The organism is Spirosoma soli (assembly GCF_042684525.1).
GTDB classification, from domain to species: domain Bacteria; phylum Bacteroidota; class Bacteroidia; order Cytophagales; family Spirosomataceae; genus Spirosoma; species Spirosoma soli.
This window is the reverse complement of sequence record NZ_JBHULN010000006.1, coordinates 115,344-173,014: the sequence shown is the minus strand read 5'-3', so window position 1 is coordinate 173,014 and position 57,671 is coordinate 115,344. Positions and strand designations below refer to the sequence as shown.

The following is a 57,671-nucleotide window of genomic DNA, read 5'->3' as shown; positions in this document are numbered from 1 at the left end:
TTTCGACGGGCTGGCCGGTGCGTCCTTTTGCTTTAACAACTTTGCGCTGATTAGCCACAATACCCACTGCCCAACCGTCTATACGGGCGTAACCGCAAAGCAACGACTGGCCATAACCGGGCTTATATGCATCAAAAGCGGAGTTATCCACAAGCCTCTCCACAATTTCCTGCATGTCATAGGGCTTGACACGGTCAGCAGGCAAAATTTGATAGATTTCGGCAGGGTTTTTAGCAGGTAGCGCTGGTTCTGCGCGGTCGAAGCCAGCTAGGTCCCGATGGCCAATTTTGTCAAAGATTCGTTTGATCGCATCCAGGCAACTTCGGTCGTCGGGATACTTATTATCGACTACGCCCGATATGTCAGTATGCGTGGTGGCTCCTCCTAACGTTTCAGCGTCAACATCTTCTCCGATAGATGCTTTCACCAGATATGGTCCGGCCAGGAAAATGGAGCCTGTTCCTTCCACGATAAGCGCTTCGTCAGACATGATGGGCAGGTAAGCCCCACCAGCCACGCAGCTGCCCATAATAGCCGCCACCTGCAAAATACCCATGGCCGACATCTGCGCATTATTGCGGAAGGTGCGGCCAAAGTGTTCTTTATCGGCAAACACTTCATCCTGCAAAGGCAGGTACACGCCCGCGCTATCGACAAGGTAAATAATTGGCAAGTGGTTTTCCATGGCAATCTCCTGCGCCCTCAGGTTTTTCTTGGCCGTAATCGGAAACCAGGCGCCGGCTTTTACAGTCGCATCGTTGGCTACAATCACACACTGGCGCCCCGATACGTAACCAATACCCACGACGACTCCTGCCGACGGACAACCGCCGTGTTCATTGTACATACCGTCGCCCGCAAACAATCCAATCTCAACAAACGGGCGGCCATCGTCGGCTAAATAATCAATGCGTTCGCGAGCCGTGAGTTTACCTTTTTTGTGCTGATCATCTATGCGTTTCTGGCCCCCGCCGAGTTGGGTCTGAGCGGTTTTTTGATTTAGTTCGTCCAGAAAAGATTGTAGTGGTTGATTGGGTAAGGTAGTCATGGGTTTGTTAATGAATGTACTAACGCTTTTACGCAAAATGGGCAGCTTGTGCCGCCCATCATAAAACGTGTTATTGATCCGGTATGTTGACCAGTCAGTTATTTAACTACTGGCTATTTAGACGATAATGTCCACCACCCGATCGTATGCCTTTTGTAGCACAATCGTCAGATCGATGCTTTGAATCCTGAATTGGCCTGCTGGATCGTTGATTTGTTCCATCAATGTCCACTGGCCGAGGTCATTTTTACGCCAAACCTCAACGGCTACCCGCTGCGAGTCGATTAATACATACTCCTGAAAAGACGGAATGGCTCGGTAACGCAAGAATTTTCGGCCACGATCGTAGTCCTCAGTTCCTTCGGAGAGCACCTCAATTAATACAGTTGGATTGAGCAGATTATCAAACTCATCAGGCATAAACTGCGGTTCTCCGCAAACAATTACAATGTCGGGATAAGCATACAGACCGGTTTCGGGTAGGTGCACCCACATATCCGAAGAAAATGATTGGCAAGTAGCCTCTTCGAGATGATTAATAATTTTACCGTTGATGTTGTCACGAACGCGGTTGTGATTGCGGGTTGCGCCTGCCATGGGTATTACTTCACCGTTGAAAAACTCACTTTTATCAAGGGCCTGCCGCTCCGCTGCTAAATACTCCTCCGGGCTGATCGCCCGCTTTTCGACCGCTATCATAGCTCGATACGTTTGCTCTTATGAAAAATACGGCGCTGATCAATTAAACGCAACCATGCTCCGTACTCTGCCGTTGGTAAGCGTCCAAAGCATAAAGTCTACTGCACCTGCGCCGAATCGACTTTCGTTGTCACCGTAGTGCTACCAGGCTTGGCTGGCGCGGCTTTGTCTTTCTTACCGAACAATGAGAAGTGAACGTAGCGTTTAGGGTTCTCACGCAGATCCGTTAAAAGCTTTTCCAAGCTGGCAGTTGTGGCGTTTACGTTGCGATAGAGCGCTTCGTCGGAGGTGAGTTTGCCGAGCGAACCACGACCACTGTTCACATCAGCCAGAATACGTTGCAGGTTATCGACGGTTTTGTTAACCGTAGCGAGTGTTTGCTTCAATTGCAATCCCTGAAGTGAGTCGGCAAACGTATCGGCTTTAGCCAGGATGGGTTTTAGTTGCTGTTCAGTTTCCACGAGCGAGGCCGATAGCCGACTTACATTAGCGAGCGTGGCCCGCAAACCAGCCCGGTTCTCGGCAATAGTCAGATCGAGTGTCTTTACGCCCTGGTTGGCACTACGCAGCGTTTGATTTAGCATAACGCCCGTCTGGTCAAATTGCGCCACCACACGGTTAAGCTGATACGTCAGCGAATCGACGTTGTTGAGGACCGGTAGCGTTTTCTCGCGAATCAGAGCTGACAAACCAGTTTCTTTAGCCGCCACCAGCATACCTCCACTCTCGAGTACAGGTTTTCCCTGGTTGACACTCAGCAAGATAACCTTACCTCCTAATAACCCATCGTCGGCCAAAACTGCCCGTGAACCCTGCGTTACGCGAATATTCTTATTGAGGTCCAACGTAACTAACAGCTTGTTACCCTGGTCCTGTAGAATCTCAATTCCTTTAACACGACCAACCGATAAGCCATTTATTCGGACCGGGTTAGACGCGGTTAACCCATCAATATTATCATACACGACCTGATACTTATTGGTTGAAGAAAAGAAGTCAGAGCCTTTGAGAAAATTGAAGCCGAAATAAAACATCATCAGCGTTATAACTGCCAGTAAGCCTACTTTTACTTCTTGCGAAACTTTCATGCGTGTAAGAATGAGAACGGCCAGTTAAGGCGGACCAACGAATTTGGCTTCACGTATAACCAAGTTTATGACGCGTTTGTCCCGCAAACATGTGGAAAATGGTAAATCAACCGCTCAGGAATTGGATAAACGGTCGTTGCGGTTACTACCAGTCTATTCTACGATTATCAACAGAAAGCGCTAATTGGCGGCTTCAATTTCTTGTTTGTATTGGGCAAATGCTTTATAAATTGAACTAGAAATCTCTTCCTGACCCTCCTCCGACATTAAGTAAAGTTCTTCGGTTGGGTTGGTGAGGTAGCCTGTTTCAATGAGAACGCTGGGCATTGTTGTGCGCCAAAGTACCAGAAACCCCGCTTGTTTTACGCCATTGCTTTTACGTTCGGCGTTTTGCCGGAAACTACGTTCCACTTTCTCGGCAAAGTTAATACTGCTTCCCATGAACGCATGCTGATAATTAGCCAGCATAATATGGGCTAACGGAGAATTAGGATTAAAGCCTTTATAAGTTTGCTGATAATTCTCTTCTTTCAGGATAACTGCGTTTTCGCGCTTGGCTACATCGAGGTTACCATTTGTTTTATGCAATCCCATGGTATAGGTTTCGGTACCATAGACTTTGCTCGACGACGGACTCGCATTGCAGTGGATTGAAATGAACAGATCCGCTTTGTTACGATTGGCAATGGCAGAGCGTTCGGCCAGTTCGACAAAATGATCCGTTGAGCGGGTATAAATAACCCGTATATTCGGCATCTCTTCCTTAATTTTACGGCCCAATTGCAGTACTAGCTTAAGCACCACCCGCGACTCACGGGTTCGGCGGCCGATGCAGCCGGGATCTTTACCGCCATGACCGGCATCGAGCACAACCGTACGAATCTGATTGGGAGCCGCTTCCGTATCTTGATTCGACTGAGCCCGCGGTATCGTGTCCTGAAAAAATTCAGGCTGAGGCAATGTTGTCAGTGCCAGTAAGGGCAAAACCACTAAGACCAATGTTGTCACTATTCCGGGAGCCGGGGTCGTAGCTTGAACGCCCATTGATTTAATAATATTTAACAGCCGAAATCGTTCCAAAGCGATAGTGGGATAAGTGTTCGTGAATACCTTTGTAAGCCATAGGCTTAACGGTCTTTTGGCAAATATAATTTTTTTGATAACCCTGAAAAAAGGATACTTTATTTTGCGGCCTTTGCGAATGCGACTGACATGGATGCCGGCTCTGGTCTGCGTTACCTGGTTTTTCTGGGCGTTTACGGCATTAGGGCAGTCTAACCCAACGCCCCGGCAGCCCGGCAAAGGAGGCCTACCACCTGCCACGGTACCCGCGCAACGGGTGCCCGATGCGCCATCAGGAACTCCTTCTGGCAATACCCCGGCATCACGCACGTCGACCAATAACCCAGCGTCAGGTACAACAGCTGCGCCATCCTCGGCGACAACGACTCCTCGCTCGCAGACGAGCTCACCGGCAACGACTCAGGAAAGTGACTTAGAACGAGAACTGAACCCAAGACCTACGCGCCCCAACCGCCTGGGTCCGGCTCCTTCACGCCCTAGAGTTGCGTCACCCGATACGCTTAAAGGGCGATCAGGCCCTGATACTACTTCGCGACCAACGGTTGCTAAAAAAGATTCCATGCGTGCCGATTCATTGAAAACGAAAGGCGCTATCACGAAAGGAAGCTCGACAACAACGACCAAAGGTCAGGCTGCAACGGCCACCTCGACATCGGCTGTAACCGCAAAACCACGTTCGCAAACGAGTTTAGCGAAACCAACCGATCCGTTAAAGCCAGGTGTAGCACCACCCACGATTGCTCGTCCCCAGCCTATACCTAGCCGCACACCTGCCAGATCCGATTCAGTTCGAGTAACCACGCGCGATTCGACGCAGACAAAAGCCCGATCAGGTGCTGTGACGTCAACTACGACCACAACTGGCCAATCTACGACTGTTACGTCGAAGGCTGCGGCCACAACCACACCACGTGCTCAGACAAACACGGCCGGAAAAACCCAGCCGGGCCGTCTGCAACCGGGTCTTGTTACGCCCAATATCGTAAAACCGCAATCCAGAGCAGCGATTGGAGCTGACTCGGTTCGGGTAGCTATCGGCGATTCGGTGCGGCAAGATTCGGCGCAAACCGAAGACGCTTTCAAAACCACGGTCAACTATCAGGCCAAGGACTCAACCATCTATGCCGCTGATGGCCAAACCGTTGAGCTGTTCGGTGACGCGAGCGTAGTCTATGGAGATATTTCACTCAAGGCTGATTACATCCGTCTGAATTACCTTACCAACGAAGTTTACGCAAAAGGCCGATACGACTCGACGGCGAAAAAAGCCATTGGGCAACCCGTTTTCCAGGATGGTGAAGGCAAGTACGATGCCAAAGAGATTCGGTATAATTTCAAGTCTAAAAAGGGCCGAATCCAGGGGGTTATTACGCAACAGGGCGAAGGTAATATTCGAGGAACGCAGGTCAAGAAAGACGCCGAAGATAACCTGTACATTGGCAAAGCGATTTACACAACCTGCAATCTGGCAGTACCCCATTTTCACATTAATGCGAGCAAATTAAAAGTCATTCACAATAAGCAGGTTGTGGCGGGGCCTTTCAATTTAGTCATCAATCAGGTTCCGTTACCAATCGGTTTACCGTTCGGTTTCTTTCCGTTCCCAAAGCGGAAGGAGATTGGTGTGTCGGGAATTCTGGTGCCTCAATACGGCGAAGAACCTAATGGCCGGGGCTTTTATCTACGTAACGGCGGCTATTATTGGGCCGTGAACGAAAACCTGGGCATGCAGTTTACTGGTCAGATTTACTCGCGCGGAAGCTGGGGACTTGGTCTGTCATCAGCCTATAATAAACGGTATCGCTATAGCGGGGGCATTAACCTGCAATTCAACCGAAACCGCTCCGGTGACCGGGTCGACACAACCCAGTCGCCACGTAATGACTTCTCGTTCACATGGTCGCATTCGCCGGTACCGCGTGGTCGGGGAAGTTTCTCGGCTAATGTGAACGTAAGCAGTAATAGCTACAATCAGTTCAACTCATTTAATACATCGCAGTACATTTCCAACGTGGCAGGTTCGTCGGTGCAGTACAGCCGTACGTTTGGCCAATATGTGCGGGCAGGAGCTAACGTACGGGTAAATCAGCAATTTGGACAAATCAACCAGACAACGGGGGTTCGTGAAAACGGCAAAACCGACGTATCCTCAGACTTTAACTTTGGGGTAAACCAGATTTCGCCGTTTGCGCTCAAGGGTGGCTCCGGCCGGTGGTATGAGAGTTTCCGGGTTGGTTTGGATATCAGTGGATCCATTGGCGTGAGCAACACGATCCGGGCTCAAGTGGATACAACCGGATTAGGGTTTCCGGTTATTACCAATCTGAGGACAATCAGCACAGTGGAGCGCATTAATGATAGCATTAACCGAGCCAATGCGATTCGCCGGGGTGAGATTGTCTCCGACCCAAACCTGATTCCTTTTAGTCTGCCCAATGCCAATCGTATCTGGCAAAATCGCCAGGTACAAGCTCGTTACAGCATTCCTATATCGTTGCCGAATATCAAGCTGTTGAAATACATTAACCTAACGCCGGGTTTCTCGCTACAGGGTGATATATATACCAAAAAGCTGAATTATACATTCGTGCCGGATAGTAATAAGGTGCGGATCGATACGGCTCGCGGCTTCTTTCCATCGTACAATTTCTCAGTCAATGCCAGCATGAATACGCGCTTCTATGGTACGTACTTCATTCGGGGCAAACGCATAGAAGCTATTCGGCACACGGTAGCGCCGTCTATCTCGTTCAGTTACATTCCTGACTTTACGAATCCTGCATACGGACAGTTTCAGATACTACCTGACGCACCAGGAACTGTCTTGGCCAATCTGCCACTATATCGGCGGACGCTATCTGTTTTCCGTGGTTTGGGAGGAAGCAGCAGTGGGGGCGGCAGTACAGAGTCGGCCTTTATTTCGTTTGGCATCGTCAACCAGCTAGAAATGAAAGTTCGGACACGTAGCGATTCAGCTGGACAAGATTTTAAGAAGATTCCCATCTTCGATAACCTAAGCTTAACGGGTAGCTATAACTTACTGGCTCCTGATTTCAAATTATCACCGATTGCCGTTAGTGCAAACACGCAGATCTTTAAAAACATCAGTTTTAACTTCTCCTCTACGTTTGATCCCTACGCATACCGTGAGTACGGAGGAACAGTTGTTTATGATCTGGAAACTTACCCAATTGGCGGAACGCCTATTACACCCTTAAGCTATTCGCCAGTGCTATTGAATCCGAATAAACTGGCGAAGGAAAATCCACAATTTATCCGGGTACCTAACGTGTATGCTATCCAGGAAGGGCAAGGTTTACTACGCCTAACGAATCTGCAAGCGTATGTCAGTGCACGTTTTGCGCCTAAACAGGCCGACAAGCCTAAGACGAGTGCTACTGCGACGGATGCTACGTTAAAGGCGATCAACAATAATCCGGAGTTGTACGTCGACTTTAATATTCCCTGGTCAGTGAACGTCAGCTACACGTTTGGCCTGTCGAAAATCACGCCTATAGAACCTCAAATCATTCAGGCACTGACGCTCACAGGGGATCTGAGTTTAACGCCTAAGTGGAAAATTACCGTCAACACGGGGTACGATTTCCAATTTCATAGTCCGACGCTGACAACCATCGGTATCAACCGAGATCTTCACTGCTGGGAAATGGCGTTCAACTGGACACCCTATTCTGGTAACAACATCCGGGCGGGCAACTATTCGTTCGACCTGCGGGCCCGGTCGTCCATATTGCAGGAGTTAAAATTGAGCCGTCGCCGGAGCTTCTACGACAACGGCGGGTTTTATGGAAGATAGGCAGAGGGCATAAAGGAAAGGGCATGGGGCTTAGGGTAAAAACCTAGCGCCCCAAGCCCTTAACCACTACGCAGCCTGCGGTGTAAATACCACGCGCATGGTGTTGTCAGACTTCGAGTTGAACAAGTCGTACCCGTGCTGTCCCTGCTCTAATGGCATTTTATACGTTAGCAAATCGGAGGTATCAACTTCGCCTTTCGCCACGTAATCCAGTAGCCGGGGAATGTATTTTTGAGCGTGCATTTGGCCCATCCGGAACGTCAGCGCCTTGTTCATAGCCGCTCCCATCGGGATGCTGTCCACCAAACCACCGTATACGCCAACGATTGAAATAGTCCCTCCTTTCCGGCAGGCTTTAATAGCCTCTCGAAGTACGATTGGCCGGTCGTTTTCGAGCCGAACCCACTGCTTGGCTTTGTCGTAATAATACTGCGGACTACTGCTAACGGCTTCCATACCCACAGCATCAATACAACTATCGGGACCGCGTCCACCTGTCATTTCTTTCAGTGCATCCTGAATGTCGACTTCATCGATGCTCAACACGTCGGCTTTGCTGTTTTGCTTCGCCTGATTGAGCAGATGCTTATGACGGTCCATGGCAATAACGCGCTCAGCACCTAACAAGTATGCGCTACGTATCGCCATCTGGCCTACGGCTCCACAGCCCCAGACCGCCACCGTGTCGCCCGGTTTAATGGCTGCCATATCGGCGGCCATAAAGCCAGTTGGAAAGGCATCCGAGCAGAACACTGCGGCTTCGTCTTTCACACCATCGGGAATTTTGAACGACCCTTTATCGGCAAACGGCACCCGAATGTATTCGGCATGACTACCGGCATAGCCCCCAAACGCGTGCGAATAACCAAAGATACCGGCTGGCGAATACCCATATAAAGGCTCAACCAATTGCGCATTGACGTTCGAGTTATCACAGAGCGACCACGATTGGCTTTGGCAGTAGCTGCATTCGCCACAGGCAATCACCGAACCAACCACAACACGGTCGCCCCGTTTCAGGGTTTTCACGCCGGAACCCACCTCAACCACTTCGCCCATGAATTCATGACCGAGGATGTCTCCCTGCTCAACGGTGGGAATGTAGCCGTTGATGATGTGCAAATCAGAGCCACACACCGATGACATAATAACCCGCAGAATCATATCCTGTGGATTAACAATTGTCGGGTCGGGGACCCGTTCGACGCGGAGGTCGTTTCGTCCGTTATAACACAGCGCTTTCATAAGTAGGCTCAGATTGGTTGCTGGAAGACTCTGGTGATGACTGACGTAGCGCCGGGTTTATGGTCTCCGGCTGCCGACCTGAAGGGCCTTCGTTGGTTGGAATCTCGCCGGTCTCCATTAGCCGTTTGAAGCGCCGGATATCTTCTTTGATCATTTGCTTAAAGGCTGGATTCAGCAGCTTCATCACAGCTTCTCCTACGATACCTTCGGGTGCGCGGTATAATATTGTGGCGTGCACTTCGGTACCCCGATTACCGGGAGCGTCTACGAAACGTACCTCACCCGAGTTATCAACCGTTGCGCCCGGTACAGATCGCCAAACGAGTCGGCTATTTTCTTCCTCTTCCACGATTTCAGCGTCCCATTCCACCTTCGGCAAGGCTTTGGCAAGACGGTTTTCGCTATCGAGCCGGGCAACCCAATGCGAGCGCCGATCATCCTGCTGCGTTACTGTTTCGAGGTGACGCATAAACTGTGGCAGGTTTTCCAGCTTACGCCAGAACTGATATACCTCTTCGCGCGGTTTGTTGATGGTGACGCTCTTACTGATTTCTATTACGTCCGTTTCTGTCTTATCTTCTGACGTATCGCGGCCGATAGCGTTGTTGACAGGGCAGTAGCCCGATGCTCCCCGATACACCAGAGCGCCACCTAAAGCGGCTAGCAGTAACCCGCCTAACCCGCCCCGACGGAGTCCGATGGTTGTTAACAGAGCACCGCCCCCCACTGATAAATAACGCTCGTTTGCACCGACGTTTATCCGGCTTGATCCGCTTGGAATAGGATCGACAGGGGCGATATCTAACACCCCGCTTTTTGCTAAATCACTCGTATGTGCCATAGTAAGTTAGTTTGTTACTGATTACTCTACTCCTCAACAAGAGTATCATAGGAATGTTAAAAAGTTCGCGCTAAACTGAGTGAGGGGAATGCTGGAAAGCGTAGAAGACGGTTAGAAAAACAGTAACTTGCCGCTACGAATTTCATGAACTTTACCATGACCGATCGAGATAAGCAACGCCTTGAGGAATTGGAGCAAAAAACGGCCTATCTGCTGGCCCGCCAGGACGAACAGGCAGCTAAGATGAATCAGATTATGGCCCGTCTGGCTTATGTAGAATCGCGTCAGTATCGTCTGATGAAAGAACTTGGCATTGAACCTGCCAAACTCGATACAGCCCAGACAGCTCAGGGCGATGCGAGAATTATTAATTTAACCACCATTCCTGAGCAACGGCTGAATTGATACAAAACCTGTATGGTAGCGTAGACCTTACAGGTTTACTTATTCGTTATAGTCCAGTATGAAAACCGCTGCCCTGCGCACCATTCTAATTATTGTTGCCCTAATCGCCGTCAACGTGCTGTCGGCGTTTGTCTTTTTTCGGTTCGATTTAACCGAAGAGAAGCGTTATACGCTGTCAGAGGCCACCCAGACCCTCCTGGCCGATTTGCCCGACGATGTGCATGTAGATGTGTACCTGGCCGGTGATTTACCTCCCGGCTTTAAGCGGCTCGAAAACGCCGTGCGTGAAACGCTGGATGAATTTGCTGCCAATGCCACCCAAACCATTACGTATCGCTTTACCGATCCCGACGCTATCACCAATGCCGATGAGAAAGCTAAACTTATTGACCGGTTACAGCAACGGGGGCTTTTGCCTACCAATCTGTTTGCAACAGAAGGCGGTAAACGCACCGAAAAACTGATTTTCCCAGGTGCTATTGTCTCCTACAAAGGCAAAGAGACTGCTGTGCTTTTACTTAAATACAACAAATCGGCTTCACCCGAAGAACGGCTAAACCAATCCTATGAGGGCGTAGAGTTTCAGTTGGCTTCGGCCATTCGAAAGCTAACACAAACCGAAGCCAACCGCCGACGGGTAGGGCTTCTCTACGGCCATACGGAGGTACCGCCCTCCCGATTTGCCGACCTGCTGGCATCCGTTCAGGAGAATTACGATCTGTTTTTTATCGACATGACCAAACCAGGCCCCATCGCGGGGCTCGATGTTATGTTAGTGCCCAAACCGGACCGTCCGTTTTCGGAGGACGAAATTTTCAAGATTGACCAATACGTAGTCAATGGCGGCCGCGCCCTATTTTTCGTTGATGGTCAACGCGTCGATTCGGTCAGTAACGCGGGAACTTATGCGCAACCGCTAAATCTGAATCTTGATGATCTGTTCTTTCGCTGGGGTGTTCGGGTAAACCGGGATATCATAAAGGATTACTATTGCGCTCCTATTCCGCTCAACGTCGGCAACATCGGCGACAAGCCCAATATTCAATTAGTACCTTGGCGCTTCTACCCATTACTGAACAATTTTGGCTCCAGCGGCAGCCCGATCGTGCGCAACATCGACGCCGTGTTAAGCCGGTTTGTTAGTACGCTCGATACGGTACGCTCACCGGGCATTCGTAAAACGCCTTTGTTATTGACATCTCCGTACACCAAAGTACTGAAAGCGCCCGCGTTAATCTCGTATAATGAAGCCCGTCAGCAGCCAGACCCGAAGACATACAACGATGGCACCCGCATCGTTGGTTGTTTGCTTGAAGGGCGTTTCCAATCTTTGTTTGCAAACCGCATTCTCCCCGGCGACCCACGCGCCAACGGCTTCCGGTCGGAGGGCGAACCATCACGGATATTGATTTGCTCCGACGGCGATCTGGTCCTGAACGATGTCGACTATAAGCGCAACGCTCCCTATCCGCTTGGCTTTGATCGGTTCACACGTACTATTTATGGCAACAAGGATTTTGCGCTTAACGCTATTGATTATCTCGTTGATCCGAACGGCGTGATTGCTGCCCGCAACCGAACCGTCACGCTACGGCCGCTGGACAAGATTCGAGTAGACACCGGTCGCACCAGCTGGCAACTACTTAATGTACTGGGCCCGTTAGCGCTGATTGGTATTATAGGCGTAGTTTGGCAAGTGGTTCGGCGGAGGAGGTATGGGGTATAACCGCTACTCCACGGCAAACTTGGTCAGCCATTGCGCTACGGTGGCGCTACTGAGATTAAACACCAGATTCGGGAAAAGGCCTAGTACCAGGGCCATGATACCCAGCGGTACCAGCAAGAGTTTTTCACGGGCCGTTAAATCAGTTAATACCGATGTGGCTTCGTGTCGGCTCCAGAACGGACCGAAAAACATCCGTTGCAGTGTCCAGAGAAAATACGCAGCGGCCAACAGTATACCCGTGGTGGCGACCGCCGTCAACCAGCCGGGCAACCAGGCTGATTGAAAGCTGCCCATAAGGGTAAACAACTCGCCCACGAAGCCCGAAAAGCCGGGTAAACCCAGCGATCCGAAAAAAGCAACGGCGGTTAAGGTGGTGTATTGCGGCATCGGCTGCATCAAGCCCCGATAGGAATCAATACGTCGGTCGTGGGTGCGATCATAAACCACGCCCGCAATCAGGAAGAGCATAGACGACAGAACCCCGTGGCTTACCATCTGGTAAATGGCTCCGTTGATGCCCTCGGCAGTGAGCGACGCTACTCCCAGAAGCACAAAGCCCATGTGTGACACCGACGAGTAAGCAATCATTTTTTTGACATCATTCTGCGCCAGTGCGTTTAAACCACCGTAAACAATAGACAACGTTCCTAAGGCAGCTAATGACGTAGCATATTCGGCTCCGCCATCCGGAAAAAAGCTCCAGACAATGCGTAAGAAACCGTACCCGCCGATTTTCAAAAGCACACCCGCCAGAACAACCGATACGGGTGTAGGCGCTTCTACGTGGGCATCGGGCAGCCAGGTGTGCAGGGGCACGATGGGTAACTTAATAGCAAAGCCTATAAAGATAGCCCAGAACGCCAGCATCCGCGCTGGTAGACCAAATACGATCGGTTCGGCTGCGGGGTGAAGGAACGCGTTTGGCAGGTAATTACCGCCATCGGCCAGGTAACGCATATCGAATGTATGGACAATCTGGGCCGGATTCAGCTGACCTTGTTGAAGATGCGCCTGCATGATGCGTATTACCTCATCTGAAACGGCTAGTGGATCTGTGATAAACCCAGCAGCCAGCGCTGTGCTAACAGGGTCCATGACGGACAGATACAGCCCAATCATAACCAGCAAAATCAGTAGTGATCCAAGCAGGGTGTACAGAAAGAACTTAATGGAAGCATATTCCCGCCTTGGTCCGCCCCATAAACCGATAAGGAAATACATCGGCAGGAGCATAAACTCGAAAAAGAGAAAGAATAAGAAGAAATCAAGGGCTAAGAAGCACCCCATGATGGTACCCGTCAGCAACAAATACAGCGAGTAGTATGCCTTCAACCGGTGAATCATCGTCCAAGATGACCCTACGCCTATCACCATCACCACCGCCGACAACACAACTAAAGGTAAACTAATACCATCAACGCCTACCAGATAGTCAATAGAGGCAATGCCTAAGTTTCCCAACGGCAAGGTTATCCAGTCCGCCTGCTCGAGCAGTTGATAACCGGCCAGGCTCTGATCAAAACCAGCATAGGCCACAAACGCCAGCACAAGATCAGCCAAGGTTGCGGCCAGGGCGATCCAGCGAAACCGCGCGACCTGACTTTTGGGCAATATTGCGACCAGCAGTGAGCCGAGGAGCGGAATAAAAATAAGTAGCGAAAGAATCATACGTAACGCGGATGGTAATCCGCTGCATCAGTTACAAAAAGTGGGTTCCCCCACTCTACAGCAAAGCATCATAACAGCCACCAAAGTACAACCAGGAATCCCACCACAGCGGCCGTAATGTACGACTGCACCCGACCGTTTTGCAGCGAACGGGTCAATCGCCCCAACCATCCCGCTAGCCAGGCCGCTCCATTAACAAATCCATCAATTCCAAAGCGATCAATACCGCTGCTCAGGTGCGCTAACACCACCGTCGACACACCCGCGCCATTGACGGCCCCGTCCACCATACGCTGATCGGTACGACTCAGGAATGTGGCTAGTTTAAGTGACGGATTGATGATGAAGTACTGGAAAATGCTATCTAGAAAACCATATTCGACAGAAAGGCGAACAAAACTACGGGCGTGGTTAGGCTCTCGCATCCGAAAGCCGATCCACCCACCAAGCAGCACCAGCCCAGTGGAAACGGGTGCCAACCACCAAATCGACTCAGCTTCGGTGGCCCCGAATAAATGGAAAAACCAGCTCGTATGCGCGGAGAAAGGATTTAGCGAGAACCAAAATCCTACAGATAAACCAGCTAGCAATACAATTGGAGCAAGCATTAACCAATCGGGTTCATGAGCCTGTGTAAGTGGTGTCTCCTGGTTCTGATAGGGTCCGAAAAAGATTAGCCGCCACTGCCGGGCCATGTATAAAGCCGTTAGCCCCGATGATAATAGCAACGAGACTGGAATCATGTAGGATAAGTGATCATTTTGCCCTTCGGCCCAGTTGAGCACTCCTTCTAAAATGGCTTCTTTCGACAAAAAACCGGAGAGCAAAGGTAGACCCGCTAAGGCAGCGGCACACACAGTGTAGGCTATGAATGTAATGGGTAAGGCTTTACGTAACCCGCCCATTTGGCGCATATCCTGCGTGTTGATAGCATGAATAACGGCTCCGGCGCTCAGGAACAGACCCGCCTTGAAGAAGGCGTGGGTTAACAGATGAAATATAGCCGCGCTCACGTTTCCCGTACCCATTGCCGCCACCATTAGCCCTAATTGCGACACGGTCGAAAACGCCAAGACCTTTTTAATATCCGTCTGAAAAAGCGCTGAGTAGCCGCCGATTATCGTCGTAATTGTTCCAATTAACGCAACGACGACCAGCGCATCGGAGGAAAGCAGTGGATGAACTCGGGCCAGGAGAAAAATACCGGCCGCCACCATCGTTGCAGCATGCAGCAAGGCCGACACGGGCGTTGGCCCCTCCATAGCATCAGGAAGCCAGGTTAATAATGGGAATTGGGCTGACTTACCCACACAGCCCATAAACAGGCATAAACCGATAGCCGTCGGCGGAATAATGCCAAATTGATTGTTTGTAAGCGCAGATAGTTCTAGTGTACCGAAATAATAATACGTCAGGAAGATCCCGATCAGGAAACCCATATCTCCTACGCGGTTCATCAAAAACGCCTTTTGGGCCGCCTTTGACGCAATTAAACGCTCCTGATAGAAACCAATGAGCAGATACGACGCTAAGCCAACCAGTTCCCAAAAGGCGTACAGTATCAATAAGTTACCAGCTAATACAATCCCCAGCATAGAGCCAACAAAGAGCTGTAGGTAAGCGAAATAACGGCTTAGTCGCGGCTCATCGTGTAGATAAGAAATGGAGTAGAGCTGCACCAGCAAGGCCACAAAGTGAACCAGCACTAGCATTAAGCACGTAAGGGTGTCAAGCCGCAAGCTAACCCCAAACAATACCCCGGACATTGATGCCCAGGTAGTTTGAAACGTTAAAGCCTGTTGAGGTAAGTGTACGGCTAGTATGACAGACAGCACCAGCCCAATAGTTGTTAGCCCAATCGCCAACCCGCCCGACATTCGCCGATTTACGCGTACCAACGCAAGAGCACCAAGGAAAGGTAATCCGAGTAGAATAGCGATCAGTAAGCGTAGTAGTGCGTCGTCGGGCATTTGTCCTGGTGTATCCGGCCGCAAATATCCCCAATCAGAAGCCTTGAAACAAACCGCCCGTTTATCAGCTAAGCTGGTCCGTCAAACGAAGGGCTGAAATAATCGTGTAATTACGGAGTAAAAACGTAATCTGCTGCTTCAACTCATAAGACCTAGGCTGTTTTCAGCCAGCCGGTCACGCTGAGTCGCTCACGGGTGGCTGGGAGCACTTCATGCTCTAGCCGACCACTCTCGAAGCAGACTAGTCGGCCGCCTGCCGGACTAATGGTGATTGTCTCTTCCGATCCTCCTGGCTGAGGTACGTAAAGAGCAAGCTGGCCCCCGTCGGTCGGTTGCCAGTCGGTGTTCAAATAGCAAATTACGGAAAGCTTACGGCGCGAATCACTGCGAAACTGATCGAGGTGGCGCTTGTAGAACGTTCCGGGAGGATACAGGGCGTAGTGAAATTCATAGTCACGCAAACCAAGGTAACAGGTCCGGTTCACGTAGTCGACAAACTCGCCGATGCGTTGCAAAAAAGCAGCTTCGTCGGGTGTCGCCGTTGCTTCCTCCAGCCACAGAATCTCATCACCCCGAATTTGACTTTCAACCGTTACCTGCTGATTACCGATGCCCGCGGCCCGAAACTGCCCCACGGCCCGGCGGGAATGCAATCGACTCGCCAAAGCGGCAACTTCTTCGGGCAACAAGAAATCATCCTGAACACCGTAGCCTTTGGTGAGAATACCATCAATGATGGGTTCGAAAAGAGTTTCCATATATGAGTAACCCAAACGGGCGCGTCTGGGTAATGCAATTTGTAACCTAACAGACCACGCACTTACTGCTTTAGTTCGTTTAGTTCATCCAGCTGCGCCGTACGGAAGTGTCGGTACACCTGAAGTATAATAGCCAAAGCAATTGCCGACTCAGCCGCTGCGATCACCATGACAAACAAACTAAACATTTGCCCCTGCACCCGGTCAGGATCGTACTGACTGAAGGCGACAAGGTTAATGTTAACGGCGTTCAGCATCAATTCGACGCCCATTAATACGACGATCGCGTGCCGTTTCAGCACTACCACCGCCAGACCAATGCTGAACAAAGCAGCACCAACCAGTAAAAACAAGCGACTATCGACGGGTTCCATGTTTTGCGGATTTAAGCGATGGCGTGGCCAGGTACGTAGCACCTATCAGAGCAGCGAGCAAAAGAATTCCGACAATCTCGAAAGGCACGACGTATTCGGTCATCAGTTGCTTGCCAATGGCGTTAATGGTGCTTTTCCAGCCAACGGGTCGGTTTAGTAGCGCGAAGTCGGCGCGGGCCAACAACGTATAAAACGCGACAAACAAACCGCCAGCCAGCAGCAAAGCCGCTACCCAACTTCGGTTAAGCGTCAACACACGGTTAGGTGCCTGGCTGTTTGTATCTCCGGCCGGTTCTGGTTTGTGAGTGAGCATCACGCCGAATATAACTAGCACCAAAACGCCCCCTACGTAGATCATGATTTGGGCAATGGCTAAAAAGTCGGCGCTGGCTAGGACAAACAAACCGGCTACGCCCAGCAAGGTCAGCAGCAGAAAAAAGGCGGCATACAGTACGTTACGAGTCAGCAAAACAGCCAGGGCGCCGATAAGCGTGAGGGCAGCAAAGGCGTAGAAAGCAATCTGAACCACTACTTTGTTTGGTTTTATAAATTACGATGGCTTTTCCTGATCTGGATTTGAAGCCGACGGACCAGGCTTAGGCTTCATGGTTGGCCGGAAAGCGGGCTTAGGCTTCGGCGGCTCTACAGCATCTTCTGAAGGCGATGCCAACTGAGCCTGCTCGGCCGAATTGCTAACCGGCGACTCATCCGTAATCGGCTTAGTCGGCTTCATCGTTGGTTTAAAAGCTGGTTTGGCCTTCAGCAACTGTGGCTCTTCGGACGCTGGCAGATCAGGTTCAACTGCCTTGGGTTTCATCGTTGGCCGATACGCAGCTGGTTTTGCTTTAGGCACATCTGCATCTGGCTGTTTTAATTCCTCCGACTCAATCGGTGCTGCCGGCTTCATGGTTGGTCGGAAGGCAGGTTTTGGCTTTGGTACCTCCGAAACCGCTTCTGAAGCAGGCCCTTCTTCCGTCAGCTTGGGCGGCTTCATAGTCGGCCGAAACGCGGGCTTAGCTGGAGTAGCTGGTTCGGCTTTATCGGCAGCGGGGTTCGGCTCCACATTATCAGTAGGGGCTGGAGCTACTGGCTTTTGCTTTGGTCGGAATACTGGCCGTTTAGTTGCTTCAAGTCCTCCCTGCGCAATTTGCTGCATTTCGTCGGGCGTAGCATCGGTGAGCGGGTGCACAATAGCGCCATCTGTGGAGTTAGTCGTTGGATCAGGGGGGGCCGAGGCTGTAGGTTTTGCCGTAGGCCGGAACACAGGCCGTTTGGGAGCTGGCGTGGCGGCTGGTTCATTTGTTTGAGCCGCTTTAACTACCGCCTGAGCGGCTTTAGCTTCTTCTTTCTCGCGGACGAACTGCTCGTAAAGCGCCCGTTTTTCATCAGCCTGCTCCGGGGTTAACTCGGCAAAACTGTAGGTTAGCTTACCCAACTCAAACTCACTATAATCGAACTTTTTGTCCATCGTCAGGCATTCGGTTGGGCAAACCACCGTGCAAAGGCCGCAATAGCAGCACTTAGCCATGTCGATGTCAAACTTAGCGGCATACAACCGAATCGGCGATCCATCCGACGCCCGGCCAACCTCTTCGGTTGCTTTAATAGCGTCGATGGTAATGCAGTCAACTGGGCAGATTTTGGCGCACTTATCACAAACAATGCAATCTTCTATCTCATTACGGAGCTGGTATCGACCATTATCGGGAATTGGTAACTGCTCGTGAGGGTACTGAAGCGTGACGAGGCCATTCTGCAACTCAAAATAGTTATCGCTTGCTATTCCCTCCGGTGTTCGGCGGTGGGTGGCATTGCGTAAATGACGTAACGTCAGGCTTAACCCCTTCAGCGTCGTGCGAATCCCATCCTGTATATCCTGGAAGTATGACATTGTAAAGAGTGAAAGAATAAAAGAGCGAAAGGGTGAATAATAGCGCTGGCGTTTTCACTCTTTCGCTCTTTTATTCTTTCGCTAAATTGCTGGAAATCGACTTGGTTCAGCCTCGCTCATGAGTGCATAAACCATTTCGATTACGTCGTCAACGTTTGGTTTCGAGAAATAATCCCCGTCAGAGCCGTAAGGTGGCCGATGCGCCTTAGCGGACATGGTACGTGGGGGCGAATCCAGATAGCGATACGCGTTTTGCTGCTCAACCACCTGCTGCATCATGTAAGCGGAAGCCCCACCCGGTACGTCTTCATCGGCGAAAACAACCCGGTTTGTCTTTTTGATTGAATCAAGAATAAGATGATGCACATCAAACGGCAGCAGCGTCTGAGCATCGATAACCTCTACACTAATTCCCATTTGGGCCAGTTGCCCGGCGGCTTCCATCACAATGCGGCACATAGAGCCATACGTAACCACTGTTACATCAGAACCCGACCGGAGAATATCGGGCACGCCCAGCGGTACACAAAATTCCGTCAAGTTATCGGGTAGCTTTTCTTTAAGCCGGTAGCCGTTCAGCGATTCGATCAGTAACGCCGGATCATCACCTTTGATCAAGGTATTGTAAAATCCAGCGGCCTGGGTCATGTTGCGCGGTACCAGCACATGCATACCCCGAAGACTGCCGAGCATGGTTCCCATCGGAGAACCCGAATGCCAGATCCCCTCTAGCCGATGGCCGCGCGTTCTGACAATGAGTGGCGCTTTCTGACCGCCCTTCGTGCGATATTGCAGCGTTGCCAGATCGTCCGTCAATGTTGCCAGCGCGTAATATATGTAATCAAAGTACTGAATCTCAACAATGGGCCGCAAGCCACGCATGGCCAGACCAATGCCTTGCCCAATAATAGTCGTCTCGCGGATGCCCGTATCGGTAATACGTACTTCTCCGTATTTCTCCTGCAAACCGGCAAAGCCTTGGTTAACGTCGCCGATCAGTCCAACATCTTCGCCTAAAGCAACAACCCGTGGGTCGCGGGCAAACAAATTATCGAAGTATCGCTGCATGAGCAGATACCCGTCCAGTACCGGGCTATCGTCGGTAAACTGAGCAGGCACGCCTTTCACCAGCATCGGCGACTCAGGCGACTGGCTGTATAAATGCGAACTAAACCGATCAGCATTTTCGGCATTCGTGCGCTCCAGCCAGGCATGTAACTTTTGTCGGCCAGCGCTGGTATCAGTACGTAAAACCCGTAATGCCTTCCGAACGGCCGTTACAGCATCCCGCCGAAGGGGTGAAAACGTCTTACGGAGCTCTTCGCGAATAGCCATCAAATCCGCTGATTTAGCGTGATGGCGAGCCGCTTGTTGTAGCAAATCGACGGCCTCGTTCAGGTCAGCTTTCATTGACTCTTGAAACGCGTTCCAGGCCTCAAGACGAGCTTGCTTGGCGGTCTGTTTAGCTTCGTTCTCAATCGTGTCGAGATCGTCGTTCGTAGCATATCCATTTTCCAGAATCCATTGCCGAAACATACGGTTGCAATCGTGGGCAACTTCCCAGGCTAGTCGTTCTTTCGATTTGTATCGCTCGTGCGAACCGGAGGTCGAGTGGCCCTGGGGTTGTGTAAGTTCCTGCACATGAACCAGTACCGGAACGTGTTCTTCGCGACAAATATGAGCCGCCTGCTGATAGGTTTCTAAAAGTGCGACGTAATCCCAGCCTTTTACGGTAAAGATCTCGAAGCCCTTATCATCGGCGTCGCGCTGAAAGCCAGCCAGCGCTTTAGAAATACTGCCTTTAGTGGTCTGATACTCCACCGGTACAGATATGCCGTAGCCATCGTCCCAAACCGACATCAGGAGGGGCACCTGCAATACACCGGCCGCGTTCATGGTCTCCCAGAACATGCCCTGCGACGTTGATGCATCGCCAATTGTACCAAAGATTACTTCGTTGCCATCATGTGAAAAGTTGGTTAACTCACCCAGGGCCGGGTTGTTCCTGAACAGCTTGGAGGCATAGGCCAACCCAAGTGAGCGGGGAATCTGGCCAGCGGTTGGAGCAATATCGCAAACCGAGTTGAACATTTCTGTTTGGTTACGCCATAACCCCTGCTCATCGAGCCACCGGGTTGCGTAGTGCCCATTCATAGATCGGCCTGCCGTATTCGGGTCAGCGGCCAGGTCAGTATGCGCGTATAACTGGGCGAAAAACTCGGTCCAGCGTAGTTCACCTAGTGCCGCTACAAAGGTCTGATCGCGATAATAACCCGACCGGAAATCACCCCGGTTAAAAGCGTGAGCAACTGCCAGTTGCGCCAGTTCTTTACCGTCGCCGAAGATGCCAAATTTAGCCCGCCCTCCCATTACGTCGCGCCGGCCCAGCAAACTAACCTGCCGACTTTCGCAAGCGAGCCGGTAGTCCGATAGGATTTTTTCGGGCGTTAAAATATCAATCGAGCGGAGTTGTTCGTTTGCTATCACAGCAGAGCTACGGGTTGAAAGCGTCCAACAATCAATTTATTGATGAAGTAATTTGATAACGAACAAGCCGGTATCAAGCAAAAGTAAAAATAAGGTAAAACAACGCAGCTTTCAAAAAAACGAATTTTTCAGTTTCTTTGTTGACCGAAGAGCACCCAGTAAGAATTTGGCAAACTGTTTGCTTTGACAACATTTTATTAAGTTTAGTATCTTAACAACCAAACCATAATTCCGTTTAGTCCAATGAAAAAGTTTTTTTCACTTTTCGTAGCTTTATTTGTGTTCGTCGCAGTTGGCTACGCCCAGAAGGGGGTCATGAAGTTTGCCAAAGAAACCCATGATTTTGGTAAGATTGAGCAGGGTAAGCCAGTAACCCACGTGTTCGAATTTAAGAATACTGGTACTGATCCTGTCATCATCAACGACGCAACAGCCTCTTGCGGCTGTACCAAGCCAAGTTTCTCGCGTGAACCTGTCATGCCGGGCAAAACGGGAACGATTTCGGCTACATTTAACGCTGCTGCTGCTGGCCAGTTTACCAAGACGGTAACTGTAACCAGCAATGCCGAAGCAGGTCAGGCGGTTCTGTATCTGAAAGGCGAAGTAGTTGCTCAGAAAGAAGCTGAAACCGCAGCGGCACCTGCTGGCGCTCCTGCTGCTAAAGACAAGAAGAAAGCGACAAAGACTTCACGCTAACACACTGAAGGGTTAATAGTGTGGTTAAGAAAGGCATCTGGTGGTTTACCGGATGCCTTTTTTTTGCATCATCCACTCCTGTAACCGGCTGGCACTCTGCGTATCCGCTCTTCAAACTGTTCTCGTTTTACGTCTTATTACTACCTACATTTACACTGTTTTCCTGACGAAGTAACGTTCATGACTCCACCTCAGTGTTAATGCACCGCTCTTGATGAGTGCAACTTACTACTCCCCCTGATTTTCATGGAAGGCTTTAGCCAGCAGGCAAGACGTAGCCGATTCGCCCATTACGATATTATGTCGTACGTAATACCAATCACATTGATTTCAGAGTGATTGCCCACACATTGTAACTTATAAAATCACTTATGTTTTTTCTTATCCTTGGCATTTTCGCGCTTATCGTTGGATTTGCCGTCAATACGCCCGCGCTTACTTTTTCGCGCTTTTCCCGACCCCTTAAAGTGGTTGGTGCTATTTTTATCGTACTTGGCTTACTCACTTCCAGCGTCCGGCAAATCGATGCGGGGCAGGTTGGCGTCATTTCGCTGTTTGGTAATGTTAGTGATCGTTTTCTGAGCTCTGGACTGAGTTTTGTCAACCCGCTGGCTAACGTGGCGGAGTTTGACATTAAAACGCAGAACTACACTATGTCGGCGACTCATGACGAAGGCGACCGGCAAGGTGACGATGCCATTCGCGTCTTAACGGCCGATGGTCTGGAAGTTGTTATTGACTTAACCGTGCTATATCGAGTTGTGGCTGCCGATGCCCCGAAAATATACCGTGAGATCGGTCCAGATTATACTGATAAAATTGTTCGGCCAATCACCCGAACCCGCATTCGTGACAACGCGGTTTATTATGATGCGGTAGCTCTGTATTCAACAAGACGCGACGAATTTCAGTCTCGAATCTACAAGACCATTGAAGTTGACTTCCGGAAGCGCGGTCTCAGGCTGGAACAGCTGTTGATACGTAACATTGACTTACCGGCATCCGTTAAAAAGACCATTGAGTCGAAAATTAATGCCGAACAAGATGCTCAGAAAATGCAGTTTGTGCTCCAGAAAGAGCGGCAGGAAGCCGAGCGCAAGCGAGTAGAAGCACAGGGTATCGCTGATTATCAGAAAATCCTGTCGACTGGTTTGTCGGACCGGCAGCTCCAGTACGAACAGATTAAAGCGCAACGCGAGTTAGCCGCTTCGCCTAACGCTAAAATTGTGATTATGGGCAGTCGAGGTAACGTTCCGCTGATTCTCAACGATAACTAGGCAGATTCAACAGGCAGCTCTATTTGTCAATGAACTGACGTAACACCCGAGTATGTTACGTTCGGCTTGCCGATAAATGACAAACGCCCCCATTATTCCTTGTGGCTAATGGGGGCGTTTTTTTGTATCATTGCTTCATTCTCAACCGAATTCGTTCATGCAAAGCGTTACTGCTTCCTCTACAGAACCTGCCCTAGCGCAACCAGCTCCTGTTCGACGGCTGCTCTCACTCGACGCACTGCGTGGCTTCGACATGTTTTGGATCATGGGCGGAGAAGAAATTTTTCATGTCCTGGCTAAAACAACGGGCTGGACTTGGGCCGCTGTGCTGGCAGACCAGTTTACCCATGCGTCCTGGAACGGCTTTCGCGCTTACGACTGCATTTTCCCACTGTTTTTGTTTTTGGCGGGCGTCTCAACGCCATTCTCGCTGGGCAGCCGCTTGGCCAAAGGCGACGACCGATCATTGCTAGCCCGTAAAGTTGTTACCCGTGGGCTGGTCCTTGTCTTGCTCGGCATCGTTTACAACAATGGTTTATTCGAGCGATCATTTGCCGATATGCGTTACGGGAGTGTACTCGGACGGATTGGTTTAGCGGGTATGTTTGCTCAGTTAATCTATCTATACGTTCGCAATGAGCGGGCCCGTTACGCCATTTTTGCGGCTATACTCTTAAGTTATTGGGCAGCCATGACACTTATACCAGTACCGGGTTTCGGAGCAGGTAACCTAACTATGGAAGGTAACTTAGCCGGTTATATAGATCGGTTACTGATGCCCGGACGGTTACACCGGGTGATCCACGATCCGGAAGGACTATTTTCTACCCTACCAGCTATTGGCACTGGATTACTGGGCATTTTTGCGGGTTCTTTACTACGTCGACACAACATCAGCGATGGTAGAAAGCTACAGTGGCTTATGATAACGGGCATTGCTTGCCTTTCTGTAGGCTGGGTGTGGAATCTGGTGTTTCCTGTCAACAAAAATCTTTGGACGAGCTCGTTTGTCCTGGTAGCCGGTGGCTGGAGTTTATTGATTTTGAGTTTGTTTTACTGGATTATTGACCTGAAGAATTGGCGCCAATGGGCATTTTTCTTCGTTGTCATTGGCATGAATTCTATCTTGATTTATCTGGCCGGGGAGGTCATTGACTTTGAACACGCAGCCCATTATCTTTTCAGTGGTTTTCTGAGTTTTTTTAGTGAGCCCGTTCGTGCTCTGGGCGCCGTTATCGGTTTTCTGGCAGTGAAATGGCTGTTCCTTTATTTCTTGTACAAGAAAAAAGTGTTTTTGCGAGTATGAGTTGGCAAATTGCGGGAACGATTGGCTTACGCGTATTAAACGAAGCCTTACTTCGTTCGCCCTGGTTTTAAGGTATCGGCAATCTCAGACTTCCTGTTTCGCTGCTTTAGTTGATAGCAAACGCTGGATTACCCCATACGTTACCCTTAGCCGAGACTTCGGCCAAAGCTATGTAACTAATATTTTTATATAAAGACGTATATTGCGGAACGTTAAACCGATTTGCGCTACTAATGCCTTGTGCTACGCTTCGTCATAACGGTAAACTAGCTATGTTGCCCTCAACGCATGACTAACTTTGATGTTGATTTAACCAACTGTGATCGGGAGCCGATTCACATTCTTGGCCACATTCAGTCGCACGGTTATTTAATAGCCATTCTGCCGGACACCTACACCATTGTCCATGCCAGTGCCAATTTGCCTGAACTGATCGGTCGGCCAGTTAGCGAAGTGCTCGGTCAATCGCTTGAAATACTGCTCGCCCAAACAAGCCTGCCAGCCACTACGGTTGTTGAACTGCTAAATGTAGGACGGCGGACTGGTTCGTGGGATAATATCAATCCGCATCGGCTTCAAATAAGCGATCAGGTTTGGAACCTGATTATTCATGAACACGATGGCCTTTTGGTGCTGGAGTGGGAGCCTACTGATCAGAACCTAAGATTATCGCTCAACCAGCGTTTAATCTCCGAAGCGCTAACCGAAGTTCAATCCAGTCGTCAGCTTAATGATCTCCTACAAAACACCGCCCGGCGGGTTAAAGCAATCATTGGGTTCGACCGGGTTATGGTGTATCGTTTCGGATCGGACTGGCACGGTCAGGTTGTAGCGGAGGAAAAAGAAGATTATTTGGAGCCGTTCTTAGGTCTGCACTATCCAGCATCCGATATTCCGCGTCAGGCGCGTGAGCTTTACAAAATCAATCTGGTAAGGCTTATCGCCGATGCAGACAGTACGCCCGCGCCAATCTTATCCGAGTCAACTTGGCCTGATAACCACCCGTTAGATTTAACCCATTCAACGTTACGAGCGGTATCGCCGGTACATATTGAATACTTGAAAAACATGGGTGTGCACGCATCCATGAGTATTTCGCTGCTCTACCGGGGAGAGCTCTGGGGGCTCATGTCATGTCACCATTATTCGCCCCGTTTTGTAGATTACTCGTCGCGGCAGGCGGCTAAGTTCGTTAGCCAGCTTCTATCGGCGGCTCTGGAGTTTCGCAAAGACGAAGAAAATCAAACCCTTCTTCGGCAAAGCCGCCAGAACGGTCAGTACCTACATGATCAACTGGTTAGCGATGAGGACGTAGTTCGAGCACTAACTCGTCATTCCATAACCGCTTTAGATCTGACGTCGGCAAGCGGAGCCGTGTTGTTGTTTAACAATCAGCAGCATCGATTGGGCAACACGCCTAATGAAGCAGAAGTGTCAGAACTGGCCAACTGGCTAAAGAATACAACTACCGAAACGTTTCTCGAAACGCACCAATTACCCAGCTTGTACCCTCTGGCCGAGGGCTTCAAAGACAAAGCGGCAGGTATGCTGGCCATCGTGTTGTCGAGGGAGCTGAACGAATATTTGCTTTGGTTTAAACCCGAACGGGTTCAGCAAGTAACTTGGGCCGGTAATCCGCAGAAGGCCGTAACGGTGAGCAACGAAGGGCAGGTTCGATTGAGCCCACGCAAAAGTTTCGACGCCTGGACCGAGCTTGTTCATAACATGTCGGACGCCTGGAGCGAGGTGGAAGTGTCGGCGGCCGTGAAGCTGCGTGAAGACATTTTGCAGGTAGTTACGCGTCAGGCGAACGAAATCCGGTTGTTAAATCAGCGGCTTCAGGTAGCCTACGAAGAATTAGACGCGTTTAGCTACACCGTCTCGCACGACCTACGCACTCCGCTGTCTTCTATTCGGTGCTATTCTGAAATCTTGCTGGAAGAATACGGCCAGGATTTCAATCCAGATGCTCGGGCGCTGTTTCAGAAGATCATGGACTCGACAGATCGGATGCGTTCCTTGATTCGGCACATTCTCTATTACTCGCGGATGGGACGTACCGAGATCAATGCGCAGTCTATTGATATGAAGCAACTCCTCCAGACTATCAAGGAAGAGGTTTTGATTGCAGAAAAGGATCGCTCACTAACGATTGACATCAAAGGTACTCCTCCGTTTAGCGCCGACCCGACCATGGTTACGCAACTGTTCACAAACTTATTAACCAACGCAGCCAAGTATACTCGCTCGAAGGAGGAAGGACACATTCAGGTAAAAGGACAGCAAACAGACCAGGAGGTTATTTATTCGGTAACCGACAATGGTATTGGGTTCGATATGAAAGAGGCCGGTAAAATGTTTGACCTCTTCAAGCGACTCGAAAACGCCCGGTCATTCAAGGGCTCAGGCGTTGGACTGGCTATTGTAAAGCGTATTGTCAGTCGGCATCAGGGTAAAATTTGGTATCATAGTGAGCCGAATCGGGGCGCTACATTCTTTGTTTCGTTCCCGGTAGTGGCGGTTGATTGAACATGTTAGATATTCTATACGTAGAGGATAATGAAGATGATGCCGACATCTTCAGCCGCTTGATACGTAAGCTGAACCAACCTGTTACATATACTATATTGCCCAGCGGCTCAGAAGCAATTGAGTATTTAACCAGGCAAGGTCGCTACAGTGATGAAGCAGCACCACTCCCCAAGTTAGTGCTCCTCGATCTGAATTTGGTTGGCTTAAGTGGTTTCGACGTGATAGAGCGCGTCCGCTCTACTGATCGTGCGCGCGGATTGCCAATTGTGGCGTTTAGTACGTCTGATAACCCCAGCGACATCCAGAATGCTTATGAGGTAGGCATTAATGCCTACCTGGTAAAACCGGGTAATTATCAGCAAACAGGCGCTTTACTGGAACGGCTCTGCCAGTTCTGGCTAAACGACAACATCCGGATAGACTCTAAATGAACACAATAGCAGAACGCCTTCGGGAGGAAACGCGCCCTATTCACGAGCAAACGGAGCACTTGCTGTATGCCGATGCATTGCGTACAGGAACGCTGTCAGCGGACCAGTACCGTCATCTGCTCCTTACTCATTTCGGGTACCATCGGTCCTTAGAGAGCGCAATTGACCAGCATCCGGATTTTTTTGCAGACTACGAGCCGGATACTCGTCGCAAGACACCCTGGTTGGCGGCCGACCTGGCCCAACTTCACTTGTCACAGCCTTTCACTGACGATGTATTTACGGCATGGAGCCCGACTGAGCTACTTGGCGCAGCCTACGTTGGAGAAGGATCTATGCTGGGTGGTAAAACAGTATGGCATTATTTGCAACAGTGCTCAGCAGTAGTGCCACTACTCAAAAACGCCCGTTTTTATCAGGGTTACGGTAGCGAAACGGGGCAACGGTGGCGGGCGTTTGGGGCGTTTTTAACTCAGAAAGCCGCTGGCCGGCCTGACGTTGTAGTAGATGCTGCCCAACGCGCTTTTCTGATCTACCATAAACTTTTTAAGGCAGTTCAACTCATTCTAACTGAAACGAACCCGGTTTAAGTACGTAGTCATGAGCCGTGAGCTTCTTGTCAAAACTTGACTATACCTGACAATACTCGACTCTGAATGACCGTCTACCCGGCGTAAACGGGGAGAAAAACTTTGAACGTCGAGCCGACCCCGAGTTCACTGGTGACGTCGATGGCTCCTCCGTGGTTCTCAGCTACCCGCTGACATATAGCCAGCCCAATGCCGGTACCGCTATAATCGGCTGGATCGTGTAATCGCTGAAACGGGTGAAAAATACGATCCTTGTACTTTTCATCGAAACCAAGTCCGTTGTCGGCTACGGTAATCATCCAGAATGACGTGGGTTGGCTTTGTAGATCGGTAGGTAGCTCTTCGGTTGAGACCAGTTGGGCCGCAATTATGATTATCGATAAGCGATCAGCTTTTTGAAACTTCAGTGCATTGGCAATTAGATTTTGGAAGAGCTGATGCAATCGTGACGCACTACCCAGAATAATCGGGAGCTTCTTAACGTCAATTGTTGCGTTTTTCTCCGCTATGGCCATTTCCAGATCGCTAAGCACGTCTTCCAATACGTTGGATAAAGCAACCGGTTTGAGGGGCTCTCGTTGGGTGGCTAGTTGTGAATACATCAGCAAATCTTTAATCAGCATCTGCATTCGTTTGGCCGACTTCTGGATTCGCCGGGTCATATCTCGCTCGCCATCAGACAAATTATCTTCGAACTGACTTTGCAGGATGTCGCTGAAGGACTGAATTCTGCGCAGTGGCTCCTGTAGGTCATGGCTAGCCACCTGAGCGAATTGCCGGAGGTTTTCATTACTCTGCCGAAGCTCGTTTACCATCCGCTCCTGATGAGAAGATTGCTGCAGCATTCGCAGTTCGCTTCGCTTATGCTCAGTTATGTTTAATCCCGCCACAATACAACCGTCGCCTAGCTTAGTAATTGAGGTATCGTACCATAACTGACTTTCGGGATAATAAAGCTCCAACCGAATAGGCTCACCCGTTTCGATGACTCGGATGCAATGTTCAAATTGTCCTGAATGCCGCGAGTTAGGGTATATTGTCAATACAGTATTACCGACCGTCTCCTTGCCGAAGTTACTCATGACCTCCCGCTGAGCATTCTTATTGGCATATTTTATCAGGAAATCCCGAATACGTCCGTCAGCATCGCGCATGGCTTCATACAGAAATGTATTGCTCAACGAGGCATTCAGCAAATCAGTGAATTCCTGGTTTTGGGCCGCTATCTGTTCGTATTGTGCTGTGACATCATGAGCTGTTACAATTACCCCATTACCTAACGAACTGACTCGCAAGTTGACCGTCGATGACTGGTCCGGGTCAGCAACTAAGTAATCTACAGCTTGGCCAGATTCAATCACCGTAGTATAATGAGCAATGATTGGTTGCCAGATGTCTTCTTGCTCAATATGGCCATCAATCATTTGGTCGCCCAACATCAACTGATAATGTTCCGGAACAAGCTCTTTGAAAAGATGATTGTAATACGTTAAGCGGAAATCTATAATGGTACCAGAGCTGTCGGCAATAGCTTCATAACAAGCTACTCCGTCAGGAAGCTTATCAAGTATAGAAGTAGCCGCTACGGGTAATGACGAACTAGGCAATAACGTAGGCATTGTGGAAGAAACAACCAGTAAAATAAGCCATACAACTCAAAATCGAGAAATAAGTAGACTTGGTTTCGCACGCGTACAAGTAGTTGGCTTGGCTACACTAATCAAACAAGATAAGATGCACGTTAAGTAGCATTAAGAGACTGCAAAGAACAATCCGTAGGTGTTTATACGAAGTAATTCAAGTCCCTAAATACCTGTTTCTTCTACTTATTAGAACGTTGCCCAAAGACAAGTGTTTTACAAAGTTATAATTTTGGTGAGTATCACTCATAAAACCGAATCATATCAACAAGCATGTAATCTACCCTAAAGACGGAGATTTCAGCCTTAGGTCATTAACACAAGCTCGGTTACCAGTAATTTCTCAATAATCAGACTGTATCGGCTCATTACGCGGCCAGAAGCCAGGTTAGGCTTTTTTGAGAGATGACTTTCTAACGACCAGGCCAGAATGCAGAACAATACGGTTGGTTACCTCAATGTTCATTGATCCATTGAGATGATTAATCAGGCTTTGAGCAGCTATTTCACCCATCTTCTCGCCAGGATAGTTGATGGTCGTTAAGTTTGGTTCAACTACCTGAGAAACGGGATCATTGTTAAAACCTACAACTGCGATGTCAGTTGGAACCACCAACCCTGCCTGCTTTAAAACTTGCATACAGCTGACTGCGCAAAAATCATTTGTTACAAACAGCCCATCCGGCCGTTCTGGCATGGCCTGAATACGTCTGGCAGCATCCTGCCCCGCTTCCTGACTTAGATCAGTCACCATAACAAGAGCCTCTTTATAGGATAACCCGTGCTCCATAAGCGCTAAACGGTAGCCTTTTAACCGATCAGCGTACACGTTTCTCTGCAAACTCCCGGTTACGTGCACAATCCGCTCACACCCTTGCTCAATCAGGTGTGCTGTGGCGTCGTACCCCGCTTTTGTGTTATCAATCACGATGCTGGTGCATTGGTCATGATCAATCACCCTATCAAAAAATAACAGCGGAATTCCCTTATTGATAAAGGTTTCGAAGTGATCGATTTTTTCGGTATCGTAGGCTACCGAAACCAATAAACCATCTACACGGCTATTGAACATAGTTCGAGCGCTGGCTACTTCCTTCTTCACCGATTCCAGTGACTGGCTGATGATTAAATTATAGGAGGCCTCGTTAGCTACTTTTTCCATGCCAGCCAGTACTGTCGACATGAAGTTGCTGTTTAGTCTAGGCACTATAACGCCGATGGTATTAGTTCGCTGGCGTCTTAAATTGCTGGCAAACATGTTGGAGCGGTATCCCATTTGCCGGGCCGTTTCGGTAATCAGGTCTTTCGTATCGATCCGAATGGCAGGATGGTCATTCAAGGCACGACTAACCGTTGCGGGCGAGTAATTCAGTCGCTTTGCTATATCGTAGATTGTTATTTCTTTCTCCATGAGGTGTGTACAGCGGCTAATATAAACAACTCAGTAAGGTACATGCTTATTTCATTCTTTTATGCAACTGATTGCATTAAAACTAGCGCGTTTACATTATTCTTTGATCTGTAGCTCATTAAAAGATTTTATTTTATAGAATGTAGGGTTTATTAAAGACTGTAATCTGATCTAAATTAGATTTTACCCTGAGCAAAAGAAAAAATAAAGCGCTTAAAAGCAATTTCAGCTCACTGAACGCCTACCGCCAATTTTCATGCGGATAGCATTGCTGGGGTCTCTTTTACGTATAAATCTCTGCAACACAAGTGTTATTATACTTTCTGTCGCTTAATAAAAAGCCTTTTCTGGCAAAAAATACCAACAAATAGATACGAGCTAATAAATTTCAATCGGTTGCATTAGGTAGAAGTTGGGTATGTTCTTCCTTCTGTACACTATACTCCGAACCCTTAAACCTTCCTACATTTTCATGAAGCTGACATTCTTTTCAGCCGCTATGCTCTGTCTGCTTAGTCAGGCAACAGCATCGTTCGGGCAACAGATATCCAAAGAGGAACTGATCTTTCTAACCCCTGAATGGAAAGGCGAACGATTTCCCGACGGCCGGCCAAAAGTGCCCGATGCCATTCTTAAACGCATGAGACTGGTAACCCAGGAAGAAGCCTGGGCAGTTCTTCGCAACGAAAATTACAAATACCAGTATGCCGATGGCTGGCAGGTCATTAATCCCGACAGTGTGCTGGTAGGCCGGGCCGTTACGGCCACGTTTATGCCCGGGCGGCCAGATGTGCAGCGGATAACGGATAAAAAGGGTCTGGAGAAAACAGGTAAGGTAAAGCCGCAGAACACCTGGCCTATTGAGTTACTCACCAAAGGAGATGTGTATGTAGTAGACCAGTTCGGTATGCACGAAGACGGCCCCACCATTGGCGACAACCTGGGGAATGACATTTACACCAGAACCGGTAACGGGATTGTGTACGAAGGTGCCATCCGGGACATAAACGGCCTGAAAGAATTAGGCGGCTTTACATCGTTTTTTCGCTCGTATCACCCTTCACACCACCTGAACGATCCGAACGGAGCGCTAAACACGACACTGGTAGGCATGAATCGCCCAACCCGCATTGGCCGTGTAATGGTTATGCCCGGCGATGTCGTGCTGGGTCGCGATGGCGGGGTTATTTTCATTCCGCCCCACCTGGCCGAGAAGGTGGTTAAAACCTCGGAGATTGTTCGGCTTCGGGACATGTTCAGCCACGAGCGGCTGCGTGAGCAAAAATACACCTCGGGTCAGATTGACACGCGCTGGTCGGCCGAAATTGAGAAAGATTTTTCGCAGTGGCTCAACGCCCACATCAACGAACTGCCTGTCCCAAAGGAGCAGATACAGGAACTATTGAAAACCCGTACCTGGTAAATCGAACGCTAAAATTCTATACTACCATGAGCTTTACATCTTCCCGGCGTTCATTCTTAACCAAAAGCGCCATAGCAAGTGCCTTTGCGGCAACCTCAATCTCTACGTTCGGCGAAGGGCTCGAAACCGCCGTTCATCGCGCTCCGCAGTCGTCGGCCCCGTCGGATCTGAAAATTACAGATATCAAATGCGGCTATACCCGCAACGGACACAGCCTGTTCGTGAAAGTACACACCAACCAGGGAATCTGGGGTTGTGGCGAAGCCGTCGATGCGTCCGTTGGTACGTATCATCTGGTGAAAATGATGGGCGAGCGCATCAAAGGCAAAAGTCCCCTTAATGTTAACCGCCTATTTGAAGACGTCCGCAAATCAGGTTTCTTTGAAGGTGCCCAGGCCGGTATTTACATTTCTGTGCTATCGGCCATTGAGACCGCCTTATGGGATTTGGTCGGGAAAGCCTTAGGCATGCCAGTGTATCAGCTGTTGGGTGGCAAGTTCCGCGATCGTGTACGGGTATATTGCGACACGGGAGCCTACCGGGAGAAAGACACTAGCCCTGAATCCTTTGGCAAAAGCGCGAAACGGGCGGTCGATATGGGTTTTACGGCGGTCAAATATGACATCGATGAACGCAACGACCCTAACAAATTCGATGCTTACAACTGGACCGCCAGCCAGGGTGAACTCGAGCGAATGTATAACCAGATTGCCAGCGTTCGGAAAGCGGTTGGCCCCAAAGTCGACATCTGCGTGGATATGCACGGGCGCTACGACGTAACAACGGGTCGGCGTGTAGCTAAGATGATGGAACCTCTGAATCTGCTGTTTTTAGAAGAACCCATCCCCGCCGAAAACCCGGAAGCATACAAGCAAATTCGTGAGGCCTCGAACACACCAATCTGCGCGGGAGAAAACCACTACATGGCACATGGCTTCCGGAAACTGCTTGAGATTGGAGCGGTTGACATTATCATGCCGGATCTACAGAAAGCCGGTGGATTAGGTGAAGGTCAACGAATCGCCAATCTGTCGAACCTCTATTATGTCCCTTTCGCTCCGCACATGGTAGCGTCGTATCTGGGGGCTATGGCCTCAAGCCATGTCTGCGCGTCGGTGCCCAACTTCCTCATTCTGGAGTGGCAGATTTACTTCCACGAGGAGCCCATGTTCAAAGAGATTGTCACCTTCGACGGACCGATGGTCAAAGACGGCTTCATTCCGCTATCCGAAAAACCCGGTATCGGCGTAGACATAAATGAAGAAGGCATGCGTAAGTACGCTCCTAAAGACGTGCCATTTTTCGTATAAAACTGCTTCTCTATTGGAGACAGTAACCAAACAGATTTCGGGAGGCCGGGCAGCTACCTGCAAACTGCCCAATAACCTTAACAAGCATGTGTAAAACTGGAATCTTGTATAGTTTGCTGATGGCTGCACCAATCGTCGGTCTGGCTCAGTTCGGCCCACGCACGCCTGAACAGGACAGCCTAATTGCCCGGCAGCAGCGCAAAAGCCAGGCCGACCACCGCGCTATGATGGCCACGCTGAACATTAAAGAGCTTCGGCCAGGTCCGTCGGGAAATCCCCAGGCTCCTAATGCGGCCAACGCAGACGAGAGCAAAGCCACGACATATACTTCACTACCTGATCCGCTGACGCTGAAAAACGGCAAGAAAATCACAACGGCCAACGAGTGGTGGCAGAAACGACGTCCCGAAATTGTCGAAGACTTCGACCGTGAAATATACGGGCGCATGCCAGCCAACACACCCAAAGTGACCTGGGAGGTGGTTAGTACAAAAGATACCGTTGATGGCAGTTACCCTGTTATGCTAAAGCAATTACTGGGCCGTGTGGACAATTCAGCCTATCCGGCGATTAAGGTGAACATTGAACTCACTTTAGCAACACCCGCCAATGCTTCTGGTCCGGTACCCGTGATGATGAGCTACGGCTTCCGCTTTCCGGCCGGACCGCGCTCGGCAGGTTTACGCCCTCCACAACCACCGACGTCTACCACAGCTCCGGCAGCTTCTAGCTGGCAGCAGCAATTACTAGCTAAGGGCTGGGGATACGCCATTATCTATCCTACCAGCTATCAGGCTGACAACGGGGCGGGGCTTACAGAGGGTATCATTGGCTTGGTCAACAAAGGGCAGCCGCGCAAGCCCGACGATTGGGGGGCGCTACGTGCCTGGGCATGGGGCGCCAGCCGTGCTTTAGATTATTTTGAGACAGACAAAGCCGTTGATGCCAAACAGGTCGGCATCGAGGGTTTATCGCGCTACGGTAAAGCTGCCGTTGTCACCATGGCTTATGAACCGCGGTTTGCCATTGGTTTCATCGGCTCATCGGGCGAAGGTGGCGTAAAAATCCATCGGCGTACGTTTGGCGAACAGGTTGAGAACGTAGCGTCTTCGGCCGAATACCACTGGATGGCGGGTAATTTCATTAAATATGCCGGGCCGTTAACGCCTAATGACCTCCCTGTCGACGCTCATGAATTGGTCGCACTTTGCGCACCACGTCCGGTCTTTATTAGCTCAGGATCGCCTACGGTTGAAGGGCAGTGGGTTGACGCGAAAGGAATGTTTTTGGGTGGCGCTCACGCCGGACCGGTTTATGAACTGCTCGGCAAAAAAGGACTCGGCACGACCGAATTCCCATCCATCGAAACGGCGCTTGTTAAGGGCGATATTGCCTTTCGCCAGCACAGTGGCGGTCACACTACCGGTCCCAACTGGCCTACGTTTCTTGAGTATGCCGACCGGTATATTAAAGCGCCGAAATCCAGGTAAAGAGAAGCAGCTAAGTAAAAGCTATCCTAATTAGTGGAAAGCCAGGTTATTCATCTTACATCACTAGCCTTCACTAAAAATTATATAGGCAGATGCATTGATTCTTGAGTAGACTAGAAACTTTATTAAAGACATAAACGAATAAAATGGGAATGCTACAAACCATGCGCTGGTTCGGGCCGAACGACCCAGTTTCATTGATGGATATTCGGCAAGCGGGTTGCGCAGGTGTCGTGACGGCGTTACACCAAATTCCGGTGGGCGAAGTGTGGTCTGTCGGAGAGATTGAAGAACGTAAGCGTATTATACAGGCCGATAATGGCCAATACTCCCCCCTGCACTGGGCCGTAGTCGAAAGCCTGCCGGTTCACGAAGACATCAAAAAAGGTCGGCCGGGCCGCGCGACCTATATCGAAAATTATAAACAGTCAATTCGTAACCTGGCGGCTTGTGGCATTCAAACGGTCTGCTATAATTTCATGCCCGTACTCGACTGGTCGCGTACGAACCTTAACTACGAGATGCCCGATGGCTCTCGGGCACTAAAGTTCGTGTGGGCAGACTTTGCCGTATTTGATCTGTGCATTTTGAAACGACCAGGCGCCGAAGCCGACTACGAGGCAGAAATTGTGGCATCTGCCTACGAGAAGTTTACCCAGATGAGTCCGGCCCGGATCGAAGAACTGTCTGCCATTGTCTTGTTAGGCTTACCCGGTTCAGAAGAACGCTTTACACTCGAAACGTTTCAGGGTTTGCTGGATGAATACGCGCCTATCGGTGATGCTGAGCTTCGCAAAAATCTGTACTATTTCATTCAGCAAGTGGCTCCCGTTGCGCAGGAGGTAGGTGTTAATCTATGTATCCACCCCGACGATCCGCCATTTCCCTTATTGGGCTTGCCTCGTGTTGTCAGCACCGAAGATGACCTGGCTCAGCTGATGGCCGCTTGTGACGTAACCGCCAACGGCATCACGTTCTGTACAGGTTCGCTCGGTGTACGCGCCGACAACGACTTGCCGGGCATGATCCAACGCTTCGGCGAGCGTATTCACTTCATTCATCTACGCACAACCAAGCGGGAAGAAGGCGGAACAGTCGCCCGTCCCCATAATTTTTACGAAGCCGATCATTTAGCAGGTGATGTGGATATGTATGCTGTGATCAAGGCAATTGTCTTAGAACAGCAACGACGGACCCAATCAGGTGTTGGGGTCACTTCCATACCGATGCGCCCCGACCACGGCCACCAGATGCTCGACGATCTGCATAAAAAAACCTATCCCGGCTACTCAGCCATTGGTCGCCTGCGCGGCTTAGCGGAGCTTCGGGGGTTAGAGTTTGGTATTGAGCGGTCCTTGGCTGAGAAAGAAGTGTTTGAATTAGCGGAAGAACGTAAATGAATTACAAACAAGCCAGTTTCTGGATCATTACCCTGCTTTGTATCGCAACCAGTAGCCAGGCCGACGATGGCTATCGGCTATGGCTAAAGTATGATTTGATAAAAGACGCTGCCAAACGGGATAGCTACGCACGTTCAGCGCAGTTTATCGCGGTTAGTAGTAACGGTCCAATTCTAAAGTCAGCCGCTGAGGAGCTGCAAACCGGCTTACAAGGCTTATTGGGTAAGTCGGTTCCTGTTATTACAAACTCTAATGGGAAAACCGGAGGAATAACCTTATCGGTCACGGATGCTCCAACCGCAGATGGTCAATCGTTAAACAACGAAGGATATCAGATCGCTAAACGGCAAAACACTATTGTTATCACAAGTAAATCGGATGCAGGAGCGTTGTACGGAGCTTTCGCCTTCTTACGTCATCTGCAAACGCTACAGTCGATTGATGCTATTTCGGTAACTAGTAGCCCTAAGGTCAAGTACCGGATGCTGAATCATTGGGACAATGTGAACGGAACCATTGAGCGGGGCTATGCCGGAGGGTCGCTCTGGAAATGGTATGAACTGCCCGAAACGATTGATCCCCGCTACAAAGATTACGCCCGCGCCAACGCATCGTTAGGCATTAACGGAACGGTGGTCAACAACGTCAACGCCAGTGCCCGCTTCATGACGAACGAATACCTGCAAAAGGTAGCCGCCCTAGCTAAGGTATTCCGTCCTTACGGTATTCGGGTGTATTTATCCGTTTACTGGGCAGCCCCTAAAACGGTTGGAGGCCTTAAAACGGCTGATCCGCTTGACCCGGAGGTACGCAAGTGGTGGACCGATAAAGTCAAAGAGATTTATCAGGCGATTCCTGATTTTGGAGGGCTGCTGGTCAAAGCCAACTCGGAAGGTGAACCGGGGCCACAGGACTACAACCGCACCCACGCCGACGGTGCTAATATGCTGGCGGAGGCCATGAAGCCCTACGATGGCGTCGTAATCTGGCGAGCGTTCGTCTACAAAGCGGACCCTAAAGCCGATCGGTTCAAAGCGGCCTACGAAGAGTTTACCCCACTGGACGGCCAGTTCAACAAGAAAGTCATTGTGCAGGTAAAGAATGGTCCGATTGACTTTCAGCCGCGCGAGCCTTTCTCTCCGCTGTTCGGCAACATGCTGCAAACGCCGTTGGGTATGGAGTTTCAGATTACGCAGGAGTACCTCGGCTTTGCTACCCACTGGGTTTATGAAGCTCCTCTTTTCAAAGAGTGCCTGGATTCTGACACCTACGTAAAAGGCAAAGGGTCACCATCCGGTGCGGCAACGGTAGCCAAGGTAGTCGACGGTAGTCTGCATGGCTATCCGATAACGGCCATGGCTGGAGTAGCCAACACCGGTTCTGACCGTAACTGGACGGGGCATCCCATGGCGCAGGCGAATTGGTACGCATTCGGACGATTAGCCTGGGATCATACCTTGTCGGCTGAAGCCATTGCCAACGAGTGGGTAAACATGACGCTTACCCATGAGCCGCAAGCCGTGAAACGCATTACGGATCTAATGCTTAGATCTCGCGATATTTATGTCGACTACAACACGCCATTAGGGCTTTCGCGGCCGTGGGCGGGCGTCCACTTTGCTCCGGAGCCGTGGCAAAGCAAAAGCCCCCGCCCCGACTGGACAGCCGTCTATTACCACCGAGCCGATTCGGCAGGTGTAGGTTTCGACCGAACGGCAACCGGTAGCAATGCCCTGGCCCAGTATAGGCCTGAAGTGCAGCGGCAATGGAGTAACGCAGAAACCTGTCCCCTGCCCTATCTGCTCTGGTTCCATCATGTTCCCTGGACCAAGAAGGTAAGTACAGGCCGTACGCTCTGGGATGAGCTTTGCACACGCTTCTACACCGGAGCCGATTCGGTAACCTGGATGCAGCAGCAGTGGGCACAAGTGAAGCCAGTGGTTGACCCGGAGATTCATGCTGACGTAACGGGTCGGTTAGCAAATCAGCATAAGGAAGCGCTTTGGTGGCGTGATGCCTGGGTGTTGTACTTGCAGGAATACGCGAAACAACCGATACCCGCTCCGTTCAAAAAACCGGAACGTACGCTGGACGACGTCAAAAAGCTTGTTGAGATTTATCAAATGCGATAACCATCAAAAACAACGGGAGCGTGGGTAAGTAATGTAGGTCGAAAACCTTTATAGATCGAATAAACCTAAACCCTAAGGCCATGGATAAAGTAGATGCAACTGGGTTGTCCAGAAGGGATTTCCTAAAGACAACAGCGCAAGGCGCTTTGACTACTGCTGTCATTAGCGGCTTTCCAATGATTGTACCGGCGTCGGTATTTGGTAAGAATGCGCCAAGTAACCGGATTAACATTGGGGCTATTGGTACGGGACGTATTTCTCGTGGCCACGATATGCCAGGTGTCTGGCAGTACGACAACGCCTTGATTATGGCCGTTTGCGACCTCGACAGCAAGCGGGCCGAAGATGCTAAGACACTGGTTAACGGCTATTATTCGAAGAAAACCGGCAAAGATTACGACGGCGTACGTGTTTATACCGATTATCGCGAACTGCTGAACAATAAAGATATTGACGCTGTATTGGTCAGTACTCCCGACCACTGGCACGCACCTATTGTCATTGACGCCGTTCGGGCGAAGAAAGACGTGTACATGCAGAAGCCCGCTTCATTGACAATCTCAGAAGGTCGCATGATGGCTGATGCTGTTAAGCAATCTGGTCAGATTGTACAGGTCGGTAGCCAACAGCGGTCGTCGGAGCAGTTCCGATACGCGGCTGAATTAGTACGTAACGGGCGCATTGGCCAGCTGAAAACGGTGTACGTTGGCTTACCTGGCGATCCGGCGGGTGATGAAGAACCCGAAATGCCTGTCCCGAAAAACCTAAATTACGATATGTGGCTGGGTACTACGCCGGAGGTATATTACACCGAAAAGCGGGTACATCCGCAGGTTGGCTATGACCGGCCCGGCTGGTTACGTTGCGAACAGTTTGGTGCCGGTATGATAACCGGCTGGGGCTCGCACCATATCGACTGCGCACACTGGGCCATGAACACGGAACATACAGGTCCCGTTGAAATTTGGGGCAAAGCCGATTTCCCGAAAAGTGGACTGTGGAATGTGCACGGCATTTTCCGGACCGAAGCCATGTACGAGAATGGCGTACACATGATTGTCAGCAACGAGATTCCGAACGGCATTAAGTTTGAAGGAACAGACGGCTGGATTTTTGTATCGCGCGGTGATGCCTCCGTTACAGCCAGCGACCCGGTGGCGAAACAGAACGCGGCTAAAAAACTAGATGCCAGCGACCCCAAACTACTTACGTCGGTGATTGGCCCGAACGAAACGCACCTGACGGTCAGCAAAGAACATCACGGCAACTGGTTAGAAAGCATCGTAAGCCGAAAAGAACCGATTGCACCAACGGAGATAGGACACCGTTCCTGCACAGCTTGCCTACTCCACCAAGTAGCCATGAAGCTACCTCGAAAACTGTACTGGGACCCAAAGAAAGAACAGTTCAAAAACGACCCGGAAGCCAACAAGTTTCTGTCTCGGCCACAACGCAAAGAATACGCTATCAAGATGCTGGCTAGCAATAAAACACGTTGATTTGGTATTGTTCGACGCCGTTTTAAGGCCGTAGGCTCGGCCTGTCATTAGCTTAGGCGTACGATTCTTTTATTTGTGGCGCTGTTAGTAGGCTATGGTTGTCCTATTAGGCTTCAAAGCTCGAAGATCAATTAAACACACATGAAACTGTTTGCTGCTATTAACCGTCACGTTCTGATCATGCTCGTTAGCGCGGCTACCTCTGCTTTCGCTCAGAAGGAAGCTACTCCCTTTCAACTGGTTACGTTAGACCCTGGCCACTTCCACGCGGCTCTGGTGCAGAAAAGTATGTACCCCGAGGTCAGCCCAGTTGTGCACGTGTATGCTCCGGCGGGCCCCGACCTGAAATTGCACCTGGACCGAATTCAGGGCTACAACAAACGCACCGAAAACCCGACGCGCTGGGACGAGAAAGTATATACGGGTAACGATTACTTTGAGAAAATGCTGAGTGAGAAAGCAGGTAATGTGGTCGTGATTGCCGGTAATAATCAGAAGAAAACGGAATACATCAAGAAAGCCGTCGATGCGGGTTTCAACGTGCTGGCCGACAAACCCATGGTGATCGACGCTCGTAACTTCGATCAGTTAAAGGATGCGTTCACATCGGCGGCTAAAAAGAACGTGTTGCTGTACGACATCATGACCGAGCGGTTTGAAATCACAACAATGCTACAACGCGAATTCTCGATGCAGCCAACTGTCTTCGGTACGCTTGAGAAAGGCACGCCCGAGAATCCGGCGGTAACCAAAGAAAGCGTACACCACTTCTATAAATACGTGTCGGGCAGTGTCCTTCAGCGCCCGGGCTGGTTTATGGACGTAGCACAACAGGGCGAAGGTATTGTCGACGTAACGACGCACCTGGTTGACCTGTTGCAGTGGGAATGCTTCCCGAATCAGGTGATTGACTACAAGAAAGATATTCGTCTTGGCACTGCTCGTCGGTGGACAACGGACATGACGCGCAGCCAGTTTCAGACGATCACGAATCAACCAAATTTTCCGGATTATCTGAAGAAAGACGTCGTAAACGATACCCTGTTGAAAGTGTACAGCAACGGAGAGATCAACTACCAGCTTCGGGGAGTACACGCTAAGGTGTCCGTAACCTGGGCCTTCAAAGCCCCCGAAGGTGCGGGTGATACGCACTACTCGACCATGCGCGGAACTAAAGCGAATTTGGTGATCCGGCAGGGTGCTGAACAGCAATACAAGCCCACGCTCTACATCGAACCCATCGCCGAAAGTTCGGCTTATGCATCCAGCCTGACAACCACTGTAAAAACGCTTCAGCAGAAATATCCCGGCATCGAGCTAAAAAAGTTGAAAACCGGCTGGGAGATCATCATTCCAGAGAAGTATAAAGAAGGGCACGAAGCACACTTCGGTCGGGTTACCGAAAATTACCTGAAGTATCTGAAAGCCGGTAAGCTGCCCGAATGGGAAGTCCCCAACATGATCGCTAAGTACTATACCACGACCCAGGCGCTTGAAATGGCGAAGGCCACTACGGTCGAGAGCGCGAAAAAGTGAACGAGTTGTAGCCTGGACGGCCACGTCCGGGCGAGTAATGCGTATCAATTCTATCTTGCCCGGACGTGGCCGTCCAGGCTACACTAACATGAACAACGCACACGCAAATCGACGGAAGTTTATCAAGACAGCGGCTGGCTTAGTGGTGGCTCCCGCTATCCCGAACGATCTTTTGGCTACGCAACCGGTAATTACCAAAAGCCCGGCCATACACGGAAGCAAACCGGCAGCCGCCCGCATTCGATTCTCGGTGATTGGCATGAACCACGGCCATATTTACGGGCAGGTCGGTGCCGTGATTCGGGGCGGTGGTGAACTGGTTTCGTTCTATTCAAAAGAACCGGATCTGGCCGCCGAATTTACCAAGCGTTTTCCGGAAGCAAAAGCCGCCAAAAGTGAACAGGAAATACTAGACGACAAGTCTATTCAGCTTGTTCTAAGCTCTATTATTCCCGACGAACGGGCACCGCTGGGTATTCGGGTGATGCGGGCCGGTAAGGATTACATGGCCGACAAACCCGGAATCACTACGTTGGAACAACTCGCCGACGTGCGCAAAGTTCAGAAGGAGACCAAGCGCATTTACTCCATCATGTACAGCGAGCGGTTCGAGAACAAGGCAACTGTAAAGGCTGGAGAACTGGTGAAAGCCGGGGCTATTGGTAAAGTCATTCAAACCATCGGCCTGGGACCGCACCGCATGACACCCAAATCAAGGCCAGAGTGGTTCTTCGACAAAAAGCGGTTTGGCGGCATTATCTGCGATATTGCTTCCCACCAGTTCGACCAGTTTCTGTTCTTCACTGGTTCTACAAAAGCCGAAATCGTTGCCTCACAGGTTGGCAATGTACATTATCCGCAATACCCCAAGTTTGAGGATTTTGGTGATGTGATGTTACGGGGTAACGGTGGAACAGGTTATATCCGTGTCGATTGGTTTACACCCGACGGCCTGAAATCGTGGGGCGACGGGCGCTTGACAATCTTAGGCACCGACGGATTCATTGAGATTCGCAAGAACATCGATCCCGGTGGACGCGAAGGCGGCAACCACCTGTTTATAACAGACAACAAAGAGACCCGCTACATCGATTGCAGCAAAGAAACGCTGCCGTACGGTGAACAATTGGTGAATGACATTCTGAACCGGACGGAAACCGCCATGTCGCAGGAGCATTGTTTCCTGGCTACCGAACTGGCGCTCAAAGCCCAAAAGCAGGCCCAACCGCTTACTCTAAAAGTATAAGTTGCTTAGCTAATGAGTCAATATCGTTTTGTGTTGTTTGCTACCACGTTTTTGTTGCTGACGACCATGACCACTGGCTGGACGAAGGACGACGTGAACTGGAAGAAGGTAAAGGTGCTGGTGTACACCAAAAACGGCAAAGGCTACGTCCATGATAACATCCCAAATGCGGTGCAGTGCATCCAACGGCTTGGACAACAATACGGCTTCAAAGTCGACGTATCAGATCAGCCGACCGTCTTCACGGAGGATAACCTAAAGCAGTACACCACGCTGATTTTTCCGAGTACGAACAACGACGTGTTTGATACCGATGCGCAACGACTGGCGTTTCGGCGTTACATCGAGGCAGGTGGTGGTTTTGTGGGGATTCACTCGGTCATGGGCACTGAACGCAACTGGCCCTGGTTCAAACGGATGATCGGCGGAACCTTCGCCTGGCATCCTCCTTTCCAAAAAATCCGGATCAACGTAATCGATACGAAACACCCTTCGATGCAGGGGCTACCCAAGGTGTGGGAAAAAGAGGATGAATTTTACTTCACCAAGGAGATGTCGCCGGGGCCAACGGTCATTATGGCGAACGACCTGACATCGCTTGACGGACGAGAACCCGAGAAGGTAAAGACGTTCGGAGGGTCGTATACGCATCTATATCCATCAGCCTGGTACTACAATTTTGATGGTGGCCATACCTGGTGCACCACGCTGGGTCATCACAAAAAGGATTACGAAGATCCTACGTTTGTGCAGCACATTTTTCAGGGCATTCGCTACGTAGTCGGGCAAGTGAACAAGATTGATTTCAACAAGGCGTACGCTGATTCGAGAGATACGCCGATTCAGTGAGCGGCTAATATATTGTTATTACCCACAACTAAAAATGGAACAGTTATCAGACGTTCAGGACGACGTACAACAGTCCTATAATTCAAGCCCTGCAATTGCTTTCTCACTTGACGGCAAACTAGCCTTAATCACTGGTGGAGGCAGCGGGATTGGCTTCGATATTGCCCGCTGCATGGTGCAGTCCGGCGCTACAGTCGTTATAACCGGTCGGCGTGAGCAGCCCCTTCAGGAGGCTACCCAAACACTCGGTGACCGGGCGCATTACGTGGTCAACGACGTAACGGCTCGGGAATCACTGGATGGCCTGGTAGAAACAATCGAGGCCACATACGGTCCAATTAACATTCTGGTTAACAACGCCGGTATCAATATGAAAAAACCGGCGCTTGAAGTCTCCGACGAAGATTTCGACCGTATCGTTCATACCAACCTGAACTCGGTGTTCAGCCTGACGCGGGTTTGTGCCCAGCGCATGGTCGAACGACGTAGCGGTTCCATTATCATGATTTCGTCGATGGCGGCCTATTATGGCATTGATCGGGTAGCGGCCTATGCAGCTTCTAAATCGGCGGTGGAGGGCATGGTGAAGGTGTTGGCGTCGGAATGGTCAGGGCAAGGCGTCCGGGTGAATGCGATTGCGCCCGGTTTTATTGAAACCGCCATGAGCAAAGCGGCCATGAGTGGCGACCCCGACCGGTTTGCCCGGGCCATGCGCCGGACGCCGATGGGCAAGTTTGGCAAGCCCGAAGACATTGGTTGGGCGGCCGTGTTCCTGGCTTCAGATGCTGCTTGCTACATCACGGGTGCTTCGTTGCCGGTTGATGGGGGGAATTCGATTGGATTTTAGTTTTTATAACAGGCCGCAAAGCCACTTATTTACACGTATGAAAAGTCTATTTCTTTTAAGCTTCCTTAGTAGTAGTGCCCTCACCGCTACCGCTCAAACGGCGATTGGCATTTTTGAAAACCAGGCGGATATTGGTAACGTGCTGCACAAGGGAAACGCCAGCTATGATCAAGCTACCCGTGCATATATCATCAAAGGATCCGGGGAGAACCTTTGGTTTAAAAAAGACGAGATGCACTACGTTTGGCGAAAAATGAAGGGCGATTTCATCGTTACAACCCAACCCACCTTTGTTGGTAAAGGCACGGATCCACATCGCAAAACCGGCTGGATGATCCGTACGGGCCTCGATACTAGTGCTGCCATGGTTACCTTAACGGTGCATGGCGATGGATTGACGGCCTTTCAGTATCGTAAGAAAAACAACACTAATATTGAGGAGATTAAAACGCCCATTCTCCACCCTGATATCCTGCAACTGGAACGACGGGGGCGAAGCTACTTTGTTTCCATCGCCAAGCTCGGTAGTCCGTTCTGGACGGTAGAGATTCCAGACTTTGACCTCCCCGAAGATTTAATGGTGGGCCTGTTTATTTGTGCACACAACAAGAACGTAGTTGAGGAAGCGAAACTGACCGAGACGAGGGTATTCACTCAGGTAAAGAACTGAACGTATGAAACGACCTTGGCTTTCACCCCGAAGAAGGTAAATAGTTCTGGAAATTGCTTAACTGATTTGGCGTAAAGGCCTCACGCTTACGAATAAGCTAGCCCTCCACAGCCCGTACCCAGTTTTTATCCTGACAGTTTTCGCACGGCTCGCTAGGTTTTGCGGATGTTTGCCTTGGGTTACCACAGTTGTGGCAAACAAACGTATCGGGAGCTTTCTTCTGCGCATTTCTGAAATCGGGGTCAGACTCAGGTATGATTGAAAGACCGGGTTCGGGTTGTTCATTTTTTATAAGCGTAAAGCTTCCGCTAGCTTCAATATACAGGCGTTTCACTTGTCCCAGATGCTCCATGCCCGCCGAACGAAGCTGTTCCATGAGCCGTTCACGGGTAATCCGCACGTTTTGCATGCTGTCTAAATGAAGAATGGAGTTTTCGACCAGCGTGCTGATGTTATCCTGCGTAATGGCCTCAAAACGTTGGTTTTGAAAGGCCAGTTTTGCTATGAGTCGCTGAATAGACACGATCACAAGCGCCACGACAACCGCTGGCAGCAAGCCCCGGTCCGGGGCAAGAATGGGCATACCGATGGCTGCTGCCAGCGATACCTGAGCCGCCAGTTCATTGCGGCTCAACTGGGCCGCCATTCGCTTACCCATCAACCGCATGGACACCATCAGCAGCAAATACACGAATGTGATCCGAATTACTATTTCTATTAAGTATTCACCCGGTACTTCGCCGAGTAGTATGCGCATCCAATCAGTTATGTGGATCTCTTCGGGTTTCATACACGTTGATTAACTAGCAAGTTCGCTAACTGGCTGGATAGCCTTTGTCCATACCTGTTCGCCACAGACCGGGCAAAGACTATTTTGTTGTTGAGCGGGTACGGCCTTGGCGCAATTTGTGCAGGCTACCACGTCATCTGCACAGGACTGTATCGCCTGAACCGACTCATCGTCGGGGGGCAAGGTTGATAAGCCAGGTTTGGGTTCTTTTAACTTATAAATGCTGAAGGCTCCACACGCTTCAATGTACAAGCGCTTTATCTCGCCAATGTTATAAATCCCCTTTGCCCGTAACTGAGCCAAAATTTGCTGCCGAGTAATTTTCGTATCGGCCATATTACCCAGTTGCAGAATACCATCTTTAATGAGTATCGTTGTCTCGCCTTGTGAAATGTTTTCAAATTTTTTGTTTCTAAACTCCAGCCAGGTTAGGCCCCGTTGAAACACCATCATGCACAGCATGGCAACTACGGCGAGCAAAATACCACGGTCAGGTGCTTCCAACGATGGAGAAATAATAGCCCCTACTGTAACCATAACTGACATTTCTGTTATGGTAAGCTGCCCACTCATTCGCTTACCCAGCAGCCGCACAACAACCAGCAGAATCGAGTAAATGAGTATGGCCCGGATCAAGGTCTCCAACAAAAATTCGGGTGGGGCCACACCAAATAAAATGCGTTGCCAATCAGCTAAATGAATCTCCTCTTTCTTCATCACGTGTCCTTTCTACCTTAATTATAACTTTATTCTATAGAATTGGTTGTCTTTTATTGCATAATTTATCATTTGTTGACCAACACTGTAGCCTGACAGACACACCCTTACTACCAGCTCGGTGGCTGGCCATTGATAAAGCCAGACAGTCACGATTTAACGGAATCTCTGGCCAGGCAGTTAGTAAGGTATTCCATCATTCCATTCATGAAAAAATTACTTTTTATTCTGTGCACCACCATTGTGCTCGTACAATGCCAGAGAAAAGATCCCCAGGACACCGTCGCGACGGCCGTTCCGCCCGATTTCATTAAAGAGCTATGGTATAAAAACAGCCTAATCTATAACCTGGACGTAAAAGTTTTTAAGGATTCGGACGGCAATGGATTTGGCGATTTTAAGGGGCTTATCCAACAACTGGATTACCTGAAAAAGCTCGGCGTGGATGTGATCTGGCTCTCGCCGTTTCAGCCAACACCCGATGGTGACGACGGCTATGATATCGCCGATTTTTACGGAATAGACAGCCGCATTGGCACCCGAGCCGACTTCGAAGAGTTTATGAAACAGGCGAAAGCGCGTAATATCCGGGTGATTATGGACCTGGTCATTAACCACACATCCGATCAGCATCCGTGGTTTCAGCAGGCCCGGCGAGACGAGAAGTCGCCGTATCGGTCATGGTACGTGTGGTCGGAAGAACGGCCCAAAAACTGGGATAAGGGCATGGTATTTCCGGGCGTTCAGAAAGAAACCTGGAGCTACGACAAGCAAGCCAAAGCGTATTACTTCCACCGCTTCTACAACTTTCAACCCGACTTGAATGCGCAGAACCCGGCTGTTCAGCTCGAAGTCCGAAAAATTATCGGTTACTGGCTGGCGACTGGCATGTCGGGTTTTCGGCTGGATGCCGTTCCGTTTTTCATCGAAAAAGTTGGCGACGACCCTAACGACCCGGAACACCAGTTTGAATTGATTACGCAAATGCACCAGTTCGTTCAGTGGCGCAAGGGCGATGCCATGGTGCTGGGCGAAGCCAACGTAGATCCCAAAGAGCAGAAACCTTATTTTGGCGAACAAGGCACGGGCATGCAGATGATGTTTAACTTCTACGCTAATCAGCATCTGTTCTATGCTCTGGCAACCGGCGAGCTAAAACCCTTTACCAAAGCCCTGGAAGAGACTAAAGGGATTCCGCCTACGGCGCAATGGGCTTATTTCTTGCGGAATCATGATGAAATTGACTTGGGCAGACTCACGGAGAGCCAACGGAATAAAGTCTATGATAAGTTTGGCCCCGACAAGTCAATGCAACTGTATGACCGGGGTATTCGCCGTCGACTGGCCTCTATGCTCGGCGATCGGCAGCAGATCGAGTTAGCCTACAGCCTGCTACTGTCTATGCCAGGGGCGCCTGCCATTCGATACGGCGAAGAGTTGGGCATGGGCGATGACCTCCGCCTGAAAGAGCGCTTGTCCGTTCGGACGCCCATGCAATGGTCAACAGATCGTAATGCAGGATTTTCGACCGCGTCTAAAACCGTCCGGCCCGTCATTAGTCAGGGCCCTTACAGTTACCAACGCGTGAACGTAGTGACCGAGAGCCAGGATTCAACCTCGTTGCTTAATTGGCTGACGACGATGATTCAACTGCGCAAACAGCATCCCGAAATTGGCTGGGGCGACTGGAACCTGCTTGATACGGGTTCGCCGAGCGTACTGGCCATGCAATACGAGTGGCAGAACCGCTCCGTGCTGATGGTTCACAACTTCAGCAAAAACGCACAACAGGTTCAGTTACAACTCAAGAAAAAACCGGTGCGTTCGTTGACCAGCCTTCTCGACAAAAGCCGGCAACAAGCCAGTAGCAATGGCCAGTATGTTATTGCTTTGGGCAAGTACGGCTACAACTGGTATGAGGTAAAGTGAAACCATGATGGCAGATTCAGCGATCTGTCATCATGGTTTATATGTTATACAGCAGCCCCAATTAGTGAGTTTTGCTTATGCAGCGCAGGTAGCACCTTTTGACCAAACTGATCGATAAACCGCTCGTGATCTAAGTTGACGTTGTGCAAGAACAATTGCTCGAAGCCTAAGTCCACATACTCCTGCAGCCAGTCAAGGTGCTGATTCGTATCGGCCGCGATCAAGACCATCTTATCTACCTCGCTCAGGTTAACTAAATCACCGGCCATGTCGAACTGTTCGGGCAGCTTCAACTCGGTTAGCATGGCGTTCGGAAAAATGTTGGATCGCCATTGATCGTAAGCGCCCTGTTGAGCGGCCTGGTGGGTATCTGCAAACGAAAGCTGCACTTTCAGATGCATGGGTTTACCTTCGCCACCGCCCCGCCGAAAGGCCTCCACTACCTCGCGTAGTTGATCCATTGGCTGCGAAATGGTTAGCAGGCCATCGGCCCAGCCGCCTGCCCATTCGGCTGTTTTGCTCGTTACAGCAGCTCCAAAAATCAGTGGCTTTACAGCCGGACGGGAGTACAGAATGGCGTCTTCCACCGTTACCAAGCCTTTATGCGTGACGGTTTCGCCGTCCCACAACGCTCGAATTATGTCTACACACTCTTTCAGCCTCGCGTTACGTTCATCTTTCGTTGGCCATTTATCACCCGTAATGTGCTCATTGAGGTATTGCCCGGTGCCAACAGCCATCCAGAAACGTTCGGGAAACATGTCGGCCAAGGTAGCTGCTGCCTGAGCGATAATGGCCGGATTGTAGCGCTGGCCGGGCGCGTTGACAACACCAAACGAAAGCGAGGTCGCCTGCAAAGCCGCCCCCAACCACGACCAGGCAAAGCCACTTTCGCCCTGCCGATTGCTCCAGGGGTGAAAATGATCAGACGACGAACAGGCCGTAAATCCTGCCTGCTGAGCCAGTTGCACATAGTTTAGCAACGTACTGGGCTTGAACTGCTCATGTGATGCATGATAGCCTATTTTAAGTGTATTCATATCCGTTGAGCACTAGCTGCTGCTTATCGATTATAAATCTTTACCCACTCCCGTAGCTGCTCTTCACTAGCTGGCGAGAGCTGTTCGGGTATCATTCGCCATTCCCAGTTGCCGCTGGGCGACGCGGGCGTATTGAGTCGAGCGGTTTCGTCTAAGCCGAGCACATCCTGCATCGGCAGAATGGCAATTTTTGCTACTGAACCGTAAGTCATCCTACCCAGTGCTATATGCACATCGTCCGCCGATACAGGCCGCCCTACGTACTGATCCAGTCGTTTACGCTCTTCTTTACTGGCATTTTCCTGGTACCACCCCCGGCTGGTATTATTGTCGTGCGTACCAGTATACGCAATCGAATTCACCGTATGGTTGTGAGGAATGTTCACGGTCTGGGGCATATCTTCACCGAAAGCAAATTGCACGACTTTCATACCGGGCATGTTGAATTCGTCCCGAAGCTCATAAACAGCCTCGTTAATATCCCCCAGATCTTCGGCTACGAACGGTAGCTCCCCCAAAGCTTGCTGTACTGCTTGAAAAAAATCAGCACCGGGGCCCGGTTTCCAAATACCGTTAACGGCGGTTTTTTCGCTGGCAGGTACCTCCCAATAATCGGCAAAGGCACGGAAGTGATCCAGGCGAAGCAGATCGTACAACTCCATGTTTTTACGAAGGCGTTGTATCCACCACGAATACCCTTGCTCTTTCAATACGTCCCACCGAAAGACCGGCATTCCCCAAAGCTGGCCATCGTCGTTGAAGTAATCAGGGGGTACACCTGCTACGCCCGTCATTTTACCGTCTTTGTCGACGCTGAATAAGTCAGGGTTAGCCCACACATCGACCGAATCATAGCTCACATAAAAAGGCAAGTCACCGAACAGTTGAATACCCAGGCTATTACAGTACACTTTCAACGATTTCCATTGCTTGCTGAACAGAAATTGAAGCCACTTTACTTTCTCGATGGCCTCTTCATGCTGACTGGCAAAGGTTTGCAGGGCTTCGGCCTCACGCAGCCGGAACGCATCCTCCCACTGAAACCAGGCGGCATCCTGATGATGAATCTTTAGCGCCGAATAAAGAGCATAATCGTCGAGCCAATACGCTTCCTGTTCGCAGAACCACTCAAAATCATGCTGCTGGGCGGCTGACTCATGACTCTTAAAGTTTTCATACGCTTCATCAAAAAGCGCTTCTTTAATCTCTTTAGCGCCTTTAAAATCGGCTTTGTTTTCTGCTTGTAGCCGATGGTTAGATACGGTTTCGGCATCGAGCAGGCCTTCGTCTACCATCATCTCTAAACTCAGCAGCAGCGGACTGCCTGCCATACTCGAGTTTGAGCTATAAGGCGAGTGCCCCTGCCCCGACTCAACCGGATTAATAGGCAGCAATTGCCAATACGTTTGGTGGCTCCGGCTGAGGAAGTCGGCGAAAATTCTGGCTTCGGGGCCAAAGTCACCAATACCAAAGGGAGAAGGTAGCGATGTAATGGGCAGCAGGATACCAGCGCTTCGTTTGGTGGGTGATTTTTCCAGTTTTAGCAGCCCCAGCGGCACATCGCCGAAAATGTCTTTTACAGCGATGCCTTTTTCGACTTTACCACTAGCTTTTATAAGCCGATGTTCCCATTGATCGGGGGCATAATCGGGCAGGACGATGCGGGTGTCGTGCCAATCCAGCGCATCCAAACCATCTTGCGGATCAATCAGCTGGGCGAGTCCCAGCGGCACCGCCACCACGTACCAGGTCTGTTGATAACGACGGGCAAACGCCAGCACATGCTGCTTATGACGGCCAGCTACCTGAAGCGGAACGTAATGACCATTAGCGAAGAGCTCGGGTTGTTGTTTACGTTCGTTCAGCAGAATATGCACCAACCAAAGCTTGATGCGCGCATCGTATCGATTCTCCCATAATTCAGACCATATATTTTCAGTACCGCCAGCTAACAAAGTCTTCAGCGCCTTTTCACGTTGCTCAAAATTTATCGGCCGACGGTTATCCGGGTCAACCATGCTAAAATCCCAGAACTCGCAGCCCTGATACACATCAGGCAAGCCGGGACAAGTACATTTCAGGACAACCTGAGCTAATGAGTTCACGATGCCAAAGTCGGCAATACGTTGATGAAACGCCTGAAACCGCTTCCAGAAGGGCCGCTTCTGATCCAGTAAGGTTAGCGCAAAATTCTTGGTGGCTCCTTCATACGCTTCGTTGGGCGCGTTCCAGCTGGAGTGCCGCTTAGCTTCGCGCAGGGCTTTTTCCAGATACTCGGTCAGGCGGTTCGGAAAGTTATCCTCATCCTGATCTGGCATCGGATACGCCCCTACCAGCGTTTGGTAAATAAAGTATTCGTCGTTGGCGTCGGGGGCCTCATTCTCCTTTAAATCAGCGTTGAGCTCCTGCCATTCTTCGACTTCGGCAAACCAATCGTCGGTTAGGTCCGTCAACACGTTCAGGCGGCTGCGCACATCTTCGCCCCGTTTGGTGTCGTGCGTTGACGTAGCATTGATTGACAGCGGCCAGCGCGCCTGGCGATCCAGCATTTTCTGATGAAACTCGTCTGCTTTCAGGCCAAAGAATTCTGGCGAATCACCGACTTCATCGTGCCCAATGAAGCGGTTGTAGGTATACATGAGCGTATCCTCTACTCCTTTCGCCATCAATGGCCCCGTAAATTGCATGCAACGCTGGTAGAAACGTAGCGCCCGGCTGTTATAGGCCTCGTCGTTCAAAGATGGCTTAGTCAGTATAGCTTCCTCCAGCACATCCATGACCGGGGCTAACGCTGACTTACTGGCCCGAATTTGACGTATAATGTTCCGTACCGCTTCAGCTTCTGACTCAACCAGCGGCAGTCGGTTACCGTAATACCGATACACCGGGCACTGGATCAGGAACTCACCAATACCCGCTCTTAGCGTATCGGCGGGCACCGTTGCCAGTTTTTCTTTATCGACCAGGTCCAGATCCAGGAAAAGCTGCGTCAGGTTTTCCCGTTCTCCCTGCATGTGCTCGTTGAGGATGTACGCTTTCTTGTCGTGCAGTTCCTCATTAATTTTCACCTTTTCGCCAAGCAGCTTGTGGTAGAATTTAGTGAAGTTTGCACTGCTTCGGGTTCTAGTGAATACGTTATTAACCAGCGACAGATACGCGTAGCCCGTCTCGCCCTGAATGGGCCAGTTGGCGGGTAACTCTTCGCCGGTTTCCAGTATCTTCTCAACCACAATGTAGGCGTCTTCGCCCGCTAACTCTCTTAACTGTTCCAGGTATCGGGTCGGGTCATAGAGGCCGTCAATGTGATCGACGCGAACACCCTGAAATACGCCTTCCTCAAGAAATAATTTTACCCGTTCGTGCACATGCTCAAAAACCGCCTGATCCTGAACGTTGAGGCATATCAGGCCATTGACAGTAAAGAAACGGCGATAGTTGATTTGCGTATCGGTTTCGGCATGGTGGCACAGCCGATACGCCTGCTCATCGGCAATTTGTTTCAGTAACGCTGGATCATCGTTTACAGCGGTCAGACAAGCACCAAGATACGCCCGGACGGCCGCTTTCTCCACCAAAGTTGCCAGCTGAGTCTGAAACTCAGCTGACCGCAGAGCATATACATCGACTTCTTCAATTTGAGTCAGCTCCGGCAGTTGGTTCAGCAGTTCCTGAAGCTCCCTGACCGACTTATCCTTGCCCGCTTGCAACACCGTGCCATACGACCGGAGATGAACCGGGTAAGCCGAGTCGTAATACGCCAGCACGAGCCGTTGGTCTTGGTAATCAACCTTTAGTTCGCCCTTGTTAATAACTTCTTCTAACGATGCCCCTAAAAAAGGAACCATCAGCCGCCCCTGATGAATGGGGCTGTTCCAACCAATGTCAAAAAAGGAAGCATACAATGACAGCTGGCCTTTCTCCAGCACATCCATCAGCCACGTGTTTTTGGGATGAAACGCCATATGGTTCGGCACAATGTCCTGTATCCACTGGATACCCAGTTCTTTAAGTCGCTTACTGATTGCCCTCAACTGCGCTTCTGTACCGATTTCGGGGTTAATACGCTGTGGATTGACCGAATCGTAGCCATGCGTACTGCCCGGTACGGCTTCGAATATGGGAGAAGCATAAACAGTACTTACGCCCAGTTCGTAGAGGTAAGGAATGATACGCTCAAAATCGGTGAAGGTAAACTCTTTATGAAACTGCAATCGGTACGTAGCAACCGGATTATTCATGACTTTGCGTGTAGATGACTATTGATTCAGGTTCTATGGTAAGGGTACTACCATCTGACGCAGCCTCAGGCGCTTTGCTTGTCTCTACGCCATTTAAACTGGGTTCAGACGGATCTACCGGTCCTTTCCATTGCGAATCGGCGGAGTTGAATAGTTTACGCCACGACTGACCTAAGGTTGGCAAACTAATCTGCTGCGGCTCCTGGGCAAAGTTCATTAGGCAAAGCACATGCTGATCCTCGTGCCAACGGTGCAGAACCAGTGTTTGCTGCCCTTCCTGTTCACTGACTGTCAAGTTCTTTCGATTCAAGTGGCGTAAGGCGGGCTGCTCTTTACGTAATGCGATCAGCGCCTGATAATATCGAAACATGGTTTGGTGCGGCTCCTGTTCTAACAAATCCCATTGAAGCTTCGATTGTTCAAAAACAAGGTGAGCCATTGGGTCAGGCACCTCGTTGGTTTCGTCGAAGAACGAGAACTCCTCCCGGCGCCCTTGCCGGACGGCCTCCGCCAGCTCGGGGTCGGTATGACTTACGAAGTAAAGGAACGGATTCGACTCGGCCCATTCTTCGCCCATGAACAGCATCGGTAAATAGGGGCTAACCATAACGGCACCCGCCATCAGTTTCAACGTGTCGAAACTATAGAGCTGACTCGAACGCTCGCCTAGCTTGCGGTTGCCAATCTGGTCGTGATTCTGGGAAAACACAATAAATTGCTGCCCCGGATTATTTTCGGCTTTCTGCCCAAAAAAGCGATGCCGTTCTTCCGAGAACTGCCCGTCATATACGTAAGCATCCTGGTACGACTTGGCCAGGTGTTTGATACCCGTAAAGTCAGCGTAGTAGCCTGTCCGCTCTTCGCCCACCGCAACGCGCAGGGCGTGGTGAAACTCATCCATCCACTGAGCGTCCATACCGTAACCATGCTCGGAAAGCGGATTGATATAACGCGGATCGTTCAGATCGCTTTCAACAATCAGGTAGTGACGGCGTCCGGTTACTTCCATGAGCTGATCGACGTGTCGCCTGATTTCTTTCAGAATATGCGTTGGGCTGAAGTCCTTTATCGCGTGAACGGCGTCGAGTCGCAGCGCATCAATGTGGAAGTCACGGAACCACATGAGCGCATTTTCGATAAAATAGCGCCGGACACCATCGCACCAGGCATCGTCAAAATTGATAGCCTCGCCCCAGGGTGTGCAATACTTACCTGTGAAGTATGGCCCAAAATCTTTAAAATAGTTGCCTTCCGGCCCAAAGTGGTTATACACCACATCCAGCACCACCGCTATGCCTTTAGCGTGGCAGGTGTCCACCAGGTGTTGCAGCTTACTGGCTCCGCCGTATGAATTCTGCACCGCATACGGAAACACGCCATCGTAGCCCCAATTCCGGGAATCGGGAAACTGAGCTACGGGCATAATCTCAATAGCGTTTACGCCCAACGCTTTGAGATAGTCCAGTTTTTCTTCCAGAGACTCAAACGTACCATCAGGGGTAAATGTACCTGTATGAAGCTCATAAATGAGGTAATCTTCCAGCGGCAGATTAGGCCAGCTCTGATCATTCCATTCAAAACTGCAAAGGTCTACCGCCTGCGACGGACCATGTACGCCCTGAGGCTGGCAAAGCGACGCCGGATCGGAGCGCTTAGTTTCTCCATCGAGCACAAATTCGTATAAGTCGCCGGGGTGAATTTGATTTGTTTTACAGCACCAATATCCGAATTGTTCCGATTTCAAGGGCAGAGCCGCCGAGTGTCCATAGACTTTAACCGCTACGTGCTTGGCCTGTGGCGCCCATAATAGTATTTCGGCTTCACCTTCGGTAGTAAACGTTACACCAACTAACCGTTTTTCTACACGTATTTCCTTTTCCATAACATCTAAGAAGCTGTGCAGGCGTTTGCGAGCCTGCTCCCATCAGCCCGACCAAAATCAACCTGCGCCAGGCAGTCAACTTAGCCGTACCAAAGGGCCATTATCTAAATATCTCTCACTACTTCGTTTTAACTACTTTTTAACTAGATTATGTTTATAAAGACTGACTAAGAAATAAGCCAATGGGCCAACGTTTACATAAAAGTGTAACTCCTACTCGTCAACATACTACCTTACGGAGGAACAAAGTGTTCATTATCAATACGTAAAATAGTAGTAATCAACTCTAGCAATGTGGACTCATAGGGCATAAAAACAATAAAGCGACCCTTCCGGACGGAAGGGTCGCTTTACTTAAATTACAAACAACCTACATCTACTGCCTGGTAACCGTAAAGACCGCTTGTTGCTTCGTATTGTTGGGATCAGTACCTGGATAGCGGCATCAGCTTACGTGTTAAGTCATTTACAGCGTTTTTTAACATGAAATAATAGAGCAATAAAGCTCAACAGCCTCAGTACTTTGAACTAATGATAGCCTTTTGCGAAGATTATTTATTATTTTGTCATTGCTTTGCTATCAACAACCCATGGACCCTGCCCGACAAACTTCTATTCATTCAAAAGAGCACCAGCTTTGGACGCGCTTTCGAACGGGCGACGTATCAGCGTTTGAAACATTAATGACGACTCACTTCCGGGTGCTTTTCCATTACGGTAGTAAGTTCTCAAAAGACCCGGAGTTTGTTAAAGACTGCATACAGGACCTGTTTCTTTATTTGTGGGAGCATCGGACATCACTGAATACCGACATTGCCCTAAAGCCCTACCTGATGGCGTCGCTGCGTCGGCACATGCACCGCAGTTTACCAATAGTGCCGTTCGTTGACGAGTGCACAACCAATCAAGTGAGCAACGCGACTGAGGCTTTCATACTAGAATTTTCCGTAGAAGAGACCCTCATTGAACAGGAATCATCGCGCGAGCGGGCAAGACAGCTCACTCACTTCATCGACTTACTGCCACACCGGCAAAAAGAAGTGATTTACCTGAAATTTTTTCAGGAGATGGACCGCAATGATATTGCCGAGGTCATGAACGTCGCCCCTCAAACGGTATCTAATCTTATCCAACTAGCTCTTAAGCAGTTACGGCAGCATTGGACGATAAAAGTAATCATACTGCTCCTGTCAAATTGCCTCCTCTTTTAACGTCGTCGTCTCCACAAGCAGAAGTAATTTATAGTTTTTTCAAAAAAGTAGAAAAATTATTGGTATCAGAGCGGCTTTTTCGTCTATCGCATAATGTAGAGCTGCCGAATCTGATATGAATACGTACAAAGACTACTTGCCGGAAGATTTCTTTTGGGATGACGCCTTTCGCCGGTGGGTGCTTGCTCCCACACCCGACGACGAACGCTTCTGGCAAGACTGGCTGACAGAACACCCCGAAAAAGTCGTCCATGTTGACGAAGCCAGGCGATTAGTGCAGGCAGTTACACCCCACGAGCTACTTCTTACTGATCTGGAAGTTCAACGCGCTGTTCAGCAAACGATGGATCGTTTACCCGATCATCCAGTGGCTAACCCAGAAACTAAAGAGGATAATACACCGGTCGTTCCGCTCTACCGCCGGACATGGCTGCGCGTGGCGGCTTCCATTCTCGTTATTGTTAGTCTGGCCGGGTGGC

Annotated in this window: 43 protein-coding genes (2 of these 43 cut by a window edge); 23 read left to right on the top strand and 20 right to left on the bottom strand. The window is 50.1% G+C overall.

All coding sequences use genetic code 11. The features are described from left to right. The 4 genes from ACFSUS_RS11895 to ACFSUS_RS11880 form a co-directional block, all read right to left on the bottom strand. On the bottom strand, positions 1–1,048 hold the 5' portion of the coding sequence (locus ACFSUS_RS11895) for an acyl-CoA carboxylase subunit beta (protein WP_381522777.1). It extends 587 nt beyond the left edge of the window; 1,048 of the gene's 1,635 nt are visible here — the first part of the coding sequence; it begins with the start codon at positions 1,046–1,048; the stop codon falls past the left edge of the window. 117 nt (positions 1,049–1,165) lie between these two features. Continuing rightward, complete coding sequence (locus ACFSUS_RS11890) at positions 1,166–1,747, bottom strand: Uma2 family endonuclease (RefSeq protein ID WP_381522776.1); 582 nt, start codon at positions 1,745–1,747, stop codon at positions 1,166–1,168. Between the two features lie 98 nt (positions 1,748–1,845). Next, positions 1,846–2,835, bottom strand: a complete 990-nt coding sequence (locus ACFSUS_RS11885; protein WP_381522774.1) for an MlaD family protein — start codon at positions 2,833–2,835, stop codon at positions 1,846–1,848. A gap of 180 nt (positions 2,836–3,015) precedes the next feature. Continuing rightward, entirely contained in the window at positions 3,016–3,879 is an 864-nt protein-coding gene (locus ACFSUS_RS11880; protein ID WP_381522772.1) for an N-acetylmuramoyl-L-alanine amidase family protein, read from the bottom strand. 157 nt (positions 3,880–4,036) lie between these two features. On the opposite strand from ACFSUS_RS11880, the gene ACFSUS_RS11875 reads away from it, so the two are divergent. Beyond that, positions 4,037–7,735, top strand: coding sequence for a putative LPS assembly protein LptD (locus ACFSUS_RS11875; protein ID WP_381522771.1), 3,699 nt, complete (start codon positions 4,037–4,039; stop codon positions 7,733–7,735). A 66-nt stretch (positions 7,736–7,801) separates the two neighbouring features. Here the strand turns inward: ACFSUS_RS11875 and ACFSUS_RS11870 are convergent, their stop codons facing one another. Then, positions 7,802–8,980, bottom strand: coding sequence for a zinc-dependent alcohol dehydrogenase (locus ACFSUS_RS11870; RefSeq protein WP_381522769.1), 1,179 nt, complete (start codon positions 8,978–8,980; stop codon positions 7,802–7,804). After that, positions 8,961–9,821 carry an SRPBCC family protein gene (locus tag ACFSUS_RS11865; RefSeq protein WP_381522767.1) on the bottom strand — a complete coding sequence of 287 codons (861 nt, stop codon included), beginning with the start codon at positions 9,819–9,821 and terminating at the stop codon, positions 8,961–8,963. The genes ACFSUS_RS11870 and ACFSUS_RS11865 overlap by 20 nt, the downstream gene beginning before the upstream one ends. Before the next feature lie 144 nt (positions 9,822–9,965). Here ACFSUS_RS11865 and ACFSUS_RS11860 point away from each other — a divergent pair, with 144 nt between their 5' ends. Together ACFSUS_RS11860 and gldG are read left to right on the top strand one after the other, a co-directional pair. Further along, a complete protein-coding gene (locus tag ACFSUS_RS11860; RefSeq protein WP_381522765.1) occupies positions 9,966–10,226 on the top strand; it encodes a hypothetical protein in 261 nt (86 codons plus the stop codon). Positions 10,227–10,284: 58 nt separating this feature from the next. Continuing rightward, positions 10,285–11,952: a gliding motility-associated ABC transporter substrate-binding protein GldG gene (gene gldG / locus ACFSUS_RS11855; protein ID WP_381522762.1), complete on the top strand. Its 1,668-nt coding sequence runs from the start codon at positions 10,285–10,287 to the stop codon at positions 11,950–11,952. A 3-nt stretch (positions 11,953–11,955) separates the two neighbouring features. Here the strand turns inward: gldG and ACFSUS_RS11850 are convergent, their stop codons facing one another. From ACFSUS_RS11850 to ACFSUS_RS11820, 7 genes are all read right to left on the bottom strand, one after another. Next, complete coding sequence (locus ACFSUS_RS11850; protein WP_381522759.1) at positions 11,956–13,620, bottom strand: complex I subunit 4 family protein; 1,665 nt, start codon at positions 13,618–13,620, stop codon at positions 11,956–11,958. Positions 13,621–13,688: 68 nt separating this feature from the next. Next, positions 13,689–15,590 carry an NADH-quinone oxidoreductase subunit 5 family protein gene (locus ACFSUS_RS11845; protein WP_381522757.1) on the bottom strand — a complete coding sequence of 634 codons (1,902 nt, stop codon included), beginning with the start codon at positions 15,588–15,590 and terminating at the stop codon, positions 13,689–13,691. 152 nt (positions 15,591–15,742) lie between these two features. After that, on the bottom strand, positions 15,743–16,348 hold the full coding sequence (locus ACFSUS_RS11840; protein WP_381522755.1) for a 2OG-Fe(II) oxygenase: 606 nt from the start codon (positions 16,346–16,348) through the stop codon (positions 15,743–15,745). 62 nt (positions 16,349–16,410) lie between these two features. Next, positions 16,411–16,722 (bottom strand): NADH-quinone oxidoreductase subunit NuoK, encoded by a 312-nt coding sequence (gene nuoK / locus ACFSUS_RS11835; RefSeq protein ID WP_381522752.1) that lies wholly within the window; start codon positions 16,720–16,722, stop codon positions 16,411–16,413. Further along, positions 16,706–17,251: an NADH-quinone oxidoreductase subunit J family protein gene (locus tag ACFSUS_RS11830; RefSeq protein WP_381522750.1), complete on the bottom strand. Its 546-nt coding sequence runs from the start codon at positions 17,249–17,251 to the stop codon at positions 16,706–16,708. The genes nuoK and ACFSUS_RS11830 overlap by 17 nt, the downstream gene beginning before the upstream one ends. Positions 17,252–17,272: 21 nt before the next feature. Beyond that, a complete protein-coding gene (locus ACFSUS_RS11825; protein ID WP_381522748.1) occupies positions 17,273–18,613 on the bottom strand; it encodes a 4Fe-4S dicluster domain-containing protein in 1,341 nt (446 codons plus the stop codon). Between the two features lie 81 nt (positions 18,614–18,694). Beyond that, positions 18,695–21,100 carry an alpha-ketoacid dehydrogenase subunit alpha/beta gene (locus ACFSUS_RS11820; protein WP_381522746.1) on the bottom strand — a complete coding sequence of 802 codons (2,406 nt, stop codon included), beginning with the start codon at positions 21,098–21,100 and terminating at the stop codon, positions 18,695–18,697. Positions 21,101–21,343: 243 nt separating this feature from the next. Between ACFSUS_RS11820 and ACFSUS_RS11815 the strand changes: the two genes are divergently transcribed. The 6 genes from ACFSUS_RS11815 to ACFSUS_RS11790 all read left to right on the top strand — a co-directional run bounded on the left by ACFSUS_RS11815 (position 21,344) and on the right by ACFSUS_RS11790 (position 27,932). Beyond that, the gene (locus tag ACFSUS_RS11815) at positions 21,344–21,796 is read left to right on the top strand and encodes a DUF1573 domain-containing protein (protein WP_381522744.1); all 453 of its coding nucleotides are present in this window, start codon (positions 21,344–21,346) and stop codon (positions 21,794–21,796) included. A 371-nt stretch (positions 21,797–22,167) separates the two neighbouring features. Beyond that, positions 22,168–23,073 (top strand): prohibitin family protein, encoded by a 906-nt coding sequence (locus ACFSUS_RS11810; protein WP_381522742.1) that lies wholly within the window; start codon positions 22,168–22,170, stop codon positions 23,071–23,073. Between the two features lie 157 nt (positions 23,074–23,230). Continuing rightward, positions 23,231–24,379, top strand: coding sequence for an acyltransferase family protein (locus tag ACFSUS_RS11805; RefSeq protein ID WP_381522740.1), 1,149 nt, complete (start codon positions 23,231–23,233; stop codon positions 24,377–24,379). A 288-nt stretch (positions 24,380–24,667) separates the two neighbouring features. Continuing rightward, complete coding sequence (locus tag ACFSUS_RS11800; protein WP_381522738.1) at positions 24,668–26,908, top strand: ATP-binding protein; 2,241 nt, start codon at positions 24,668–24,670, stop codon at positions 26,906–26,908. Between the two features lie 2 nt (positions 26,909–26,910). After that, positions 26,911–27,342, top strand: coding sequence for a response regulator (locus ACFSUS_RS11795; protein WP_381522736.1), 432 nt, complete (start codon positions 26,911–26,913; stop codon positions 27,340–27,342). Next, positions 27,339–27,932: a biliverdin-producing heme oxygenase gene (locus ACFSUS_RS11790; protein ID WP_381522734.1), complete on the top strand. Its 594-nt coding sequence runs from the start codon at positions 27,339–27,341 to the stop codon at positions 27,930–27,932. Before ACFSUS_RS11795 ends, ACFSUS_RS11790 begins: the two co-directional genes overlap by 4 nt. Before the next feature lie 74 nt (positions 27,933–28,006). Here ACFSUS_RS11790 and ACFSUS_RS11785 read toward each other — a convergent pair whose 3' ends face one another. Continuing rightward, complete coding sequence (locus ACFSUS_RS11785) at positions 28,007–29,551, bottom strand: sensor histidine kinase (RefSeq protein WP_381522732.1); 1,545 nt, start codon at positions 29,549–29,551, stop codon at positions 28,007–28,009. Between the two features lie 409 nt (positions 29,552–29,960). Next, positions 29,961–30,983, bottom strand: a complete 1,023-nt coding sequence (locus tag ACFSUS_RS11780) for a LacI family DNA-binding transcriptional regulator (protein ID WP_381522730.1) — start codon at positions 30,981–30,983, stop codon at positions 29,961–29,963. Between the two features lie 472 nt (positions 30,984–31,455). On the opposite strand from ACFSUS_RS11780, the gene ACFSUS_RS11775 reads away from it, so the two are divergent. From ACFSUS_RS11775 to ACFSUS_RS11725, 11 genes are all read left to right on the top strand, one after another. After that, the gene (locus ACFSUS_RS11775) at positions 31,456–32,406 is read left to right on the top strand and encodes an RraA family protein (protein WP_381522728.1); all 951 of its coding nucleotides are present in this window, start codon (positions 31,456–31,458) and stop codon (positions 32,404–32,406) included. A 26-nt stretch (positions 32,407–32,432) separates the two neighbouring features. Beyond that, on the top strand, positions 32,433–33,716 hold the full coding sequence (locus ACFSUS_RS11770) for a mandelate racemase/muconate lactonizing enzyme family protein (RefSeq protein ID WP_381522726.1): 1,284 nt from the start codon (positions 32,433–32,435) through the stop codon (positions 33,714–33,716). Positions 33,717–33,835: 119 nt separating this feature from the next. Continuing rightward, on the top strand, positions 33,836–35,206 hold the full coding sequence (locus ACFSUS_RS11765; protein WP_381522724.1) for a glucuronyl esterase domain-containing protein: 1,371 nt from the start codon (positions 33,836–33,838) through the stop codon (positions 35,204–35,206). A 146-nt stretch (positions 35,207–35,352) separates the two neighbouring features. Beyond that, a complete protein-coding gene (gene uxuA / locus ACFSUS_RS11760; protein ID WP_381522722.1) occupies positions 35,353–36,606 on the top strand; it encodes a mannonate dehydratase in 1,254 nt (417 codons plus the stop codon). Further along, positions 36,603–38,738 (top strand): alpha-glucuronidase family glycosyl hydrolase, encoded by a 2,136-nt coding sequence (locus ACFSUS_RS11755; protein ID WP_381522720.1) that lies wholly within the window; start codon positions 36,603–36,605, stop codon positions 38,736–38,738. Before uxuA ends, ACFSUS_RS11755 begins: the two co-directional genes overlap by 4 nt. 80 nt (positions 38,739–38,818) lie before the next feature. Then, positions 38,819–40,237, top strand: coding sequence for a Gfo/Idh/MocA family oxidoreductase (locus ACFSUS_RS11750; protein ID WP_381522718.1), 1,419 nt, complete (start codon positions 38,819–38,821; stop codon positions 40,235–40,237). Positions 40,238–40,378: 141 nt separating this feature from the next. After that, entirely contained in the window at positions 40,379–41,773 is a 1,395-nt protein-coding gene (locus ACFSUS_RS11745; RefSeq protein WP_381522716.1) for a putative oxidoreductase C-terminal domain-containing protein, read from the top strand. 88 nt (positions 41,774–41,861) lie between these two features. Then, positions 41,862–43,019: a Gfo/Idh/MocA family protein gene (locus ACFSUS_RS11740; protein WP_381522715.1), complete on the top strand. Its 1,158-nt coding sequence runs from the start codon at positions 41,862–41,864 to the stop codon at positions 43,017–43,019. Positions 43,020–43,031: 12 nt separating this feature from the next. Beyond that, positions 43,032–43,868 carry a ThuA domain-containing protein gene (locus ACFSUS_RS11735; RefSeq protein ID WP_381522713.1) on the top strand — a complete coding sequence of 279 codons (837 nt, stop codon included), beginning with the start codon at positions 43,032–43,034 and terminating at the stop codon, positions 43,866–43,868. A 34-nt stretch (positions 43,869–43,902) separates the two neighbouring features. Beyond that, on the top strand, positions 43,903–44,715 hold the full coding sequence (locus ACFSUS_RS11730; RefSeq protein ID WP_381522711.1) for an SDR family NAD(P)-dependent oxidoreductase: 813 nt from the start codon (positions 43,903–43,905) through the stop codon (positions 44,713–44,715). Between the two features lie 37 nt (positions 44,716–44,752). Further along, positions 44,753–45,385, top strand: coding sequence for a hypothetical protein (locus ACFSUS_RS11725; RefSeq protein WP_381522710.1), 633 nt, complete (start codon positions 44,753–44,755; stop codon positions 45,383–45,385). A gap of 97 nt (positions 45,386–45,482) precedes the next feature. Here ACFSUS_RS11725 and ACFSUS_RS11720 read toward each other — a convergent pair whose 3' ends face one another. Both ACFSUS_RS11720 and ACFSUS_RS11715 read right to left on the bottom strand, forming a co-directional pair. Beyond that, positions 45,483–46,175, bottom strand: coding sequence for a DUF421 domain-containing protein (locus tag ACFSUS_RS11720; protein ID WP_381522706.1), 693 nt, complete (start codon positions 46,173–46,175; stop codon positions 45,483–45,485). Between the two features lie 9 nt (positions 46,176–46,184). Beyond that, positions 46,185–46,892, bottom strand: coding sequence for a DUF421 domain-containing protein (locus ACFSUS_RS11715; protein ID WP_381522704.1), 708 nt, complete (start codon positions 46,890–46,892; stop codon positions 46,185–46,187). A gap of 207 nt (positions 46,893–47,099) precedes the next feature. Between ACFSUS_RS11715 and ACFSUS_RS11710 the strand changes: the two genes are divergently transcribed. After that, positions 47,100–48,821: an alpha-amylase family protein gene (locus tag ACFSUS_RS11710; protein ID WP_381522702.1), complete on the top strand. Its 1,722-nt coding sequence runs from the start codon at positions 47,100–47,102 to the stop codon at positions 48,819–48,821. A gap of 44 nt (positions 48,822–48,865) precedes the next feature. On the opposite strand, the gene ACFSUS_RS11705 is transcribed toward ACFSUS_RS11710, so the two are convergent. The 3 genes from ACFSUS_RS11705 to treZ are packed head-to-tail and all read right to left on the bottom strand — an operon-like array spanning position 48,866 to position 55,981. Further along, positions 48,866–49,861 (bottom strand): TIGR03885 family FMN-dependent LLM class oxidoreductase, encoded by a 996-nt coding sequence (locus ACFSUS_RS11705; RefSeq protein ID WP_381522700.1) that lies wholly within the window; start codon positions 49,859–49,861, stop codon positions 48,866–48,868. Positions 49,862–49,884: 23 nt separating this feature from the next. Beyond that, positions 49,885–54,099 (bottom strand): malto-oligosyltrehalose synthase, encoded by a 4,215-nt coding sequence (gene treY, locus ACFSUS_RS11700; protein ID WP_381522697.1) that lies wholly within the window; start codon positions 54,097–54,099, stop codon positions 49,885–49,887. Next, complete coding sequence (gene treZ / locus ACFSUS_RS11695; RefSeq protein WP_381522695.1) at positions 54,092–55,981, bottom strand: malto-oligosyltrehalose trehalohydrolase; 1,890 nt, start codon at positions 55,979–55,981, stop codon at positions 54,092–54,094. Before treZ ends, treY begins: the two co-directional genes overlap by 8 nt. Before the next feature lie 590 nt (positions 55,982–56,571). Between treZ and ACFSUS_RS11690 the strand changes: the two genes are divergently transcribed. Both ACFSUS_RS11690 and ACFSUS_RS11685 read left to right on the top strand, forming a co-directional pair. Beyond that, the gene (locus ACFSUS_RS11690) at positions 56,572–57,192 is read left to right on the top strand and encodes an RNA polymerase sigma factor (protein ID WP_381522693.1); all 621 of its coding nucleotides are present in this window, start codon (positions 56,572–56,574) and stop codon (positions 57,190–57,192) included. Between the two features lie 115 nt (positions 57,193–57,307). Further along, on the top strand, positions 57,308–57,671 hold the start of the coding sequence (locus ACFSUS_RS11685; RefSeq protein WP_381522691.1) for a FecR family protein. It continues 776 nt past the right edge of the window; only the first 364 of its 1,140 coding nucleotides appear in the window; its start codon is at positions 57,308–57,310; its stop codon lies beyond the right edge, outside the window.

Excerpts from the sequence above, each read along its gene's own strand:
- ACFSUS_RS11890 (WP_381522776.1), bottom strand. The coding sequence starts at position 1,747 with ATGATAGCGGTCGAAAAGCGGGCGATCAGCCCGGAGGAGTATTTAGCA.
- ACFSUS_RS11885 (WP_381522774.1), bottom strand. The coding sequence starts at position 2,835 with ATGAAAGTTTCGCAAGAAGTAAAAGTAGGCTTACTGGCAGTTATAACG.
- ACFSUS_RS11880 (WP_381522772.1), bottom strand. The coding sequence starts at position 3,879 with ATGGGCGTTCAAGCTACGACCCCGGCTCCCGGAATAGTGACAACATTG.
- ACFSUS_RS11875 (WP_381522771.1), top strand. The coding sequence starts at position 4,037 with ATGCGACTGACATGGATGCCGGCTCTGGTCTGCGTTACCTGGTTTTTC.
- ACFSUS_RS11870 (WP_381522769.1), bottom strand. The coding sequence starts at position 8,980 with ATGAAAGCGCTGTGTTATAACGGACGAAACGACCTCCGCGTCGAACGG.
- ACFSUS_RS11865 (WP_381522767.1), bottom strand. The coding sequence starts at position 9,821 with ATGGCACATACGAGTGATTTAGCAAAAAGCGGGGTGTTAGATATCGCC.
- ACFSUS_RS11860 (WP_381522765.1), top strand. The coding sequence starts at position 9,966 with ATGAACTTTACCATGACCGATCGAGATAAGCAACGCCTTGAGGAATTG.
- gldG (WP_381522762.1), top strand. The coding sequence starts at position 10,285 with ATGAAAACCGCTGCCCTGCGCACCATTCTAATTATTGTTGCCCTAATC.
- ACFSUS_RS11850 (WP_381522759.1), bottom strand. The coding sequence starts at position 13,620 with ATGATTCTTTCGCTACTTATTTTTATTCCGCTCCTCGGCTCACTGCTG.
- ACFSUS_RS11845 (WP_381522757.1), bottom strand. The coding sequence starts at position 15,590 with ATGCCCGACGACGCACTACTACGCTTACTGATCGCTATTCTACTCGGA.
- ACFSUS_RS11840 (WP_381522755.1), bottom strand. The coding sequence starts at position 16,348 with ATGGAAACTCTTTTCGAACCCATCATTGATGGTATTCTCACCAAAGGC.
- nuoK (WP_381522752.1), bottom strand. The coding sequence starts at position 16,722 with ATGGAACCCGTCGATAGTCGCTTGTTTTTACTGGTTGGTGCTGCTTTG.
- ACFSUS_RS11825 (WP_381522748.1), bottom strand. The coding sequence starts at position 18,613 with ATGTCATACTTCCAGGATATACAGGATGGGATTCGCACGACGCTGAAG.
- ACFSUS_RS11815 (WP_381522744.1), top strand. The coding sequence starts at position 21,344 with ATGAAAAAGTTTTTTTCACTTTTCGTAGCTTTATTTGTGTTCGTCGCA.
- ACFSUS_RS11810 (WP_381522742.1), top strand. The coding sequence starts at position 22,168 with ATGTTTTTTCTTATCCTTGGCATTTTCGCGCTTATCGTTGGATTTGCC.
- ACFSUS_RS11805 (WP_381522740.1), top strand. The coding sequence starts at position 23,231 with ATGCAAAGCGTTACTGCTTCCTCTACAGAACCTGCCCTAGCGCAACCA.
- ACFSUS_RS11800 (WP_381522738.1), top strand. The coding sequence starts at position 24,668 with ATGACTAACTTTGATGTTGATTTAACCAACTGTGATCGGGAGCCGATT.
- ACFSUS_RS11795 (WP_381522736.1), top strand. The coding sequence starts at position 26,911 with ATGTTAGATATTCTATACGTAGAGGATAATGAAGATGATGCCGACATC.
- ACFSUS_RS11790 (WP_381522734.1), top strand. The coding sequence starts at position 27,339 with ATGAACACAATAGCAGAACGCCTTCGGGAGGAAACGCGCCCTATTCAC.
- ACFSUS_RS11785 (WP_381522732.1), bottom strand. The coding sequence starts at position 29,551 with ATGCCTACGTTATTGCCTAGTTCGTCATTACCCGTAGCGGCTACTTCT.
- ACFSUS_RS11780 (WP_381522730.1), bottom strand. The coding sequence starts at position 30,983 with ATGGAGAAAGAAATAACAATCTACGATATAGCAAAGCGACTGAATTAC.
- ACFSUS_RS11775 (WP_381522728.1), top strand. The coding sequence starts at position 31,456 with ATGAAGCTGACATTCTTTTCAGCCGCTATGCTCTGTCTGCTTAGTCAG.
- ACFSUS_RS11770 (WP_381522726.1), top strand. The coding sequence starts at position 32,433 with ATGAGCTTTACATCTTCCCGGCGTTCATTCTTAACCAAAAGCGCCATA.
- ACFSUS_RS11765 (WP_381522724.1), top strand. The coding sequence starts at position 33,836 with ATGGCTGCACCAATCGTCGGTCTGGCTCAGTTCGGCCCACGCACGCCT.
- uxuA (WP_381522722.1), top strand. The coding sequence starts at position 35,353 with ATGGGAATGCTACAAACCATGCGCTGGTTCGGGCCGAACGACCCAGTT.
- ACFSUS_RS11755 (WP_381522720.1), top strand. The coding sequence starts at position 36,603 with ATGAATTACAAACAAGCCAGTTTCTGGATCATTACCCTGCTTTGTATC.
- ACFSUS_RS11750 (WP_381522718.1), top strand. The coding sequence starts at position 38,819 with ATGGATAAAGTAGATGCAACTGGGTTGTCCAGAAGGGATTTCCTAAAG.
- ACFSUS_RS11745 (WP_381522716.1), top strand. The coding sequence starts at position 40,379 with ATGAAACTGTTTGCTGCTATTAACCGTCACGTTCTGATCATGCTCGTT.
- ACFSUS_RS11740 (WP_381522715.1), top strand. The coding sequence starts at position 41,862 with ATGAACAACGCACACGCAAATCGACGGAAGTTTATCAAGACAGCGGCT.
- ACFSUS_RS11735 (WP_381522713.1), top strand. The coding sequence starts at position 43,032 with ATGAGTCAATATCGTTTTGTGTTGTTTGCTACCACGTTTTTGTTGCTG.
- ACFSUS_RS11730 (WP_381522711.1), top strand. The coding sequence starts at position 43,903 with ATGGAACAGTTATCAGACGTTCAGGACGACGTACAACAGTCCTATAAT.
- ACFSUS_RS11725 (WP_381522710.1), top strand. The coding sequence starts at position 44,753 with ATGAAAAGTCTATTTCTTTTAAGCTTCCTTAGTAGTAGTGCCCTCACC.
- ACFSUS_RS11720 (WP_381522706.1), bottom strand. The coding sequence starts at position 46,175 with ATGAAACCCGAAGAGATCCACATAACTGATTGGATGCGCATACTACTC.
- ACFSUS_RS11715 (WP_381522704.1), bottom strand. The coding sequence starts at position 46,892 with ATGAAGAAAGAGGAGATTCATTTAGCTGATTGGCAACGCATTTTATTT.
- ACFSUS_RS11710 (WP_381522702.1), top strand. The coding sequence starts at position 47,100 with ATGAAAAAATTACTTTTTATTCTGTGCACCACCATTGTGCTCGTACAA.
- ACFSUS_RS11705 (WP_381522700.1), bottom strand. The coding sequence starts at position 49,861 with ATGAATACACTTAAAATAGGCTATCATGCATCACATGAGCAGTTCAAG.
- treY (WP_381522697.1), bottom strand. The coding sequence starts at position 54,099 with ATGAATAATCCGGTTGCTACGTACCGATTGCAGTTTCATAAAGAGTTT.
- treZ (WP_381522695.1), bottom strand. The coding sequence starts at position 55,981 with ATGGAAAAGGAAATACGTGTAGAAAAACGGTTAGTTGGTGTAACGTTT.
- ACFSUS_RS11690 (WP_381522693.1), top strand. The coding sequence starts at position 56,572 with ATGGACCCTGCCCGACAAACTTCTATTCATTCAAAAGAGCACCAGCTT.